This is a genomic window from Rhizobium sp. 01N48 (genome assembly GCF_056399145.1).
The window spans coordinates 224,001-280,782 of record NZ_JBFTQT010000007.1; the positions used below are offsets into that span (position 1 = coordinate 224,001).

At 61.8% G+C, this 56,782-nt stretch carries 54 protein-coding genes, 1 tRNA gene and 1 pseudogene (2 of these 56 only partly in view); 33 read left to right on the plus strand and 23 right to left on the minus strand.

All coding sequences use genetic code 11. From position 1 onward, the window contains the following. Positions 1-92, plus strand: the final stretch of a protein-coding gene (locus AC1DOG_RS15765; protein WP_477929262.1) for a DUF1489 family protein. 346 nt of this gene lie to the left of the window's left edge; the window shows 92 of its 438 coding nt (coding positions 347-438); its start codon lies beyond the left edge, outside the window; it ends in the stop codon at positions 90-92. A 40-nt stretch (positions 93-132) separates the two neighbouring features. Here AC1DOG_RS15765 and AC1DOG_RS15770 read toward each other — a convergent pair whose 3' ends face one another. The 7 genes from AC1DOG_RS15770 to AC1DOG_RS15800 form a co-directional block, all read right to left on the minus strand. After that, positions 133-411, minus strand: coding sequence for a hypothetical protein (locus tag AC1DOG_RS15770; protein ID WP_018899925.1), 279 nt, complete (start codon positions 409-411; stop codon positions 133-135). Positions 412-527: 116 nt separating this feature from the next. Beyond that, positions 528-1,970: a serine hydrolase gene (locus AC1DOG_RS15775; protein WP_477929264.1), complete on the minus strand. Its 1,443-nt coding sequence runs from the start codon at positions 1,968-1,970 to the stop codon at positions 528-530. A gap of 139 nt (positions 1,971-2,109) precedes the next feature. Further along, entirely contained in the window at positions 2,110-2,862 is a 753-nt protein-coding gene (locus AC1DOG_RS15780; protein ID WP_477929266.1) for a hypothetical protein, read from the minus strand. Positions 2,863-3,111: 249 nt separating this feature from the next. Then, positions 3,112-3,717, minus strand: coding sequence for a transglutaminase-like cysteine peptidase (locus AC1DOG_RS15785; protein WP_477929268.1), 606 nt, complete (start codon positions 3,715-3,717; stop codon positions 3,112-3,114). Positions 3,718-4,091: 374 nt separating this feature from the next. Next, entirely contained in the window at positions 4,092-5,060 is a 969-nt protein-coding gene (gene pip / locus AC1DOG_RS15790; protein WP_477929270.1) for a prolyl aminopeptidase, read from the minus strand. Between the two features lie 62 nt (positions 5,061-5,122). After that, positions 5,123-5,734: a PilZ domain-containing protein gene (locus AC1DOG_RS15795; protein ID WP_477929272.1), complete on the minus strand. Its 612-nt coding sequence runs from the start codon at positions 5,732-5,734 to the stop codon at positions 5,123-5,125. A gap of 88 nt (positions 5,735-5,822) precedes the next feature. Then, a complete protein-coding gene (locus AC1DOG_RS15800) occupies positions 5,823-6,464 on the minus strand; it encodes a PAS domain-containing protein (protein WP_477929274.1) in 642 nt (213 codons plus the stop codon). A 303-nt stretch (positions 6,465-6,767) separates the two neighbouring features. Here AC1DOG_RS15800 and AC1DOG_RS15805 point away from each other — a divergent pair, with 303 nt between their 5' ends. Both AC1DOG_RS15805 and AC1DOG_RS15810 read left to right on the plus strand, forming a co-directional pair. Continuing rightward, positions 6,768-7,535, plus strand: a complete 768-nt coding sequence (locus tag AC1DOG_RS15805; protein ID WP_477929276.1) for a rhomboid family intramembrane serine protease — start codon at positions 6,768-6,770, stop codon at positions 7,533-7,535. A 102-nt stretch (positions 7,536-7,637) separates the two neighbouring features. Beyond that, positions 7,638-8,072, plus strand: a complete 435-nt coding sequence (locus AC1DOG_RS15810) for a CBS domain-containing protein (RefSeq protein ID WP_047510387.1) — start codon at positions 7,638-7,640, stop codon at positions 8,070-8,072. Positions 8,073-8,092: 20 nt separating this feature from the next. Here AC1DOG_RS15810 and AC1DOG_RS15815 read toward each other — a convergent pair whose 3' ends face one another. The 3 genes from AC1DOG_RS15815 to folE all read right to left on the minus strand — a co-directional run bounded on the left by AC1DOG_RS15815 (position 8,093) and on the right by folE (position 10,262). Next, positions 8,093-9,055 carry a patatin-like phospholipase family protein gene (locus AC1DOG_RS15815; protein ID WP_477929278.1) on the minus strand — a complete coding sequence of 321 codons (963 nt, stop codon included), beginning with the start codon at positions 9,053-9,055 and terminating at the stop codon, positions 8,093-8,095. Positions 9,056-9,164: 109 nt separating this feature from the next. After that, positions 9,165-9,623, minus strand: a complete 459-nt coding sequence (gene hisI / locus AC1DOG_RS15820; protein ID WP_018899914.1) for a phosphoribosyl-AMP cyclohydrolase — start codon at positions 9,621-9,623, stop codon at positions 9,165-9,167. A gap of 24 nt (positions 9,624-9,647) precedes the next feature. Further along, positions 9,648-10,262, minus strand: coding sequence for a GTP cyclohydrolase I FolE (gene folE, locus AC1DOG_RS15825; protein ID WP_112945624.1), 615 nt, complete (start codon positions 10,260-10,262; stop codon positions 9,648-9,650). Between the two features lie 304 nt (positions 10,263-10,566). Between folE and AC1DOG_RS15830 the strand changes: the two genes are divergently transcribed. The 4 genes from AC1DOG_RS15830 (at position 10,567) to thrS (ending at position 14,078) form a co-directional block, all read left to right on the plus strand. Continuing rightward, a complete protein-coding gene (locus AC1DOG_RS15830; RefSeq protein ID WP_112945623.1) occupies positions 10,567-11,013 on the plus strand; it encodes an iron-sulfur cluster assembly scaffold protein in 447 nt (148 codons plus the stop codon). Positions 11,014-11,023: 10 nt separating this feature from the next. Then, a complete protein-coding gene (gene yidD, locus AC1DOG_RS15835) occupies positions 11,024-11,425 on the plus strand; it encodes a membrane protein insertion efficiency factor YidD (RefSeq protein ID WP_477929281.1) in 402 nt (133 codons plus the stop codon). Further along, complete coding sequence (locus tag AC1DOG_RS15840) at positions 11,422-11,949, plus strand: DUF1697 domain-containing protein (protein ID WP_477929283.1); 528 nt, start codon at positions 11,422-11,424, stop codon at positions 11,947-11,949. The genes yidD and AC1DOG_RS15840 overlap by 4 nt, the downstream gene beginning before the upstream one ends. A 122-nt stretch (positions 11,950-12,071) precedes the next feature. Further along, positions 12,072-14,078 (plus strand): threonine--tRNA ligase, encoded by a 2,007-nt coding sequence (gene thrS, locus AC1DOG_RS15845; RefSeq protein WP_477929285.1) that lies wholly within the window; start codon positions 12,072-12,074, stop codon positions 14,076-14,078. Positions 14,079-14,162: 84 nt separating this feature from the next. Here the strand turns inward: thrS and AC1DOG_RS15850 are convergent, their stop codons facing one another. Next, a complete protein-coding gene (locus AC1DOG_RS15850; RefSeq protein ID WP_477929287.1) occupies positions 14,163-15,257 on the minus strand; it encodes a hypothetical protein in 1,095 nt (364 codons plus the stop codon). A gap of 113 nt (positions 15,258-15,370) precedes the next feature. Here AC1DOG_RS15850 and AC1DOG_RS15855 point away from each other — a divergent pair, with 113 nt between their 5' ends. From AC1DOG_RS15855 to AC1DOG_RS15865, 3 genes are all read left to right on the plus strand, one after another. After that, entirely contained in the window at positions 15,371-15,955 is a 585-nt protein-coding gene (locus AC1DOG_RS15855; RefSeq protein WP_289726398.1) for a nitroreductase family protein, read from the plus strand. After that, complete coding sequence (locus AC1DOG_RS15860) at positions 15,955-16,557, plus strand: flavin reductase family protein (protein WP_047510415.1); 603 nt, start codon at positions 15,955-15,957, stop codon at positions 16,555-16,557. The genes AC1DOG_RS15855 and AC1DOG_RS15860 overlap by 1 nt, the downstream gene beginning before the upstream one ends. Before the next feature lie 123 nt (positions 16,558-16,680). Beyond that, positions 16,681-17,820: a DUF2336 domain-containing protein gene (locus AC1DOG_RS15865; RefSeq protein WP_477929290.1), complete on the plus strand. Its 1,140-nt coding sequence runs from the start codon at positions 16,681-16,683 to the stop codon at positions 17,818-17,820. A 1-nt stretch (position 17,821) separates the two neighbouring features. Here the strand turns inward: AC1DOG_RS15865 and AC1DOG_RS15870 are convergent, their stop codons facing one another. Further along, on the minus strand, positions 17,822-18,235 hold the full coding sequence (locus AC1DOG_RS15870) for a hypothetical protein (RefSeq protein WP_477929292.1): 414 nt from the start codon (positions 18,233-18,235) through the stop codon (positions 17,822-17,824). Between the two features lie 140 nt (positions 18,236-18,375). Continuing rightward, positions 18,376-19,545 (minus strand): AI-2E family transporter, encoded by a 1,170-nt coding sequence (locus AC1DOG_RS15875; RefSeq protein ID WP_112945729.1) that lies wholly within the window; start codon positions 19,543-19,545, stop codon positions 18,376-18,378. 410 nt (positions 19,546-19,955) lie between these two features. Here AC1DOG_RS15875 and AC1DOG_RS15880 point away from each other — a divergent pair, with 410 nt between their 5' ends. Further along, positions 19,956-20,579: a GntR family transcriptional regulator gene (locus AC1DOG_RS15880; protein WP_477929294.1), complete on the plus strand. Its 624-nt coding sequence runs from the start codon at positions 19,956-19,958 to the stop codon at positions 20,577-20,579. Further along, positions 20,576-21,028, plus strand: a pseudogene (locus AC1DOG_RS15885) (OsmC family protein); the annotation flags it as partial. The gene AC1DOG_RS15880 and the pseudogene AC1DOG_RS15885, both read left to right, overlap by 4 nt. Before the next feature lie 23 nt (positions 21,029-21,051). Here AC1DOG_RS15885 and parE read toward each other — a convergent pair. After that, positions 21,052-23,145, minus strand: a complete 2,094-nt coding sequence (gene parE, locus AC1DOG_RS15890; protein WP_289726404.1) for a DNA topoisomerase IV subunit B — start codon at positions 23,143-23,145, stop codon at positions 21,052-21,054. Positions 23,146-23,363: 218 nt separating this feature from the next. Between parE and AC1DOG_RS15895 the strand changes: the two genes are divergently transcribed. The 4 genes from AC1DOG_RS15895 to AC1DOG_RS15910 all read left to right on the plus strand — a co-directional run bounded on the left by AC1DOG_RS15895 (position 23,364) and on the right by AC1DOG_RS15910 (position 27,648). After that, a complete protein-coding gene (locus tag AC1DOG_RS15895; RefSeq protein WP_477929296.1) occupies positions 23,364-24,248 on the plus strand; it encodes an alpha/beta hydrolase in 885 nt (294 codons plus the stop codon). Between the two features lie 160 nt (positions 24,249-24,408). Beyond that, on the plus strand, positions 24,409-25,179 hold the full coding sequence (gene tpiA, locus AC1DOG_RS15900) for a triose-phosphate isomerase (protein WP_112979765.1): 771 nt from the start codon (positions 24,409-24,411) through the stop codon (positions 25,177-25,179). Positions 25,180-25,285: 106 nt separating this feature from the next. Beyond that, positions 25,286-25,837: a preprotein translocase subunit SecG gene (gene secG / locus AC1DOG_RS15905; RefSeq protein WP_477929298.1), complete on the plus strand. Its 552-nt coding sequence runs from the start codon at positions 25,286-25,288 to the stop codon at positions 25,835-25,837. 182 nt (positions 25,838-26,019) lie between these two features. Beyond that, a complete protein-coding gene (locus AC1DOG_RS15910) occupies positions 26,020-27,648 on the plus strand; it encodes a CTP synthase (protein WP_289726408.1) in 1,629 nt (542 codons plus the stop codon). Between the two features lie 333 nt (positions 27,649-27,981). On the opposite strand, the gene AC1DOG_RS15915 is transcribed toward AC1DOG_RS15910, so the two are convergent. Beyond that, positions 27,982-29,694 (minus strand): methyl-accepting chemotaxis protein, encoded by a 1,713-nt coding sequence (locus AC1DOG_RS15915; protein WP_477929301.1) that lies wholly within the window; start codon positions 29,692-29,694, stop codon positions 27,982-27,984. Positions 29,695-29,797: 103 nt separating this feature from the next. Continuing rightward, positions 29,798-30,886, minus strand: coding sequence for a citrate synthase/methylcitrate synthase (locus tag AC1DOG_RS15920; RefSeq protein WP_477929303.1), 1,089 nt, complete (start codon positions 30,884-30,886; stop codon positions 29,798-29,800). 85 nt (positions 30,887-30,971) lie between these two features. Between AC1DOG_RS15920 and AC1DOG_RS15925 the strand changes: the two genes are divergently transcribed. The 5 genes from AC1DOG_RS15925 to AC1DOG_RS15945 all read left to right on the plus strand — a co-directional run bounded on the left by AC1DOG_RS15925 (position 30,972) and on the right by AC1DOG_RS15945 (position 37,520). Further along, positions 30,972-32,111 carry a citrate/2-methylcitrate synthase gene (locus AC1DOG_RS15925; RefSeq protein ID WP_477929305.1) on the plus strand — a complete coding sequence of 380 codons (1,140 nt, stop codon included), beginning with the start codon at positions 30,972-30,974 and terminating at the stop codon, positions 32,109-32,111. Between the two features lie 120 nt (positions 32,112-32,231). Further along, positions 32,232-32,777: a FecR domain-containing protein gene (locus AC1DOG_RS15930; RefSeq protein WP_477929307.1), complete on the plus strand. Its 546-nt coding sequence runs from the start codon at positions 32,232-32,234 to the stop codon at positions 32,775-32,777. 6 nt (positions 32,778-32,783) lie between these two features. Further along, entirely contained in the window at positions 32,784-34,643 is a 1,860-nt protein-coding gene (locus tag AC1DOG_RS15935; protein ID WP_477929308.1) for a CHASE2 domain-containing protein, read from the plus strand. 96 nt (positions 34,644-34,739) lie between these two features. Next, complete coding sequence (locus AC1DOG_RS15940; protein ID WP_477929310.1) at positions 34,740-36,644, plus strand: DEAD/DEAH box helicase; 1,905 nt, start codon at positions 34,740-34,742, stop codon at positions 36,642-36,644. Between the two features lie 162 nt (positions 36,645-36,806). Continuing rightward, entirely contained in the window at positions 36,807-37,520 is a 714-nt protein-coding gene (locus AC1DOG_RS15945; protein WP_477929312.1) for a class I SAM-dependent methyltransferase, read from the plus strand. A gap of 28 nt (positions 37,521-37,548) precedes the next feature. Here AC1DOG_RS15945 and AC1DOG_RS15950 read toward each other — a convergent pair whose 3' ends face one another. From AC1DOG_RS15950 to AC1DOG_RS15975, 6 genes are all read right to left on the minus strand, one after another. Beyond that, positions 37,549-37,962, minus strand: a complete 414-nt coding sequence (locus AC1DOG_RS15950) for an ACT domain-containing protein (protein WP_477929314.1) — start codon at positions 37,960-37,962, stop codon at positions 37,549-37,551. A 105-nt stretch (positions 37,963-38,067) separates the two neighbouring features. After that, entirely contained in the window at positions 38,068-39,291 is a 1,224-nt protein-coding gene (locus tag AC1DOG_RS15955) for a molybdopterin molybdotransferase MoeA (RefSeq protein WP_477929316.1), read from the minus strand. Further along, on the minus strand, positions 39,288-39,788 hold the full coding sequence (moaC, locus tag AC1DOG_RS15960; RefSeq protein WP_477929318.1) for a cyclic pyranopterin monophosphate synthase MoaC: 501 nt from the start codon (positions 39,786-39,788) through the stop codon (positions 39,288-39,290). The genes AC1DOG_RS15955 and moaC overlap by 4 nt, the downstream gene beginning before the upstream one ends. A 1-nt stretch (position 39,789) precedes the next feature. Beyond that, a complete protein-coding gene (gene trpC / locus AC1DOG_RS15965) occupies positions 39,790-40,602 on the minus strand; it encodes an indole-3-glycerol phosphate synthase TrpC (RefSeq protein WP_477929320.1) in 813 nt (270 codons plus the stop codon). Positions 40,603-40,611: 9 nt separating this feature from the next. Beyond that, on the minus strand, positions 40,612-41,628 hold the full coding sequence (gene trpD, locus AC1DOG_RS15970; RefSeq protein WP_477929322.1) for an anthranilate phosphoribosyltransferase: 1,017 nt from the start codon (positions 41,626-41,628) through the stop codon (positions 40,612-40,614). Positions 41,629-41,643: 15 nt separating this feature from the next. After that, entirely contained in the window at positions 41,644-43,536 is a 1,893-nt protein-coding gene (locus AC1DOG_RS15975; protein ID WP_477929324.1) for a peptidylprolyl isomerase, read from the minus strand. 218 nt (positions 43,537-43,754) lie between these two features. Here AC1DOG_RS15975 and AC1DOG_RS15980 point away from each other — a divergent pair, with 218 nt between their 5' ends. The 7 genes from AC1DOG_RS15980 (at position 43,755) to AC1DOG_RS16010 (ending at position 48,993) form a co-directional block, all read left to right on the plus strand. After that, a complete protein-coding gene (locus AC1DOG_RS15980) occupies positions 43,755-44,036 on the plus strand; it encodes a hypothetical protein (RefSeq protein WP_477929326.1) in 282 nt (93 codons plus the stop codon). A 693-nt stretch (positions 44,037-44,729) separates the two neighbouring features. Continuing rightward, entirely contained in the window at positions 44,730-44,936 is a 207-nt protein-coding gene (locus AC1DOG_RS15985) for a hypothetical protein (RefSeq protein WP_018899881.1), read from the plus strand. Between the two features lie 185 nt (positions 44,937-45,121). Beyond that, positions 45,122-45,211 (plus strand) — tRNA-Ser (locus AC1DOG_RS15990). A gap of 159 nt (positions 45,212-45,370) precedes the next feature. Next, positions 45,371-45,925 (plus strand): dual specificity protein phosphatase family protein, encoded by a 555-nt coding sequence (locus AC1DOG_RS15995; RefSeq protein WP_477929328.1) that lies wholly within the window; start codon positions 45,371-45,373, stop codon positions 45,923-45,925. Between the two features lie 133 nt (positions 45,926-46,058). Next, positions 46,059-47,738 (plus strand): phosphoethanolamine transferase, encoded by a 1,680-nt coding sequence (locus tag AC1DOG_RS16000; protein ID WP_477929329.1) that lies wholly within the window; start codon positions 46,059-46,061, stop codon positions 47,736-47,738. Positions 47,739-47,959: 221 nt separating this feature from the next. Further along, positions 47,960-48,604, plus strand: coding sequence for a fused DSP-PTPase phosphatase/NAD kinase-like protein (locus tag AC1DOG_RS16005; protein WP_477929364.1), 645 nt, complete (start codon positions 47,960-47,962; stop codon positions 48,602-48,604). 20 nt (positions 48,605-48,624) lie between these two features. Next, positions 48,625-48,993, plus strand: a complete 369-nt coding sequence (locus tag AC1DOG_RS16010; RefSeq protein ID WP_113011790.1) for a response regulator — start codon at positions 48,625-48,627, stop codon at positions 48,991-48,993. Positions 48,994-49,002: 9 nt separating this feature from the next. On the opposite strand, the gene AC1DOG_RS16015 is transcribed toward AC1DOG_RS16010, so the two are convergent. Further along, positions 49,003-50,652 carry a phosphoethanolamine transferase gene (locus AC1DOG_RS16015; protein ID WP_477929331.1) on the minus strand — a complete coding sequence of 550 codons (1,650 nt, stop codon included), beginning with the start codon at positions 50,650-50,652 and terminating at the stop codon, positions 49,003-49,005. A gap of 307 nt (positions 50,653-50,959) precedes the next feature. Between AC1DOG_RS16015 and AC1DOG_RS16020 the strand changes: the two genes are divergently transcribed. The 5 genes from AC1DOG_RS16020 to AC1DOG_RS16040 form a co-directional block, all read left to right on the plus strand. Beyond that, a complete protein-coding gene (locus tag AC1DOG_RS16020) occupies positions 50,960-52,261 on the plus strand; it encodes an ATP-grasp domain-containing protein (RefSeq protein WP_477929333.1) in 1,302 nt (433 codons plus the stop codon). Positions 52,262-52,296: 35 nt separating this feature from the next. Further along, positions 52,297-53,826 carry a hypothetical protein gene (locus AC1DOG_RS16025; protein WP_477929335.1) on the plus strand — a complete coding sequence of 510 codons (1,530 nt, stop codon included), beginning with the start codon at positions 52,297-52,299 and terminating at the stop codon, positions 53,824-53,826. Then, the gene (locus AC1DOG_RS16030) at positions 53,826-55,301 is read left to right on the plus strand and encodes a pyridoxal phosphate-dependent decarboxylase family protein (RefSeq protein ID WP_477929337.1); all 1,476 of its coding nucleotides are present in this window, start codon (positions 53,826-53,828) and stop codon (positions 55,299-55,301) included. The genes AC1DOG_RS16025 and AC1DOG_RS16030 overlap by 1 nt, the downstream gene beginning before the upstream one ends. Before the next feature lie 145 nt (positions 55,302-55,446). Beyond that, positions 55,447-56,109 (plus strand): outer membrane protein, encoded by a 663-nt coding sequence (locus AC1DOG_RS16035; RefSeq protein WP_477929339.1) that lies wholly within the window; start codon positions 55,447-55,449, stop codon positions 56,107-56,109. 228 nt (positions 56,110-56,337) lie between these two features. After that, positions 56,338-56,782 carry the beginning of a septal ring lytic transglycosylase RlpA family protein gene (locus AC1DOG_RS16040; RefSeq protein ID WP_477929341.1) on the plus strand. Its footprint extends 656 nt past the window's final position, so 445 of the gene's 1,101 nt are visible here — the first part of the coding sequence; it begins with the start codon at positions 56,338-56,340; its stop codon lies beyond the right edge, outside the window.

Sequence of the window (56,782 nt, forward strand, 5' to 3'; positions counted from 1 at the left end):
ATCGCCCACGCGATCTCGATACGCTCGGCGAGGGCGTTGCTGAGATGCCCGCGGACCTGCGCCGCGAGCTCTCCGAACTCGGCCTTCTCTGACGAAACGCATCCCGTCAGAGAAAAACCCGTTCGTTTCGGCTCAGCGGAGCCGCATCGTCACCGGCGCCCGGCCTTCCGGGTTGGTGACGTGAAGATGGATACTGGCTTCGGGCTGCGAGTAACGCCAGGCGCGTGCGCCATGCGACAAGAGCAGATTGATCAGGTCCTTGGTCTTGGCCGTTTTCGCCTTCGGCCGTGGCATGCCAATCTCGGCAAGACGCATCGCCGCTTCGTGAAGCGGATGCAGAACCGAGCGCGGGTTCTTGCCAGTCAACCGACCTTCGGCCGGAAATTCCGGAACATTCTCGTTGATCGCCATAATTATCCCCGTACGCAATACAAATCAGGTCTAGGAAGGCCGGCCCTGTCGCGAACACCGATCAAGGCCGAATTCCGGGCCACCGCCTGAACTTGAGTAGGCGGCGGTCGTCTTCATCACTGGGCGGAGGCCCAGCACTTCACGCCGGCACGCTTCAGCGAGTTGCAGGCGTTGACGGCTTGCTTCTGGTCGTCGAAGCCACCGAAACGTGCACGATAGCTGCCGGCATAGGCGACGGCGAAAGGCTTGGCGGAACGCAGTGCCTTGCCGCCCTTGCTCTTGGCGCCGTCGAGCAGATCCATTGCTGCTTCGCGGCTGGCCGAGACGCCGATCTGCACGACCCAGCCTTCAGGCTGCGCCTGCTTGGTCGATGCGGTCGTGACGTTGTCGACCGAGGTGTCGCCCTGTTCCGGCGGAACGTAGGCGGTGGTCGGCGTGGGAACCGGAGCGGCAGCGGCCTGCTTGATCGGCTGCGTCTTCACCTTCGTCGGCTGCGGCATTTCCTGCAGAAGCGGATTGTCGGACTTGGACGACGGCGTGCCGGCATAGGCCACCTGCGCCGAGGCAACCTCGGTGCGGCTGACCGGCAGCGGATGAGTCGGCGGCAGTTCCGCGACTTCCTGCTTGGCAACAGTCACCGGAATGACGGTTTCGGACGAAATCTTCGGTGCCTGGGCAACCAGTGCGGATCCGCCGCGGGTCGAAGCCTTGGGCAGGTAGGACGCAATCAGGTTGCGCATCTGGGTGTCGCGGGCAGGCGTGGAAGCACCACCGAGAACGACGCCGACGATCGACTTGCCATCGACCTGAACCGAGCTCACCAGATTGAAGCCGGCAGCGCGAGTATAACCGGTCTTGATGCCGTCAACGCCGCGCACCGAACCGACGAGGCGGTTATGGCTGCGGATGATGCGGTTGCCGAACTTGAAGCTCTGCGTGGAGAAATAGCCGTAATACTGCGGGAAATGCTGGCGCAGTGCGATGCCGAGACGAGCCTGGTCGCGCGCCGTGGTCATCTGCGCGGTGTTCGGCAGGCCGTTGGCATTGCGGTAGGTGGTACGCGTCATGCCGAGCGCATGCGCCTTCGCAGTCATGATCTGCGCGAAGCGGTCTTCAGAACCGCCGAGCAGTTCGCCAAGCGCGGTCGAGGCGTCGTTGGCAGAAAGGGTGACGAGGCCGAGAATTGCCTGCTCGACCGAAATCGTGGCGCCCGGGCGAACGCCGAGCTTGGTTGGCGCTTGGCCGGATGCATGAGCGGAGAAGGGAACGGCGCTATCGAGACGAATGCGGCCCTGCTCAAGCGCTTCGAACGTCAGATAGAGCGTCATCATCTTGGTCAGCGAAGCCGGATACTGCAAGCGATCGGCGTTTTCGCTGTAGAGGACATTGCCGGTATTGGCATCGACGACAATGCCGGCATACTTCGAATTGGCAGCTTCCGCGACGGAATTGACCGTATCCAGGCCGAGCAAACCGACTGCCATGGACAGCGCAACGATCGCCTTGATCAGGAAATTGCTGGAGCGGGACGGGGAAGCGGAAGAAGCTGACCTTGACACTATTTCACTCTTTGCTTGGCTTGCAGTTTAGAAGAATCGGGACCGCGCTTCGCCCGCACGATCAACCTCGTTGAAGGTAGCTCTTCGGGGTTACCAATCCGTTTATGATTAATCGTTTGTTTCACCGTTTCGGACCATTCTACCTGGATGTCGCGGAACGGTTCACGAGGCGCGTTTCCACAAATTGAGCAATAGCGGCATCAATATGTTCCCACTCCGCCAAATGACGGCTGGAGAAGCGGTAGAGCACACTTAAATCGCGCCCGACCTTGATATCACGCTGGCAGTCGCCGCTGGTGGTGAGTTCCGGGCTCGCCGGCAGCAGGCAGCGCACGACGTAGTCGGCACCACCCTTGCGTGGCGCCGTCAGCAGCACTTCGTCGCCATATCCGGTATCGGCCCGAAGCTTGTGAAGCGTCATGCCGTTGGCGAATGGCTGCGGGGTTGAGTCGATCAGGTGCGAGTAGATCGGCTCGTAACGGCCCGACATGTCACGCGACATGGTCGCCTGCGTGACCTGCAGGAAAATTAGGTCAGAGGACTTGGCGATATCGTCGAAGCGATCGCGGTTTTCACTCGAATAGCCCTGCATCTGCGGCCAAGCGAGATAGAGGTCGGCGCGCTCGGTGGTGCCGCTGTGCCGCTGGCTGGGAAAGCGAATCGTGTTCTCCTGGAGCTGAAGCGTGTCCTGGCCGATCGTTAGCGTCACCGGCGCCGTGCTGTCGGTATTTCCGGCAAGCGAGACGCGCGCGCCAAACAATCGTCCGCCAACGCTGATGGCAACGGTGAGCACCGCCAGGAGAGCGATGACAATGGTTGTGCGGATGAGAAAGCCAGTCGACAGGAGAGGAGATTCCTCGACCTCTGTGGAGCTCTGAATGGCCTGGCGCATGACGGCTTTCGAATATCTGACCGTCGCAGGAAAAACGTGAGCCGCCGGTGTCGCTGATCTATGGGCCGATGATCGGGCTTGCGTGGTTAATTAACCGTTAATCGAGGTGCCAAGCGCATGCCGATGGCCCATAAAAAGCGAGCCGCTCCTGGGACAGCAGGAGCGGCTCTTGAGACGCCGGTCTGGACGTGCATGCGGGGACGGGACCAGGCGCCTTGCTTGCCCACCGGATTGCTCCGGCGGATGGAATTACTTGACGCTGCCGACAGCCACGGCGCGGCCGTCCTGAAGCTTGACCCAGCGGGTCGGATCGCTGGAAGACTGGCGCTTCAGGTAGGTGTACTCGGTATCGGCCCAGAGCATGACCTTGTTGCGCATGTTGTCGAGAATGAAGTCACCGCGATCGGTGCGAACGGTCAGCACGGCATGGCCATCGCCATTCGGCTGCAGCACGACGGTCATCAGGAGGTTCGACGGCGAGAGGCCGGCTTCGATCAGCATCTTGCGCTTCAGAAGCGCATAGTCTTCGCAGTCGCCTGCGGTCTTCGGATAGGCCCAGCGTTCTTCGACGCCGTAGATCTCCATATCGGTCATCGGCGTGATCTCCGAGTTTACCTGATAGTTGATCTTCAGGATCGTCTTCCAGCTGTCTTCGGTCAGCACCATCGTGCCCTGGTCGCCGGCTGCGTTCTTGCAGTCTTCAGGAATTTCCTTGCAGAACTGGTAGGCGCCGATCGGCGGGCTGGTGTTGCCGAGAACGGTCATGCTCTGGTAGCCGGCCTGTCCGACGCCTGCCATCGACATGAGCATCGCAGCAGCGGCGAGGCCGCCCTTGATGAAGTTTGTTATCGTCATTTGTATGTCCCCGTTTTGTGAGGAGACATTGCCAGACGTGTTTTTACTCGACGCAAAATTCAGAAGCAAAATTAAAGGCTTAGTTGATTCAAAAGCGCGCCGAATTCGAATAAAATCAATATCGAATTTTACTGAAGTTCGAGGGGAATATTTACCAAGATTGCTTCAAATTTTATCTTTCTCAAAAAGCCTCGCCGCCATCGGATGGCTCGTTTCGAGGCAAAAGATTAACGCGGGCGGTCGCGCCGCCATTTCGGTAATATTGCGTTCATCATGCGGCTTGGAGGGAAACGGCGCTTTGTAGGCCGCCGGAACGCCGGATTCGCCCGCAAATGGCGCGTTTTGAGCCGCTTTTTAAGGTGATGCGTCGAAAATTATTTTTGAGAAATTTCGCGAAATCTGTCGGTCGCGGCGAGAATTGCGCGCGCCATGCCATCATGATCGGGCGAATGGGCGGCGTTTTCGACGATGATGAGCTCACTTCCCGGCCAAGCGCGCGCCAATTCCCATGCCGTGGTCAATGGCGCCTCTAGGTCGAGCCGTCCCTGAACGAGAACGCCGGGGATCGAGGCCAGCTTTCCGGCGTCCCGCAACAGCGCACCTTCCTCGAGCCATGCCGCATGGCTGAAGTAGTGGGTTATGATCCGCGCACGGGTGAGCAGATACTCCGGATTGCGCCAGCGTCGGGGATAGCCGTCGGGATTGGCAAGCAGGATGGACACCGCCTCCCAATCGTGCCAGTCCCGCGCCGCCTTGAGACGCACGTCGAGGTCGGGCCCATTGAGCAATTCTCGATAACCCTCAAGAACGCCCTTGGCTCTCATGTCACCGGGAAGGGATGCCTTGAGCTGGTGCCATTCCTCGGGAAACAGCGCGGCCATTCCCTGTGTTAGCCATCTGATTTCCGATCGCCGCGTTGTCGTCACGCCGGCAAGCACCATCGCCGCGACGTGGGCCGGATGGGTCTGCGCATAGGCGAGTGCAAGCGTGGATCCCCAGGATGTCCCGAACAGCACCCAATCCGTCACCTCGAGGTGACAACGGAGTTTCTCGATATCGTCGATCAAGTGCCAGATCGTGTTGGTCGAGAGATCCGTCGCCATCTCGGCGGCATTGGGAAGGCTGCGGCCGCAATTTCTCTGGTCGAACAGGATGATCCGATAGGCCGACGGATCGAAATAGCGTGCCGCAGAGGGCGATGAGCCGGAGCCCGGCCCGCCATGCAGATAAAGCGCCGGCCGTCCATCAGGATTGCCGTAGCTTTCCCAATGGATCAGGTGGCCGTCTCCGACATCGAGGAGACCGTGGTCATAAGCTTCAATCTCGGGATAGAGAATCGACATTGGGCGCGCCTCCTAAAGAGGCGCTTCAATCCATCAGCTTTGTGAAGCCGGGATGACGGTGATCAGAGAAATTCGCGCAGCGTGTCGCGCGATTGAAGCGACAGGAACTCGATCGCGACGCCTTCGACGAAGTGACGCACCACGCGGCCGCGCATGTTGCCGAGGCGCAGCGCTGTGCCGATCGCCGGGCGAACCTCGACGTCGACAGCGGCGCCCGAGAGCGACAAGTCCATGATCCGGCACATATACTGCGTGCCGTTCTCGAGTGTGATTTCCGTCTGCGTCTCGCGCGGCATCAGACGGTCGTGACGGCGATCTTCCGGCAGGCCGAGTTCGTGCTTGTTGGCAAGCCACGTCAGCTGCGCGGCAAGCTTCTCGCGCTTGCGCTCGGTGGCGTGGATGGACATGTTGAAGCCGCGGCTGTCGATCGTCTGGACATAGCCTTCGACGCGGCCTAGGTGATCGATATAGGCGACGACGCGTTCGTTGACGCGCGGGCGGCCTTGGCAGGTCACATACATGTCGCCGGGCGACATATCGATGACCAGGCACTCGAATTCCTCGTAATTTGCCAGCATCAGGCGGCCCTGCATATTGATGGGCACGCGCTGGAATGCACCTTGTTCAAGGCGAGGCGCAGTTTTTTGCGTCTGAGCTTGCTGGAAAGCGTGCATCAAAGGGCTTCTTTTAAAAATAGCTTGGCGCCAAGCTTTACTCGCAATCCATTAACAGAAGGTTGTTCAGTCGGGGGTGATTTACCGCTCAGCGGTAGTGCCGAAATGGTGCATCCTGTTTCACGGGTTCATCCATCAGGCTGGACATCAGACGGCGTACCGTATCGGCGATCGACCGGCTGCCGCTGGTCGTCGCACGGGGCTCGTTCGCGCCGCTTTGCGTGCTTTCCGCCGGGTCGAGCTGCTCATGCAGCAAACGGCTGCGGTCGAGCGCCAGGAACTGCAGCGGAACGACCTCCAGCCAGCTCGCGGTCGTGGCCGGTGCGATCGCGCCGAGCAGCTTGTCGCATTCCCCCTCGGCATTGCGCAGCGGCAGAAGAATGATCTCGAAGGCGGCGCGATGACCGGCGGTGCTGTATCCGGTGGCGTTCAACAGCGCCGGGATGCCGTGCTCCATGACGCCGACGGCAGTCTTTTCGATATCCTCGTGACCGTGCGCCCAGAGCTCCGACAAACAGCTGCCGCCGAGGTCGTGGCCGAAGAGATCGCAGATGCGCGTGCCGGCGAGACGGAAGGTGACGCGGCCGGCGCCTGACGTCTCGAGCATGAAGAGGCTGGAGAGAAGCTGCCTGATATCGCGTGGCTCCACCTGCGTCCGCAGGGGAGCGATCTCGCTGCCGCGTAGCTTGTTCCAGTAGTCGAAGATCTGGATGGTGGTGTTGAGGCGCATGGGACTGCCGATCTGTTTCATTTCGGTTCAAACGGCGGCCATCATGGCCACCTTGCCCTATGCCATGCGGATTTCATGCCAGATCCAGGCAGTTAAGGTTAAGGAAGGGTTTCGATTGTCTGTGACGGCTCGCCGTGCCAGTATCTTTTCATTGCTTCCGGTATTGGAAGTTCAGCATGAATTGCTCGGGCGCGAGGTCATTCTCGGGGGACGCTCAGCAAGCCGTTCGGTAGATTGCCGGACGGCTTTTTTTTTGACCTGTCGTCCTGTAAGCCAGTGCACGCGAAGTGAACGAGGAATGCAATGGACGATACGAACGAGCCGCACCAGCCGACCGAGCCCGCCGCCAAGCCGCCGCGTACGCCCATTTTCAATCTTCCAGGCGCCATTGTCGCAACGATCGGTCTCCTGGCGGCGATCTATGCCGTGCAAGCGATTTTCCTGACCGAAAGCGGCGTCGACATGCTGTTCTTCGATTTCGGCTTCATTCCGCTGCGCTACATCACGCCCTTGGCCGAGCAGGGGCCGCAATTGTTCTGGACGCCGCTCACCTATTCACTGCTGCATGGCAATATCGAGCACATCCTCTTCAATGGGCTCTGGCTTATGGCCTTTGGCGCCCCCGTAGCCCGCCGTATCGGCTGGGTTCGCTACACGGTCTTTTGGGTGCTCGCCGCCGTCGCCTCGGCCGCGCTTCACGCCGTGCTGAATTGGGGGCAAGCGACCGTGCTAATCGGCGCATCCGGCGTCGTTTCGGCCTTGATGGGTGCTGCCTGCCGCTTTGCGTTCCCGTCGGAGCGCCGCGTCGCGCTTCCCGCTCATCTCAATCCGCGCCTCTCGATCGCGGAAACCTTCCGCAGCCGAACCGTCGTCATGTTCATGCTCTTCTGGTTCGTTGGCAACATCCTGATCGCCGTCGGCATTCCACTGATCGGTGACACCGGCGCGCCGATCGCCTGGGACGCCCATATCGGCGGCTTTCTCTTCGGCTTCGTGCTGTTTTCGCTGTTCGACCGGCCGCCGCCCGAACTTCCCTCTATTTCAGAGGATGCGGATATATTGCAATCCTGAGCGTTGAAGTGCACCATTCGAACTGATCCGCGTTGGGAGGAGAGACCGCCGCGGATGCCTGTGATCAGCTGAAGTGTCTCACTTTCGACATAGGAGGTTCAAATGTCCAATACAGTCAAAGCCATACTGGATGCCAAGGGCAGGGACGTCGTCACCGCCGGCCCGAACACGACCGTTTCCGAAGCAGCCGCGATTCTGAGCAAGAAGAAGATCGGCGCCATCGTCATCGTCGGCATGGAAAACAAGATCGCCGGGATCTTTACCGAGCGCGATGTGGTTCACGCCATCGCCAAGTCCGGCCCCGCCTGTCTTGATAGCTCCGTGGCATCGGTCATGACGGCGAAGGTCTATCGCTGCAACGAGGCAACGACCGTCAACGAGCTGATGGAACTGATGACCAGCCGGCGCTTCCGCCATGTGCCGGTCGAAACCGCTGGAAAGCTCGCCGGCATCATCTCGATCGGTGACGTGGTCAAGACCCGTATCGCCGAGGTCGAACGCGAGGCCGAGGACATCAAGGCCTATATCGCAGGCTGAACGAAGGCGCGCCGGCTCGCTCAGCTGGAGCCGGCGAACAACTCCTGCATGCGCCTCAACTCGGGAAGCCGCGCCGTGGCTTCCTGATAGCCGCGCTCGATCGCTTCGCCGGCGCGATGAAACTCCGAGAGACCGATATCGCTCAATCTTGGCTGCAGCGAGATATCTGGCGGATCGCCCGCAAGACGCGCACGCGCGATGCGGTCTTGGATGATATTGAACGCCTGCACCATCACCCCGGTCATACCAAGCTTGGCATAAGGCGCATGCTCCTGCTTCTGCACCTCGGACGGCGTCAGGCTGGCGCTGTGGCGGACCACGGCGGAGCGGCCATAAATGTCGTAGTTGAGGTTGACGGCGACCACCAGCGGCTGCTCGTAGGCGCGGCAGACCGAGACGGGGACAGGATTGACCAGCGCGCCATCGACCAGCGTCCGGTGATTGCTGCGCACAGGCTCGAAAATGCCGGGCAGGGCATAGGACGCCCTGAGTGCCGTGATCAGCGAGCCGTTGGCGATCCAGACCTCGTGGCCGCTGTTGACCTCGGCCGATACCGCGACGAACGGGCGGTCGAGATCCTCGACATTCAGCCCTTCCAGATGTTCCTGCATGCGCTTGGTGAGCCGCATGCCGCCAAACAGGCCGCTGCCGCCGATGGTCAGATCAAGCAGGCTGGCGATCCGGCGCATGGTCAGCGACCGGGCGAAACCCTCGAGTTCATCGAGCTTGCCCGCCAGATAGCAACCGCCGACCAGCGCGCCGATCGATGTGCCGGCGATCATGCCGATCTCGATGCCCGCTTCGTCAAGCGCCCTGAGCACGCCGATATGCGCCCAGCCGCGCGCAGCGCCGCCCCCAAGGGCAAGCGCCAGCTTCGGCTTCTTCGGTGTGGGGGCGGGAATCTTGATGTCGGAGGGCGAGGCGATGCCAGCGTCGGAACCGACGGCTTCGGAGCCTTGACGGATCAAACTCCAGCTCACCATGGCAAACCTCCCCCAGGCACGACGCACAGGCAAATATTAGTGCGCCGCCACCCTTCCGAATTGGTATATGGCCGCCCCTCCTGACCCAAAAAGAGACGGCATGCCGTTGTTACGGCTCTTTTCCGTAGACTTCGTGAGGATCGAACTGGCGCTCGTCGTCGGCGATCTCGAGCATCGGCTTGCCGTCTTCTAGGCTCACCGTCCGATAGAAGCAGGAACGGCGGCCAGTGTGGCAGGTCGCGTCGTGACCGGCAACTTCGACCTTTAGCCAAATTGCATCCTGGTCGCAGTCGGTGCGGATTTCCTTCACCGTCTGGATGTTGCCCGAGGTTTCGCCCTTCAGCCAGAGCTTGCCGCGCGAGCGGCTGAAATAGTGGGCCTGGCCGGTCTGGATGGTCAACGCCAACGCCTTGGCGTTCATATGCGCCACCATGAGCAGCTCGCCGTCATGGGCATCCGTCACGATAGCCGTGATCAGGCCGCGGTCATCGAACCGCGGCGTGAAATCACCGGCATCCTCGAGCTCGGACTTGTCTTCGGACGGCGCATTGAAGGCAAATGGCATCATCGCGGCTTTCTGAAATGAAGCCGGTCAGCGGCTCCGCACCATGGAAATAAACCGGGCTTGATCAGCCGGCTCAGTTTTAAATGTGCCGGTGAAGGTTGTCGTCAATGTGGTGGAGCCCTGTTTCTGAACGCCGCGCATGGCCATGCACATATGTTCGGCCTCGATCATCACGGCGACGCCGCGGGGAGCGAGCGTTTCGTCGATCGAACGGGCGATCTGGGCGGTCATGGTTTCCTGCGTTTGCAGGCGGCGGCCGTAGATTTCAACCACGCGCGCGATCTTCGATAGGCCGAGAACCTTGCCGTCGGGCATGTAGGCCACATGCGCCTTGCCGATGATCGGAACCATGTGGTGCTCGCAGTGCGAGAAGAACGGAATGTCCTTCACCAGCACCATGTCGTCATAGCCCGCGACCTCTTCGAAGGTCCGGCCAAGCACCTCTTCGGCGTCCATCTCATAGCCGGCGAAAAGCTCGCGATAGGCTTTCGCGACACGCGCCGGCGTATCCAGCAACCCTTCGCGCGAAGGGTCGTCGCCGGCCCAACGGAGCAGCGTGCGCACCGCGTCTTCGGCTTCCTTCTGGCTTGGGCGATTGGCGTCTGGCGTGGTCTGCGGAAAGTTCTTTACGATGGCGTCCATCTGCAACTGTCTCCTGATCCGCAATGCGGACCGTATTTCGGACTAGCCACTGGCAATCCCACTCGGGAATAGTGCACCTTTGGCAGGCTCCGGGGCTTTCAGGGCGAAATTCTGCGGCCCATCCGGCACGGTTTCCCATTCAAACTTACCCGAGGCCATTGCATTTTTATGGCCTTCGAACGACATACATATAGGAAAACGGCATCGCTATGTAAGTCTTCCAGCGCGACACGGTGTGTTTTTTGTTTGTGCTACAATAAACAATCAGCCGCCTATCCGCATGAAATATGGAGCGGAATACCCGATGGACGACATCTACAACAGTAAAATTCTCGAATTTGCCGGTAATATTCCGCTGATCGGCGCTATCGACGATCCCGACGCCAGCGCCCAGGCGCACTCAAAGCTCTGCGGCTCGAAGGTCAGGATCTGGCTGAAGATGGACGGCGACACGGTCTCTGCCTTCGCCCACGACGTCAAGGCTTGCGCGCTCGGCCAGGCCTCGTCCTCGATCATGGCCCGCCATGTGGTCGGTGCGACGGCGCAGGAGCTGCGCCAGGCGCGCGCCGACATGCTTGCCATGCTGAAGGAAGACGGCGAGGGGCCATCGGGGCGCTTTGAAGACATGCGATATCTGCGGCCGGTCCGCGAGTACAAAGCCCGCCACGCCTCCACCATGCTGACCTTCGACGCCGTGGTCGATGCGATCGGCCAGGTCGAGGCCAAGCGCGCCGAGACTGTGGAAGCCTGAGCGGATCGCCATGTGCCAGTTCTGCTCGCTGAACCACGATGACGACGAGGACGAAGGCGGCGCTGCCGCTTCGCCGCGGAAGAGACAGGTTCATCACTCGCGCAATTACACCGGCCCTTTCCGCAAGACACCGGACCGCCTGTTCGGCATGGGCCTGATCCGGCTCTACCAACTGACCCTATCCGGCTTCATCGGCAATTCCTGCCGCCACATCCCGACATGCTCCGAATACGGCTACGAGGCCATCGCCCGCCATGGCCTGTGGAGCGGTGGATGGATGACGCTGTTTCGCGTCGGCCGCTGCGGCCCCGGCGGCACCAGTGGTCTCGACCGTGTGCCGGAAACGCTCGGTCACCGTTTCCATTGGTGGACGCCGTGGCGATATCTCGCGTTTGGCCGCAAGCCGACGTGACTGTCTACGTCGCACTCCTCCATAGCATCGTTCTGGCCCCAGGCCGCAGAGTGATCATGTCCGACCTGCGCGACATGGCCACGTCGCTCGGCTATCGCAATCCACGCACCCTTGTTTCGACAGGCAACATCGTCTTCGAGGCGCCATCGTCGCCGATTGGAGACATGGAGGCGCGGCTGGAGCAGGCGTTCCTCACGCGCTTCGGCAAGCCGGTCGATATCCTCGTCAGAACGGCCGAGGATTGGCGCAAGATCGCCGCCGCCAATCCGTTCCCTGATGGTGATGGCAGCCAGGTGATCCTGCGCGTCATGCGAAAGCCGCTCGACCGTACCGTCATCGAGAGGCTGCAGTCCTACGCCCAGCCGAACCAGCGCCTTGCCGTCATCGGCGGCGACCTCTGGATCGATTTCGCCGGCAAGCCCAGTGAATGGAAACTGCTATCCGCCCTTACGACCAAGCGTATCGGTGTCGGCACGCTGCGCAACTGGAACACCGTTCGCGGCCTCGCCGAAATGCTCGGTTAAACCGTCTTTTTCTTTACTGCGACGGCAAATCCCGGTATCAGGCGGCGGCGTATTCGTGATCCGAAACGCATCATTGCAACCACCCGCATTCGTTGGCGGGACTGGACAAGGAGAAGTCTAAAATGTCCCAATCCGTTTCCCTGACATTCCCCGATGGTTCCGTGCGCAGCTACGATTCTGGCGCAACCGGCAAGGATGTCGCTGAATCCATTTCCAAGTCGCTTGCCAAGAAGGCCGTCGCCATCGCGATCGACGGCACCGTGCGCGACCTTTCCGATCCCGTCGTTGACGGCACGATCGAGATCATCACCCGCACCGATCCCCGCGCGCTCGAGCTCATCCGACACGACGCCGCCCACGTCATGGCTGAAGCCGTGCAGGAGCTCTGGCCCGGCACGCAGGTCACGATCGGCCCGGTGATCGAGAACGGCTTCTATTACGACTTCGCCAAGAACGAGCCCTTCACGCCTGACGATCTGCCGAAGATCGAAAAGAAGATGAAGGAGATCATCTCGCGCAATGCTGCTTTCACCAAGCAGATCTGGTCGCGCGAGAAGGCCAAGGAAGTCTTCGCCGCCAAGGGCGAGAGCTACAAGGTCGAGCTCGTCGATGCGATTCCTGAAGGACAGGATCTGAAGATCTACAATCAGGGCGAATGGTTCGACCTCTGCCGCGGCCCGCACATGGCCTCCACCGGCCAGATCGGCACGGCCTTCAAGCTGATGAAGGTTGCCGGCGCCTATTGGCGTGGCGACAGCAACAACGCAATGCTGTCGCGCATCTACGGCACGGCCTGGGCCGAGCAGGCGGATCTCGACAACTACCTGCACATGCTGGCGGAAGCCGAAAAGCGCGACCACCGCAAGCTTGGCCGTGAAATGGATCTGTTCCATTTCCAGGAAGAAGGCCCCGGCGTCGTCTTCTGGCACGGCAAGGGCTGGCGGATGTTCCAGGCGCTGACCTCCTACATGCGCCGCCGTCTTGCCGGCACCTATGAAGAGGTCAACGCGCCGCAGGTTCTCGATGCCTCGCTCTGGGAGACCTCCGGTCACTGGGGCTGGTACCAGGAGAACATGTTCGCGGTGAAGTCGGCCTATGCCTTCACGCACCCTGAGGACAAGGAAGCCGACAACCGCGTCTTCGCGCTGAAGCCGATGAACTGCCCGGGTCACGTGCAGATCTTCAAGCATGGCCTGAAGTCCTATCGCGAGCTGCCGATCCGTCTGGCGGAGTTCGGCACGGTGCACCGCTACGAGGCCTCCGGCGCGCTGCACGGCCTGATGCGCGTTCGCGGCTTCACCCAGGACGACGCGCACGTCTTCTGCACGGAAGAGCAGATGGCGGCCGAATGCCTGCGCATCAACGATCTCATCCTGTCGGTCTATGAAGACTTCGGTTTCAAGGAAATCGTCGTCAAGCTCTCGACCCGCCCTGAAAAGCGCGTCGGCTCCGACGCTCTGTGGGATCGCGCCGAGGCCGTCATGACCGAAGTGCTGAAGACGATCGAGGAACAGTCGGAAGGCCGCATCAAGACCGGCATTCTGCCGGGCGAGGGCGCGTTCTACGGTCCGAAGTTCGAATATACGCTGAAGGACGCCATCGGCCGTGAATGGCAGTGCGGCACCACGCAGGTCGACTTCAACCTGCCGGAACGCTTCGGCGCCTTCTATATCGACAGCAACTCCGAAAAGACGCAGCCGGTGATGATCCATCGTGCCATCTGCGGCTCGATGGAGCGCTTCCTCGGTATCCTGATCGAGAACTTCGCCGGCCATCTGCCGCTGTGGATGTCGCCGCTGCAGATCGTCGTTGCGACGATCACTTCGGAAGCCGACGCATACGGTGAAGAAGTGGCCGAGGCGCTGCGCGAGGCAGGCCTCCATGTCGAGACCGACTTCCGCAACGAGAAGATCAACTACAAGGTCCGCGAACACTCGGTTACCAAGGTGCCGGTCATCATCGTCTGCGGCAAGAAGGAAGCCGAAGAGCGCACGGTCAACATCCGCCGTCTCGGCAGCCAGGAACAGAGCTCGATGTCGCTCGACGACGCGATCGCTGCCCTGACGCACGAAGCGACGCCGCCGGATGTGCTGCGCAAGGCTGCCGCCAGGAAGGCGAAGGCCGCCTGAGGCCTTCGTGATCCTGGACTGAAAAACGAAAACGCCCGGTCAGCAATGACCGGGCGTTTTGCGTTGATAGCGATGTAGGATGCGTCAGTCGGAATCGACGCCACCTGCGGCGGCTCCGCTCTGCAGCTGCTCGAACGAGGGTAGCGGCTGCGCGGCGTGTGATTGCTCCGTGGGGTTCTGCTGCTCCGGCGGCAGCTGCTGCAATGTCGTCGCGGCCGGCCCCTGGTCCGGCTGCACGTCCTTCATCAGGACTTCGACGTCGGTGTTCTTGCCGGCCTCGACCTTGAATTCGCGCTGGTAGATCTTGTCCTTGTTGCGCGCGACGGCGGAATACTCGCCTTCTGCAAGCACCATGGTCGGAAACGCGCTGACACTTTCGCCGACGCTGTCGCCTGCGGCCGTCAGGATCGACCAGGCGGTATCGGCGATCGCTTCGCCGCCCTTGTCGGAGACCAGCTTGAAGGTGATCTGCGCCGCCTTGTGCTGGATTGTCGCCTCGGTGAGCTTTCCCGCTTCCACCTGGATGTCGGCGCGCACCGATGCGTTGGTCTCGCCATAATCGGAAACGACGTGATAGGTGCCGGCGTTGAGCCGCACGACGGTGTTTGGCGGCACATCGGCCATCACCAGACCACGCTCGCCGTCGTCGCGCACATCGGCGGAATAGATCGAAAAGCTCAGCTGATCCGGCCGGATCTTCACATCCGATCCCGAGACAGCATTGAGTAGAAGGCCACCGGCTTCCAGAACCATTGTCTGCTTTTCAAGCGCGCCGTCCTCAGGAACCGAGAGCTTGCGTGTCACGCCGGCGCGGCCGAAGGAAACGTTGACGAAATAGTCGCCCGGTGCCAGCTGGAAGTCGGCCGAGCCACCCTGGGAGCTGGCGATCAGCGGCAGCTTGCCGTCGCTCCCCGCGACGGGGCTGAACACATACCAGGAGAGCCCGTCCTTGACGGCGTCGCCCGATGCCGTGAGCTTCGCCTCGAGCGCGACGGAATGCAGCTTCGCGCCCTGAGGCGTCGTGCCGGGCGCGATGAAGGCGTTCAGCTTGGGCATCTTCGTCGTGGTGTCGAGCTGCTTGAACTCCTTGAAGGCTTCCTGCGCGCCGGCGCCGGCGGGGATCAAGGCAAGGAGGGCTACGGCAACACTCCAGCGTGCGTATGGCAAAATGCCGAGCATGTGTTTTGCGAACCAATTGACAACTGAAATGACAGAGGCCACTTCAAGACCAACCGGATGGCAAATTCAAGACCCATCCCCGATACCGCGATGAAAATGAGAGTTTCTTGCCTATGAGATCTGATATCAAGCTGATCGACTACCTCGGCGTCCGCCGTTCCATCCCCGCCTTCCAAATGTCCGAACCCGGTCCCGAAAAGCCCGAGATCGAGGAAATCCTGCGCCTTGCCTCGCGCGTGCCGGATCACGGCAAGCTCGCGCCCTGGCGTTTCATCGTCTATCGCGGCGAGGAGCGTGCCCGTATCGGCGAGGAGCTTCTGAAGCTTGCTCTGGAAAAGAAGCCCGATCTCTCCGAAGAGATGATCAAGGTCGAGCGCAGCCGCTTCACGCGCGCGCCCGTCGTCGTCGCGGTCGTCAGCAAGGCCGGCCCGCACGTCAAGGTCCCGGAATGGGAGCAGCTGATGTCGGCCGGCGCCGTCTGCCTCAACATCATCTTTGCCGCCAACGCCCATGGCTGGGTCGCCAACTGGCTGACCGAGTGGTTCGCCTATGATGAGCGCGCCTATCCGCTGCTGGGCGTCGAGGAAGGCGAGAAGGTCGCCGGCTTCATCCACATGGGCTCGACGACGTTCCCGCCCGTCGAGCGCCCGCGCCCCGAGCTTTCCGAGACGGTCACCTGGGTCGGCGGGGAAGGCTGATGTTCTATACGACGGATCAGAACCGGCACGGCCTTGCGCACGATCCTTTCAAGGCGATCGTGTCGCCAAGGCCGATCGGCTGGATCGGCAGCAAGGGCAGGGATGGCACGCTCAACCTCGCGCCATACTCCTTCTTCAACGCCGTGTCGGATCGTCCGAAGCTCGTGATGTTCTCGTCGAGCGGCCGCAAGGACAGCTACAGGAACGCCAGCGAGACCGGCGAGTTCACCTGCAACTTCGTGAGCCGCAACCTGATCGACAAGATGAACATGTCCTCGGCGGCCGTCGCCTACGACGTCGACGAGTTCGCTTTGTCGGGGCTGACACCCAAAAAGGGTGAACTCGTCGATGCGCCCTATGTGGCCGAAGCCTTCGCGGTTCTGGAGTGCAAGGTCACCGAGATCATCGAGCCGAAATCGCTGAGCGGCGAGCCGTCGGAGAACGTCATGATCTTCGGCCAGGTCGTCGGTATCCATATCGACGAGGCGATCCTGCGCGACGGCCGTATCGACATGGGTCTGGCGAGACCCGTCGCGCGCCTCGGCTACATGGATTACAGCGAGAGCAGCGACGTGTTCGAGCTCTTCCGACCCAAGGCCTGAAGCGTCTATCGGTCCTGCTGAACGGTTAAAGTATATGGTGAACCAATCATAAACTTTTTGCCGCTACCGTCATCCTCAACACTTGGGGTGCGAGAGAATCGCACTTGAGGATCGGGGTTCGCGGTGATCGTAGAGGCATTTCTTCGTTGGGTTGAGACTGCCAAGGCTGGTGACCGGGCGAGGGCGGCGAGCGCGCTCGGCCGGGCCTACCTGCAGTCTGAGATGTCTCTGGAGGAGCGCAAGGCCGCCGAGATGGCGATGACCTTCTTGCTTGACGATCCGTCGCCGAAGGTTCGTCTTGCCATGGCAGAAGCCATCGCCTGGTCTCCGGACGCGCCTCGCGCCATCGTCCTGTCTCTGGCTGGTGACCAGGCCGAGATCGCCTGCCACGCCATTACCTTCTCGCCGCTTCTGTCGGACGCCGACCTCGTCGATCTTGCCGCGCGCGGCAGCGGCGTCACCCGCATGCTGATCGCCGCCCGCTCCAGCATTTCGCGCTCGGTCGCAGCCGCGCTTGCCGAGATTGGCGGCGCGGAAGACGTGCTGTGCCTGCTTGAAAACGAAGGCGCCGCCATTGCACCGCAGGCGCTGAAGCGCATTGCCGAACGGCTGGGCGACGACTGCGAAGTCCGCAACCTCCTGCTCGATCGCCCGGATCTGCCCGCCGATGCCCGCCAGCTCTTGACGCAGCATGTCAGCGACGCCCTCATCAATCTGCCTCTGGCGCAAGCCGCGATCGGCACTAGTCGGCTGCAGCGCGTTGCCCGCGAGGCGACGGAAACAGCGATCGTCGCCATCGCCGGCGAGATTGCGCCGCGCGAGGTTGCCGATCTGGTCGAGCATCTGCGCGTAAGCGGACGCCTGACGCCATCCTTCCTCATGCACACGCTCTGCTCCGGCAAGATCGAGTTCTTCGCCGGCGCCATCGTCAATCTGACCGGCTGCGACGAGCGGCGGGTGCGCTCTATCCTGGCGACCGGCCGCATGCATGCCGTGCGCGCGCTTTATGAATCCGCCGGTCTCGCCCGCGACATCAGCGTGATCTTCGTCGAAGCCACCTTGTTGTGGCGCGAGGCGTCGAAATCGACGTCTGGCACGATGCTGGCCAATGTCTGCGGCCGGCTGCTGCAGAGTTTCCGCAGCCGCAACACCACGCATGGCGCGGTGCAGGAACTGCTGGAGATGGTCGAGAAGCTACATGTCGCCGAGCAGCGACAATCGGCACGCGGCTATGCCTACATGACGGCGCTCGCCGCCGCCTGATTTAATTGCTCAAGCGCCTGACGACCCAGGAATAGCTTCCTGAGACGAAGTGCACGGGCGTTGCGAGTGCGGATTTCATCGAATGGCCAGAGGGAAGGTGCGTGCGTACCTCTGCCGCCATTCTGGACGCCAAACCAGAAACGCCGGTCTGCGGCTTTTCCTCAGTGACGGCGGGCACTGGCGCTGGCGCGGCGGCTACCACCTTTGGTTCCGGCGGCAGCGGTGGATGCGGCGGCTCGCAGACGGCGATGACCGTCGGGTAGCTGATGCTGGAATAATGCTTCAATTGCCGTTCGGAATCGGCATCGCACATCGCCACCGTCTCAAAGTGCTTTCCCACCGTCGCCACGTAATTGCACTGCGTGACCGAGTCGTTGCAGCCGAGGATGGTCATGGCGATGAGGACAGCTTGCATGGGGGCGCTTTCGATATTGAACCGCTCTCCTTAGACGCAGCAATTTCAACCAAATGAAGGCCGCTTTCCGGCATCCATGCGGAGCAAGATTACAATCAGGAAAGGTGACGCCGTCGATCAGCCTTCGGCGACTGGCTTGATCAGCCTTCGGCGACCCTGGGCGGTGGCGGAGCCTGCTCGTCAATCAGCACCTGCGGACCGAGGTCGGGCTTTTCGGCCGTGCGAACCTCATGCATCCATTCGCGCCAGATCGCCACCAGAAGCGCCATCAGCACCGGGCCGATGAAGAGCCCCAGGAAGCCCATGGTCTTCACGCCGCCGATCAGACCGAAGAAGGTCGGCAGGAACGGCAGCTTGATCGGGCCGCCCACCAGTTTGGGGCGAAGCGTCTTGTCGACGATGAAGAGTTCGACGGTACCCCAGACGAACAGGCTGACGCCGGCAACGGGCGAGCCGCTGGCAAGCAGGTACAGCGACACCAGCGTGAACGACAGCGGCGCGCCGCCGGGGATCAGCGCCATGATGCCGGTGATGACGCCTAGCGTCACGGGCGAGGGCACGCCGGCCACCCAATAGGCGACGCCAAGCACGATGCCTTCGCCGATGGCGATAAGCGTCATGCCCATCACGGTCGAGCTGATCGTGGCAGGCACCACGCGTGAGATCCGCTCCCAGCGATTGGGCAGGATGCGCTCGCCGAGCATGTCGATCTGGCGGGAAAAATCAGCGCCGTCGCGATAGACGAAGAATAGCGCGATCAGCATGAAAAGCAGTGTCAGCAGCAGATGAAACGCACCGCCACCGGCGGCGAGCACGGCACGGTAGATATTGCCGATATGCGCGCCGCTGACCGCCTGGATCAGTTCGCCCATGCTGCCGGGGCTGCCGATATATTTGACCCAGAGCTCATCGAGATAGGGGCCGACAAACGGAAAGGCCGAAATCCATTGCGGCGTCGGTTCGCCAAAGCGGTTCACATGGATAAGCCAGCCGACCCATTCGCGCACTTCGCCCGTGGTATAGGTGACGGCAAGCACGATGGGCGTAATGAGGAAGGTGACGATGAGTATGATCGCGATGGTCGCGGCGACCGTCGTGTTGCCGCCGACCCTCTGCAGCAGCCGGCGATAAAGCGGCCAGCTTGCAAAGCCGATGACAAGCGCGGCCAGCACCGGCACGACGAAGCCGTAGAAGAAATAGACGCCGGCGGCGACGACAAGGATCAGAAGCCAGCGCGCCGCGGAGATCGAAGGGATGAGCGGCGTACGTGCGGGAGAGGATGGACCGATCCATCGCGACTCGCGCTGCATATTGTTGTTCGGAAGGCTCACGTCGTCCTTTTCCCCCTTATTTCACCTAAGGATATGGGCCATGCATCCTTTGCACGCAAGCGCCATCACCGATTTAAGCCCGATGACGCCCCCGCCGCCGGTCCATCGGCCTGATCCGCAGGCTTCATAACCTTACATCACGCAATCATTAAGACAGAAACCCTTCGACATCCTTGTCATGGATCACGCTCGGTCTGCGCGATCGGCGATTTTCGTCGAGATCGCGCCTGTTTCGACCGATATTGGAACGAACTGCCGTGATCTGACGGAAATGTGATCCCGCAATTTTGGCTGCCGCACGCCTGCGAAGCGTCGGTCGATCCCCATCGACTGAACCAATCTCACTCCGAGACCTTGCGGCGATCATATGTCTCAGCTAGTTTGGATCCATGGATACAAATACAATCATCACATCGCTTCGACGCGATATCGAAGCCGGACATCTCGGCGCTGGCACGGTGCTTAAACAGGAACAACTGGCGGAACGTTTTGGCGTCAGCCGCCAGCCCATCAGGCAGGCTCTCGACAGGCTGCTGGCATCCGGTCTTCTGGTGCGCCGCCCGGATCGCAGTCTAGCCGTGTCCGGTCTGAACGAGGAGCAGGCGCGTGAGCTTGCCGAGATCCGCCTGTCTCTGGAGACGACCGCGCTGCTGGCGTCGATCGAGGCGCTGACCGAAAGTGATCTGCGCAAGGCGCGGCGGCTGAACGAGGACCTGCTCGATGAAGAAGACCCGCAACAGCTCGAGGAACTAGACCTTGCGTTTCACCGCACCCTCTACGGCCGCTGCGGCAACGCGAGGCTGCTCGACATGATCGACACATACCGCCGTGAATCGCGTCGGGCGTATGCGCGGCAACCGAAAGGCTCCGAGGCCCGCCCGACGCTTTATCGCGAGCATCAGGCGATCATCGAGGCATGCGCCGCGCGAGACGCCGATCTGGCGCGCCAGGCGCTTTTGCAACATCTGAAATTGACGACCGCAAGTCTTACCCGCGAAGGAGAAGAAGGATGACGACGTTTTCGGCGCAGGTGGCGTGGAAGCTGGGCGAGGGTAGCTTTACCGACGGGCGCTACAGCCGTGGTCATAGCTGGACATTCGACGGCGGCATCACGGTGCCGGCTTCCGCATCGCCGCATAATGTGCCTTTGCCCTATGCCGTCGAAGAAAATATCGATCCTGAGGAGGCCTATGTCGCGGCGCTCTCCAGCTGCCACATGCTGTTCTATCTCTGGATCGCGTCGAAGAAGCGCATCGGCATCGACAGCTATGTCGATGATGCGGTGGGCGTGATGGAGAAGGTCGATGGCCGGATGATGGTCAGCCGCGTCGAGCTGCGCCCGAAGGTCGGCTACACCGGTGAAGTTCCAAGCCGTGAGCTCGAGGAACAGATGCACCACCAGGCACACGAACTCTGCTTCCTCGCCAATTCGGTGAAGACGGTGATCGAGATCAGGCTCGACGAGCCTGATCATAAACCTCGGCGTCAGATGTCGAGGTTTTCCGCGAAGGCGGCGCGGTCCTGGATGAAGCGGAAGCGGGCTTCCGGCTTCGTGCCCATGAGATCGTCGACCGCCGTGCGCGTGCCCTCGAAATCCACCTCGTCGATCAGCACGCGCAGCATGGTGCGCTTGCTCGGATCCATGGTGGTTTCCTTGAGCTGCGCCGGCAGCATTTCGCCGAGACCTTTGAAGCGGCTGATCTCGACCTTCGTCTTGCCCTTGAATTCCGTCTCCATCAGTTCGGCGCGGTGACGGTCGTCACGCGCATAGGCCGATTTCGCGCCCTGCGTGATCTTGTAGAGCGGAGGCACGGCGAGGAAGAGGTGACCGCCGCGCACGAGCTCGGGCATTTCCTGATAGAAGAAGGTGATGAGCAGCGATGCGATATGCGCGCCGTCGACGTCGGCATCGGTCATGACGATGATGCGTTCGTAGCGAAGATCTTCTTCGCGGTACTTAGAGCGCGTGCCGCAGCCGAGCGCCTGGACGAGGTCAGAGAGCTGCTGGTTGGCGCCAAGCTTCTCGCGGCCGGCGCTGGCAACGTTGAGGATCTTGCCGCGCAAGGGCAGGATTGCCTGGTTGGCGCGGTTGCGCGCCTGCTTGGCGGAGCCACCTGCCGAATCTCCTTCGACGATGAAAAGCTCGGCGCCCTGGGCGGTGTTCTGAGAGCAATCGGCAAGCTTGCCGGGCAGGCGCAGCTTGCGCACGGCGGTCTTGCGGTTGACTTCCTTTTCCTTGCGGCGGCGCAGGCGCTCTTCCGCACGCTCGATCACCCAGTCGAGCAGCTTGGCCGTCTCGTTCGGGTTATCGGCGAGATAGTGGTCGAAGGGATCGCGGAGCGCGTTCTCGACGATGCGCTGGGCTTCGACGGTCGCAAGCTTGTCCTTCGTCTGACCGACGAATTCAGGCTCGCGGATGAAGACCGAGAGCATGCCGACGGCCGAGATCATCACGTCGTCGGTGGTGATCTGCGCGGCGCGCTTGTTCTGCGTCAGCTCGCCATAGGCCTTCAGCCCCTTGGTCAGCGCGATGCGCAGGCCGGCCTCATGCGTGCCGCCTTCGGGTGTCGGAATAGTGTTGCAATAGGAGTGAACCTGCGGATCGCCGCCATACCAGGTGATCGCCCATTCGAGCGAGCCGTGGCCGCTGGTCTTCTCCGTCTTGCCGGCGAAGATCTCGCGGGTAACGGTGAACTCCTTGCCCATCGTCGCCTGCAGATAGTCCTTCAGACCGCCGGGGAAGTGGAAGACCGCCTTATCGGGAATCTCGCCGCCTTCCTGCACGACACCAGGGTCGCAGCTCCAGCGGATCTCGACGCCGCCGAACAGATAGGCCTTGGAGCGCGCCATGCGGAACACGCGGCCGGCATCGAACTTGGCGTGATCGCCGAAGATCTGCGGATCCGGATGGAAGCGGACACGCGTGCCGCGGCGGTTGTGAACGTCGCCCAGTTCCTCAAGCCCACCCTGCGGGATGCCGCGCGAAAAGCGCTGGCGGTAGAGCTTGCGATTGCGCGCGACCTCGACTTCGAGAACGTCCGAGAGCGCATTGACGACGGAAACGCCGACACCGTGCAGGCCGCCTGATGTCTCGTAGGCCTTGCCGTCGAACTTGCCGCCGGCATGCAGCTTGGTCATGATGACTTCGAGCGTCGACTTGCCGGGAACCTGCGGGTGGTTCTCGACCGGAATACCACGGCCGTTGTCGCTGACGGTGAGGAAACCCATCGCATCGAGATGTACTTCGATGAAGTTTGCGTGGCCTGCCACTGCTTCGTCCATCGAATTGTCGATGACTTCGGCGAAGAGATGATGCAGCGCCTTTTCGTCGGTGCCGCCGATATACATGCCGGGACGCATGCGTACCGGTTCAAGACCCTCGAGAACGCGGATCGACGACGCGCCGTAGTCTTCCGACGTGGAACTCGCCGGTGGCGCCTGCCGCGGCGCGGCACTGGCGGCAGCGCTCGGAGCAGCCGAAGCGGCGACGGGCGCGGGGGCTGCCGCGGCCGGCTTTGGCGCATCCTCCTGCTTCTTGGTCAGGGGCATTCCGGAAAAGAGGTCGTTGCTATCGTCCATGGAGCCGTCAGATCTTCATCTTGTCGTGGGGTGGCCGCTTGCGCTTGAGCCTGACCCAAAATCACCGCAATTCATGTCACGTTTGCGAATCAGGCAGAGTCTGCCAGAAAGCACCTCGATACGCGACGCCACCTCATCGGGCGGACTTTCATTAAGAAATGATTTGCGTCCTGGGTCGCCGAATGGCAAGCGGCCAGACGCCTCAGGGAACCTTGCGCATGCGAATGTCCACAAGTCATTGCATAACTATCACAGCAATTGCGGCCTTTTTCATGGTCGCGTCGGCTGATCTTAGCGCTGCGGACACCTTGCCTCCCTTCAAGGACGACCTGTTTTCCGCGCAGACGACGCTTCAGACCGGCAATGGCGGCGCTTTCGATGTCGTCGATTACGACGAGATGCGCGATATCAACGGTCGCGACCAGATCCCGGAAAAACGCACGCAGCAGAAATACGTCTCGCTCGGTATCCGTAAGCTTCAGAATAACGAAACGCTGTCGCTCGATGGCATCAAGCTGGATGTCGCAAGGGTAGGGCCGAGCGCCGGCGCCGCCTTTACCGTGATCTTCATCCACGGTCGTGATGGCGACCGCCGCCTCGGCGTCAACGATTACACCTTCGGCGGCAACTTCAACCGGCTGAAGAACCTCGTTGCCGGCAATGGCGGCGTCTATTACGCGCCGTCGGTCAAGACCTTCGACAGCGACGGCGTGACCGCTGTCGCCGGCCTCATCCGCTACGCCAGCGCCCAAGCGCCGGGCCGCCCGATCATCCTCACCTGCGCCTCCATGGGCAGCCAGATCTGCTGGGGCGCGACGCGTGACGCCGAGACGGTCAAGCGGCTCAAGGGTATGGTGATCATGAGTGGTGTCGCCGATCCCGATTTTACGAAGAGCGCCTTCTACAAGGCCAAGCTGCCGCTCTGGTTCGCCCATGGCAGCCGCGACCTGACTTACGCCGCCGCCGACCAGCAGGCGTTGTTCGAAACGCTGATTAAGTCGCGCTACCCGACGCATTTCACGCTGTACCAGACGGGCAACCACGGCACGCCGATCCGCATGATCGATTGGCGCCAGACGCTGAACTGGATCCTGGCCTCCTAGAATTGAGGGGGCTAGCCATAGTTTAGGCAACACGGCTGACAAATTTTAAGCATTTGCGCCGCAAAACGCCGCAATTTCCCTTACGTAAGCGTCCCAAACCTTTTCATTGCCGCATGCTTTTGCTAAGGCCCGTGCTGACGGAGAAATGGGGAAGGCCGGCATGACACCTGACGTGCGACCGCTTGTGGCGGGAAACTGGAAAATGAACGGCACGCGTGCCTCGCTGGATCAGATCAAGGCGATCGCCTCGGGTGTCCAGGGTCCTCTTTCCAACAAGGTGGAAGCGCTGATTTGCCCGCCGGCGACGTTGCTTTACGTAGCGACCGCGCTCTGCACCGACAGCCCGCTCGCCATCGGCGCGCAGGATTGCCACCAGAACCCCGAAGGCGCCCATACCGGCGATATCTCGGCTGAGATGATCGCCGATTGCTTCGGCACCTATGTCATCGTCGGCCATTCCGAGCGTCGCACAGATCATGCTGAGACGGATCATCTGGTGCGCGCCAAGGCCGAAGCCGCCGCTGCCGCCGACCTGACGGCGATCGTCTGCATCGGCGAGACCGCTGCCGAGCGCCAGGCCGGCCAGGCGCTCGATATCATCAAGCGTCAGCTGTCGGCCTCCGTGCCGGAGAATGCCACGCCTGAAACCACCGTGATTGCCTATGAACCCGTCTGGGCGATCGGCACCGGTGTGACGCCGACCGTTGAAGACGTCGAGAAGGCGCATGCCTTCATGCGTGCCGAGCTTGTCGCCCGCTTCGGCGACAACGGCCGCAAGTTCCGCATCCTCTATGGTGGCTCGGTCAAGCCGGGCAACGCCAGGGAATTGATGGGCGTCGCCAATGTCGACGGCGCGCTGATCGGCGGCGCGAGCTTGAAAGCAACCGATTTCCTCGCCATCTACGGCGCATACGAGGCGTTGCTCTCTTGAGATGCGTGTATATTCCGGGCTGAAGGGCTTGGAATAGCGGATCACCTCATGTAAAGAGCGCCAGAATTTTACTTTATGCCCGCTTCGCGCCGGCAGGACTGGACCCATGCAGACCGTATTGATTGTCATTCATCTCATGATCGTGCTGGCGCTTGTCGGCGTTGTGCTTATCCAGCGCTCCGAAGGCGGTGGCCTCGGTATCGGCGGCGGTTCGGGCTTCATGTCGGCGCGCGGCACGGCCAATGCGCTGACCCGCACGACCGCGATCCTCGCAGCACTCTTCTTCATCACCTCGCTCGGCCTCGGCGTCTTGAACCGCTACGAAAGCCGTCCGACTGATATCCTGAACCGTATTCCGGCAACGAGCGGGCAGGGCAACGGCATCCTCGATTCGCTCGGCGGCCAGCAGCAGAACGGCGCCGCCGCTCCGGCTGCACCCGCGGCTCCTGCCGGCAACGGCGTTCCGACCGGCGGTGACGCACCTGCTGCTCCGGCCGCTCAGGCTCCTGCCTCGACCGCTCCGGCTGCCCCTGCAGCCACCGCACCGGCTCCTGCCGCGACCACGCCGGCTCCGGCAGCGACTGAAACTGCTCCGGCAGCACCGCAGGCCACCACGCCTGCCGCTCCGGCACCGGCGACTGCTCCCAGCGGGCAGTAAGCCGAACGACGCATAAACCGCCGGCAGGCCCCAGGGTCTGCCGGTTTTCTTTTGTCTTGAAGTCACCGACAGCGATCACGCGGCAAGCGCGGGAAGAATGCTGTTGAATTAGAGCCCTAAAATTCAGGACATGAATTTTAGGGCTGGTGGAATCGTTTTTGAAAAGGTAAGCGGTAGCTCCCATGGCGCGATACGTATTCATCACTGGCGGCGTGGTTTCCTCTCTCGGTAAAGGAATTGCGGCCGCCGCTCTCGGAGCGTTGCTGCAGGCCCGTGGTTACCGGGTGCGGCTGCGCAAACTCGACCCCTATTTGAACGTGGATCCGGGCACCATGAGCCCGACCCAGCACGGCGAAGTCTTCGTCACCGACGATGGCGCGGAAACCGATCTCGATCTTGGCCACTACGAGCGCTTCACCGGCCGCTCGGCAACCAAGACCGACAACATCACCACCGGCCGCATCTACAAGAACATCATCGACAAGGAACGCCGCGGCGACTATCTCGGCGCGACCGTGCAGGTCATCCCGCACGTCACCAACGAGATCAAGGATTTCGTGATCGAGGGCAATGACGAGTACGACTTCGTCATCTGCGAAATCGGCGGCACCGTCGGCGATATCGAAGCGATGCCCTTCATGGAAGCCATCCGCCAGCTCGGCAACGACCTGCCGCGCGGCACGGCCGTCTACGTCCACTTGACGCTGATGCCCTATATCCCGGCAGCCGGCGAGCTGAAGACCAAGCCAACCCAGCACTCCGTCAAGGAACTGCAGGCGCTCGGCATTCATCCCGATATTCTGCTGGTTCGCGCCGATCGCGAAATCCCGGAAGCCGAGCGCCGCAAGCTCTCGCTGTTCTGCAACGTACGTGAATCCGCCGTCATCCAGGCGCTCGACGTCGCCAACATCTACGACGTGCCGATCGCCTACCACAAGGAAGGCCTCGACAACGAAGTCCTGGCCGCCTTCGGCATCGAGCCTGCGCCCAAGCCGCGCCTCGATTCCTGGGAAGAGGTCTGCAATCGGATCCGCACGCCTGAGGGCGAGGTCACGATCGCGATCGTCGGCAAGTACACCGGCCTCAAGGACGCCTACAAGTCGCTGATCGAAGCGCTGCACCATGGTGGCATCGCCAACCGCGTGAAGGTCAATCTCGAGTGGATCGAATCGGAAGTCTTCGAAAAGGAAGACCCGGCGCCCTATCTCGAAAAGGTCCACGGCATCCTCGTGCCCGGCGGCTTCGGCGAGCGTGGCTCGGAAGGCAAGATTCTTGCCGCCCAGTTCGCCCGCGAGCGCAATGTTCCCTATTTCGGCATCTGCTTCGGCATGCAGATGGCAGTCGTCGAGGCGGCCCGCCATTTGGCCGGCATCGAGAAGGCCTCGTCGACGGAGTTCGGCAAGACCGACGAGCCGGTGGTCGGCCTGATGACCGAGTGGGTCAAGGGCAACGAGTTGCAGAAGCGCACCTCTGCCGGCGACCTCGGCGGCACCATGCGCCTCGGCGCCTACAAGGCGGCGCTCAAGAAGGACACCAAGATCGCCGAGATCTATGGCTCGACCGACATCTCCGAGCGCCACCGCCACCGCTACGAAGTCAACATCGACTACAAGGACCGCCTGGAAAACTGCGGCCTCGTCTTCTCCGGCATGTCGCCGGATGGCGTGCTGCCAGAGACCGTCGAATACCCGGACCATCCCTGGTTCATCGGCGTCCAGTACCACCCGGAGCTGAAGTCCCGCCCGCTCGAACCGCACCCGCTGTTCAAGAGCTTCATCGAAGCGGCGACCGAGCAGAGCCGGTTGGTTTAAGACATAATCGCAAGACGATTAAGAAGGCCGCTTTCAACAGCGGCCTTTTTGTTTTTGGGGATCTGGATGTAAGCGAGCTGGCTGACGCTGATGTGGGCAGCGCCGGGTGCCAAAAACTCCCCTCATTCTCGCCCTTGTGGCGGGAATCCAGCCGCCGCGCGTCCGCGTGGCGAAGAGACTCTTTCCAGCCCAGGAGCTTGGGCTGGCTGGATTTCTGTGACGAGCACAGAAATGAAGGTGAAGGAGCTGCCGGCGCCATGGCTAGGCAAAACAAAAGCCGCCGACATCCAACGATGCGGCGGCTTTTCATTCCCAAATTTCCGGCGCGACGCCTCAGGCCGCGCGCTGTCCCCGCACGGGGACACCTGCTTCAGCCCCCTGATCGCGGATCATGCCGCGCCGGTTGAGCTTGAAGTGGTTGACCAGCTCGGCCAGCAGTGCCGCGCCCGACGCGAGCTCCGAGCTGATACCGGTCGTGCGCTCCACCATGCCGGCGTTCTGCTGGGTCATCCGGTCGATCTGCGAGACCGCGTTGTTGATCTCTGAAAGGCCGGTCGATTGCTCGGCGGCAGCGGTCGCCAGTGCGGTCATGTTGGTATCGATCGATTCGACGAAGGTCTCGATCTCGTTGAGCGCCGTTCCGGTCGCGTCGACGAGGCGAACGCCTTCGTTGACTTCCTTGCCGGAGTTTTCGATTAGGCCCTTGATTTCCTTGGCGGCCTTGGCCGAACGCTGCGCCAGTTCGCGCACTTCCTGCGCAACGACGGCAAAGCCCTTGCCGGCTTCGCCAGCACGCGCTGCCTCGACACCTGCGTTCAGCGCCAGAAGGTTGGTCTGGAAAGCGATCTCGTCGATGACGCCGATGATCTGGCCGATCTCCTTCGACGCCGAGGCGATCCGCTGCATGGCGGTGATCGTCTCGCGCACCACGGAAGCGGAGGTCGAGGCCGAGGCGCGCGCGCTCTGCACCAGCTTGCGCGTCGCCTGCGTGTTCTCGGTCGAGGACTTGACCGTCGCCGTCACCGTTTCAAGCGCCGCCGACGTTTCCTCGAGCGAGACCGCCTGTTCCTTCGTGCGCGCGGAGAGCTGCTCGGCGGCGTCGCGCATTTCCTGGCTGTTGCCGTTCAGCGCGTTGGTCTGCTGCAGCACCTTCACCAGCGTTGCCTGGAACGCGCCGATCGAGGTGTTGAAATCGCGGCGCAAGGTCTCGAATTCGCCGACGAAAGGCTCGTCGATGGTCTGGCGGATATTGCATTCGGAAAGACGGGCAAGGCCGGCGCCGAGATCGTTGACGACCTTCATCCGCTCGGTGACATCGGTCGCGAACTTCACGACCTTGAAGACGCGGCCCGACGCATCGAGGATCGGATTGTACGACGCCTGGATATAGATCTCGCGCCCGCCCTTGGCGATCCGCTTGAACTGGTCGGCCGCGAACTCGCCGGCCGCCAGTCTTGCCCAGAAGGCCTTGTATTCGGCGGAGCGGCTGTAATCCGCTTCACAGAACATCGAGTGATGCTTGCCGACGATCTCGGACAAGGAATAGCCGAGCGTCGCCAGAAAATTCTCGTTGGCGGTGATGATGTTGCCTTCAGGCGTGAACTCGATCACCGCCTGCGCCCGTGAGAGCGCTTCGAGCTTGCCCTTGTCCTCGGCTGCCTGTTTCTTGGCGGCGGTGATGTCGGTCGCGAATTTCATCACCTTGTATGGCTTGTTGCCACGATAGATCGGATTGTACGTCGCCTCGATCCAGATTTCGCGGCCGCCCTTGGCGATGCGCCGATATTGGCGCTGATCGAACTTGCCTTCACCAAGCCGCGCCCAGAAATCCGCATAGTCCTTAGAGTTGGCCTCGGTAGGGTCGACGAACATCCGGTGATGCTTGTCGACGATCTCGCTGAGCTGATAGCCGACCGCCTTGCAGAAATTCTCGTTGGCCGTCAGAATCTTTCCGGTGAGGTCGAATTCGATGATTGCCTGCGACTTGTTCAACGCGTCCAGCACGGCGCTGCTGGAAGAGCCGATGCTTGATAGAAATCCGACCATGGACAAACCCCGATATGCCAAGCGTGCCAAAATGCACGCCGGGCAAATCTATGGGATTTGAGTAAATATTCGCTAAATCTCTATTAGTGTTGAGTTTTTCGGATTATGCGACCTTTGGTAGAGGGCCAGTATAGATCGAGCGGGGGCGGATCAATCGGCCGTTGAGTGCCTGCTCCCGGGCATGGGCGATCCAGCCGATCGTGCGACCGATTGCGAAGACGCCGGTAAAGGCCTGCCGCTCGAAACCAAGCGATTCGAGGAGCAACGCCGTGTAGAATTCGACATTGACGTCGAGCGGCCGATCCGGCTTCCGCTCCTTGAGGATGGCAAGAGCGGCGCGCTCGACGGACGATGCCAGCGCCATTCTTTCACGATCGACCTGGCCGGAGCGAACCAGAGGCGAGAGCGCATTCTTCAGCGCGTCGGCCCTTGGATCGCGAACACGATAGATCCGGTGCCCGAACCCCATCAGCCGCTCTCCGCGATCAAGCGCTGATGTCAGCCATGCATGGGCGTTGGCTTCGGCTCCGATTGCATCCAGCATATCAAGCACAGGGCCGGGCGCGCCGCCGTGAAGCGGTCCTTTCAGGGCGCCGATGGCAGCCAGCACGGATGACGTCAGCCCCGCCTGGGTGGAGGCGACGACGCGCGAGGCGAAGGTCGAGGCGTTCAATCCATGATCGGAGATCGTCACCAGATAGGCGTCCAGCGCCGCCGCCTGCTCCGCGCTCGGCATCCTGTCGGTCAACATCCGCAATATGTCCGCTGATTGCGACAGCGACGCATCCGGCACCACCGGCCGCTGACCGGCCTGCAGCCTGAGAATGGCGGGTAGGAACACAGCTGGCGCTGCCATCAAATGCAGAGCCGTATCGAAATCCTGCCCATCGCCAAGGCGCGCGATCATCGCGCGCATGGCGTCGACGGGTGGCAGCGACAGAAGTCCTTCGTCCAGATGCGTGACGTGCGAATAGAGCTCGACCCTCGCGGCGGCGAGCAGTGACCGCAATATCGTCGCATCGACCGAACGCTCCATCAGTCCATCGAGCAGCAATGCTGCGACACCCTCATATGTCTCGCCGGGAACGAGGTCGTCCAGCGAGACGCCGCGTATCACCAGGCGCCCGCGTTCACCATCCACATCGGACAGTTGGGTTTCCGCTGCAATCACATCTTCCAAGCCGTTCTTCATTGCGTTTCTCCTTTACGCTTGGAAAGATCGGACCTAGATAGATTGACGTCAATCTTGATGAAATAGATCAATGTAAGGGGCTTGCATGACGTGGCTGACGGCCGAGGAAGCGTTGGAACGGCTCGGGACGAAGCCGCAGACGCTCTATGCCAATGTCAGTCGCGGTCGTATCCGCGCGAAGCCTGATGCAGCCGATAGCCGCCGGAGCCTCTATCATTCCGAGGACGTCGCGCGTCTCGCCAAGCGCCATGCGGGCAGGCGAAAGGCGGAGGCCATCGCCGCCGAGACGATCGACTGGGGCGAGCCGGTGCTGCCGACCGCGATTTCGATGATCGCGGATGGCCAGCTTTACTATCGCGGTCGCGAGGCGGTGGCCTTGTCCGAGCGGGCGACGTTCGAGCAGGTGGCGGCCCTGTTATGGGACAGCCCGGCAGCCATATGCCCTTCGATCGAACTCTTGGCAGACGAGCCCTCAAGGATATCAGGCGCTTTCGTCTTGCTGGCGAGGAAAGCGGCGGCGGATCTGCCGGCTTTGGGCCGCGCGCCCGCCGCGTTGAAGACGGAAGCAGGGCAGGTGCTTGCCACGGTGGCAGCCGCACTTGCTCCAAGTCAAACCGACTTGCCGCTGCACGAGCGCCTTGCACAGAGCTGGGATCGGCCGGAGGCCGCGGAGCCGATCAGGCGGGCACTCGTGCTCGCCGCCGAACACGAACTCAACGTTTCCGCATTCGCGGCGCGCGTCACCGCCTCGTCGGGCGCTTCACTGGCCGCGGCCACGCTATCCGGCCTCTCGACGCTGACCGGGCCTCGTCACGGTGGTGCCTGGCAAGGCGCGGTACGGCTGATGGATTTGTCGCGGGAAATCGGCGCGCGCGAGGCGATCAGGACGATGTTGGCGACGGAAGGCGTTGTGCGGGCCTTTGGTCATAAGCTCTATCCTGACGGCGATCCGCGTGCGGCGGCGATCATGCGTTCGTTCGAGATGCCGAAGCTCTACGCCGACATTGCCGCTCTCGGCGCCGAACTGTTGGGCGAGCCTGCGAATATCGATTTCGCGCTCGCGGCGATGGCCGGGCACTTCGACCTGCCTGACGACGCGCCGCTTGTCATCTTCGCGCTTTCCCGAACAGCCGGCTGGCTCGCGCACGCCATCGAACAGGTGACCAGTGGAACTATGATCCGCCCGCGTGCCCGCTATATCGGACCACCGCCGGAGGCGCTTTGATGGAACGCGGGATGGTCTGATCGCCTGTGTAACTGCCGCCAAGCGCATTGCGGTGCCGGGCGAGGCGGGGTTAGAGTGCGCTATTCGGTCGTGGGGCGGAAATTGCTGTAGGGGGATATCATGGAGACAGTATCGTACGGTCGTCCTTGTCTGGCCACCGCCATCGCCGCGACGACTTTGCTTTGGGCGGGACTCTGGGCTGGCTTGGCATCGGCGCAATCCGCCGGCTGCACGCTTGAACGCGTCGCCGGCACGTCGCGCCAGATCATGCGCTGCGCCGATGGCGTGACCGTCACCGCCGAAGGTGGTGCGCGATTCCAGCTTCTCGACAGCAACGGCGACGGTCGCCCCGATTCGGTGTCGCTGCGCAACAACGCCGTGCTCGTCGATGTCGACAGCGCAAGACGCAGCGGCGGCTTCCAGGTCGTGACGCCGCAGGCGATCGCCGCGGTGCGCGGCACGCGTTGGGCCGTTGACGTCAAGAACGGTACGACATCGGTCTTCGTCGTACGTGGGCGTGTGGCTGTGGGCAGGCCATCGGTTGGGCCGAGGGTCGTGTTGACGCCGGGCGAGGGCGTGGACGTGTCGCGCACCAGTGGCGCGCTCACCGTCAGGCGCTGGCCGCAGGCACGCGCTGATGCGCTTCTTGCGCGGCTGGGCCAGTAGTCGCCCATGCAGGCCAGACGGCTTCTGATCACCATATCGCTGATCGCGGCCGCCCTTTGGGGCGGCGCGCTCGGCTATCTCCACATGCAAGGCAATGCCGGCTTTCTCGATCGCATGGAAGCATCGCTGGCGGACCTCAGAAGCCATCTCATTGGGCCAAGCAGCGCGCCTTCGGTTGTCACCATCGTCGCGATCGATGACCAGACGGCGACCGCCAACGGATATCCGCTGAGCAGGGCAACGCTCGCGCGGCTGGTGGAAACCATCGGCGCGCTGAAGCCGAAGGTCATCGCGCTTGATCTGTTGCTCGTCGATCCCGGACCGGAGGAGGGCGATCAGGCGCTTGCCGATGCGCTGAAGGGCGTGCCGACTGTCATCGCCGCGGCCGGCGTCTTTCCGTCAAGTCTTCAATCGGTGACATCGAGCGCCGAGGATCCGCTCGCGACCATTCCGGTGGCAGACCGGATGATGCTGCCGATTGCCCGTTTCGCCGATTCCGCCGCGATCGGTGTTGTCAACGTGTCGACCGATCAGGGCGGAACGCCGCGCTATATTCCGCTGATCTCTCGCGGCGCGCAGCGCGTCGATGCCTCGTTTCCGCTGCGGGTGGCATCGGTGGCGCTCGGCGTCAATCCGGCGTTCACGCCGGCTGCTCTTGCTTTGGGCGAACTGCGCCTGCCGACTGACATCGGCCAGCGCCTGCCGCTGACCTTCTACGGACCACGCGGAACGATCCCCACCTTCAGCGCCGCCGACGCGCTTGCCGGCAAGATCGACGCCAAGATGGTCGAGGGCAGGGTGGTCGTGATCGGCTCGACGGTAACCGGTGGCGGCGACGTCTTTCCGACGCCGTTCGATCCCGTGCTTCCCGGCGTCGAGGTGATGTCCACGGCCATCACCCGGCTGATTGCTGGCGACAATATCGTGCGTGATGGCAACGTGCGCTCGTTCGATGCGCTGCTCGGCGTCACCTTGCCGGTGCTGATCATCAGCCTGCTTGGCTGGCGCCGCAGCGCCGTGGCCTATAGCGCCATCGCGGCTGCGGTGTTGGCGTGGCTCACGTTCAACATTGTCGCCTTCTCGCATGGCTATTGGTTCAGCGCCGCCTTGCCGATCGCCGCGACCTTGCCGCCGGTGCTGCTATTCGGCGCGATGGAGCTGTGGCTCGATCGCCGCCGCGCCACGCATTTCGCAGCGCAGAGCGACCTGCTGCAGCGAATCGAGGCGCCGGGCCTCGGCGAATGGCTGGCGCGCGATCCAACCTTCCTGTCGCGCCCGGTGCGTCAGGAAGCCGCGGCGGTGTTCGTCGACCTGTCGGGCTTCACCGGATTGAGCGAGGCGATCGGTGCTGCGCGCGTGCAGGAGGTTCTGAGCGGCTTCTTCGAGCTGGTCGATGACGAGGCGCGCGCCCATGGCGGCGCGATCACCAGCTTCATGGGCGATGGCGCGATGATCCTCTTCGGCCTCCCGCGACCGGCCGACGACGACGCCTTGCGGGCGGCCGCCTGCGCAGTCGGGCTCGGCAATCGCCTGAGGGCCTGGCTTTCAGCCGATCCGGGGCTTTCGGGCCGCAAGATCGGCTTCAAGGTCGGCGCCCATTGCGGCACGGTCGTTGCCTCGCGGCTCGGCACCGGCACACGCCAGCAAATCACCGCGACCGGCGATACCGTCAACGTCGCAAGCCGCCTCATGGAAGTCGCGGCAAGCCACGGTTTCGAGCTGGCGCTCAGTGCCGCCTTGATGAGCGCGGCGGGGGCGGGGGCAGCACCCAACCATCAAGGGCATATTGAAGGGCCGGTCTCAGCCAGGATCAGGGGCCGCGCCGAAAGCATCGATGTCTTCCTGTGGCGCGGACATCCGCTTTGACATTTGTCGTGTGACGCAGTAGGAACAGCCCAACTTTTCAACCGGCAAGTTCCGGACGGCGCACCGTGCGCCCGATTATTCCGAAAGACAGACAAAATGACAGAGATAAGCGGCGTCGTTCCGGCGATCGGCAAGGCGTTGGCGAAGCGCGGTTATTCCGAGCTCACCCCCGTTCAGCAATCCATGCTCGATCCGGCGCTTGCCGCATCCGACGCGCTGGTGTCGGCGCAGACCGGCTCCGGCAAGACGGTTGCCTTCGGCCTCGCCATGGCGCCGACCCTGCTTGGCGACGACGATCGCTTCGAGCCGGCCGCCACCCCGCTGGCGCTCGTCATCGCGCCGACCCGCGAGCTTGCGCTGCAGGTCAAGCGCGAGCTGGAATGGCTCTATGAGTTGACCGGCGCCGTCATCGTCAGCTGCGTCGGCGGCATGGACATCCGCAGCGAGCGCCGCGCGCTCGAGCGTGGCGCCCACATCGTCGTCGGCACGCCGGGTCGTCTCTGCGACCACATCCGGCGCCGCGCGCTCGACATCTCCGATCTGAAGGCCGTCGTTCTCGACGAAGCCGACGAGATGCTCGACCTCGGCTTCCGCGAAGACCTCGAATTCATTCTCGACGCGTCCCCGGAAGATCGCCGCACGCTGATGTTCTCGGCAACCGTGCCGGCAGCGATTGCCAAGCTCGCCAAGAGCTACCAGAAGAATGCCGTGCGCATCGCCACCACGACGCAGGAGAAGCAGCACGTCGATATCGAATATCGTGCGCTGGCCGTCGCTCCGAGCGACCGCGAAAACGCGATCATCAACGTTCTGCGCTACTACGAGGCGACCAACGCCATCGTCTTCTGCTCGACCCGCGCCGCCGTCAACCATCTCACCGCCCGTTTCCATAACCGCAATTTCGACGTCGTCGCGCTCTCGGGCGAACTGACGCAGAACGAGCGCAGCCACGCGCTGCAGGCGATGCGCGATGGCCGCGCCCGCGTCTGCATCGCGACCGACGTCGCCGCCCGCGGCATCGACCTTCCGGGCCTCGATCTCGTCATTCATGCCGACTTGCCGACCAATCCGGAAACCCTGCTGCATCGCTCGGGCCGTACTGGCCGCGCCGGTCGCAAGGGCGTCAGCGCCATGATCGTGCCGCTCAACGCCCGCCGCAAGGCCGAACGTCTGCTCGACAATGCCGGCATTGCCGCCACCTGGGCGCTGCCGCCGTCGGCCGAGGAAGTCATCGCCCGCGACGAGGAACGTCTACTCGCCGATCCGATCTTCGAAGAGGCTCCCCGCGAGGAAGAGCAGGACATCGTCAAGCGCCTGCTCGAAGCGCATGGCGCCGAGAAGCTCGCCAACGCCTTCGTCAATCTCTACCGCGCCAAGCAGTCGGCGCCGGAGGATCTGATGGAGATCAGCCTGCAGGCCGGTCCGCGCAAGCCGCGCGACAACGCCGATGGCCCGCGCGACACCAGCCCGCGTGGCCCGCGCGACGATTTCGGCCCCAGCGTCTGGTTCTCGCTGTCGGTCGGCCGCAAGCAGAATGCCGAGCCGCGCTGGCTGATCCCTATGATCTGCCGCAACGGCAACCTCACCAAGCGCGACATCGGCGCCATCAAGATGCAGCCCGAAGAGACCTTCGTCGAGATCGCCGCCGGCAGCGCCGATGCGTTTCTTGCCGCCACCGGTCCGAACAAGACGATGGAACGCGGCATCCGCGTCAGCCGTCTGCCGGGCACGCCGGAATTCGGCCGCCAGGATTACGGCAAGCCGGATTTCAACAAGTCCGGCCCGAAGCCCTACGCCGCCAAGAAGAGCTATGACGACCGCCCGCGCGACGGCGGCTTCAAGAAGGGACCGCGCAGCGATGCCGCCCCATCCGGCGAGCGCGACAGCAAGCCGTGGAGCAAGCCCGGCAAGCCGAAGTTCGAAGGTAAGCCGAAATATGAAGGCAAGCCCAAGTTCGACGGTAACGGCCCGAAGCCGAAGTTCTCCAAGAAGAAGGGCTGAGGCCCACAAGCGTGACGGCGAGGATCGCATGCGCCGCCAGTTGTTCGAAGCGTCCTGGTTTTCAGGGCAATGTTCGAGCTGGCAGCCATGTCTCGCCGTTTCTTATATCAAGCAATCGCGAAACATGAATCTCGCGGTTGCTGATCCGGACCGGGTGACGCCATGCATGATAAGACCGAGCGCATGACATCCGTTTCCACTGACGATGGTGCCCAGCCACAGAAGCGCACATCCTCCTTCGACGCCAGCGCCTTCATCGCCAGGAATCTCCGGCTTCTGCCCGTGCCGGGTCTCGAAGGTATCCAGCTCTACACCGCGCATTCCGGCAGCCGCCTGTCGCGGCTCGGCGGCACTGATCCCGACGCGTCGGCGCCGTACTGGGCCTATGGCTGGGGCGGTGGTGCGGTGCTGGCGCGTCATATCGCTGAAAACCCGCATCTCGTGCGCGGCCGCCGCGTTCTCGATCTTGGAACCGGCTCCGGCCTCGTCGCGATCATCGCCGCCAAGGCAGGCGCAACATCCGTGGTCGCCGCCGACATCGACGAAAACGCCATCGCCGCCGCCCGCCTTAATGCGAGCGTCAACGGCGTCGAGCTTGATCTCCTGCATGCCGACCTCCTCGACGGTCAGCCGCCTGCGGTCGATATCGTTCTCGCCGGTGATCTTTTCTACGACGAAGCTTTGGCAAAACACGCGCTGGCGTTTCTCGAAACCTGCCGCGCCGCCGGCATCGACGTCCTGATCGGCGATCCCTATCGCGTGCCGCTGCCAACGGAGAAGCTGCACTGCATCGCCGAGTATTTCGTGCCGGATTTCGGTCTTGGCAGCGACGGAGGCGAGGTCCGCGCTGGTGTCTTCAGCTTGGCCAGTTTCTGACCGCTAGCCAGTTCCAGGCGATCCAACGTCAGCCTGCCGCCGCCTGCAGGGCCAGCAGCACCCGCATGGCCTCTTCCGCGTCCGCCGTTGGCACGAAGACGTGGTCGTGATGATAGGCGGCGACCATGTTGCAGGAGATGTTGTGATTGGCGAGCGCGGTTGCAACGGCGGCCGTCAGCCCGACACCTTCAAGCGATGAAAACACGTTGAGCGTGATCCGCCGCATGGGGAGGGTGGTGTCGAATCCCAGCCGCTGAGCGTCGCCGAGTTCCAGTATCGCGGACACACCTTCGGCCTCGCGAAACCAGCCGAGCGACGAAGGCGCAGCCTGCATGGCCAGTTGCTCGTCCTTTGTCGTGCAAAACACATAGTCTGCGGCGTCAAGGCTCGGCGTCATGCCACTCAGCATGGCCTTCGTATCGCGAACCGGCTGGGTGGTCATGATCATGTTCCCGGCTGTGGGTGAGTGCGTAGTGTGGAACACGCACGCTATCCGCACAAGTCACCGCAATAACAGCAATCAGTCGGCAGGCGCCCGATCAAGCGTTCAGCCCAGCAGTTCCGGACGGATCAGCATGACCTCGCACGCTTCTCCGGCCGCAAGCTCGGGCATGTGCGGCGGCCGTATGATCAGGCAGTCGGCTTGCGCGAAGATCTTCATCATCGACGAATCCTGCTTGCCGAAGGGCTCGACCCGCAAAACGCCCGTTGGCGAACGCACCGCTCTTGCCCTGACGTAATCCTGCCGCTGGTCGTTCGCCTTCATGCTGACGGCGGCTTCCGCCGTGGCGGCTCGCTTGACTGGAGGTAGGGACGCGAGCTTGCGGATCAGCGGCTCGAGAAACAGCAGACCGCAAACGAGGCTGGAAACCGGATTGCCCGGAAGACCAAGTACATGCGTATCGCCGAAACTGCCGACCATCAGCGGCTTTCCGGGCCGCATGGCTATTCGCCAGAAATCGAGCTCCATGCCGGCGGCGAGCAGCGTTGCCTGCACGAGATCGTGGTCGCCGACGGATGCGCCGCCAAGTGTCACGATCACGTCCACCTTGGCTTGCCGTGCTCTCTCGACCGCAGCCGTAATCGCCGCCTTGTCGTCGGGAACGATACCGAGATCGAGCACCTCGGCACCAGCCTTGCGCGCCAGTGCCGCAATCCCGAATGTACTGGAAGCGATGATCTGCGAGGGACCGGGCTGCTCGCCCGGTGTCACCAGTTCGTCACCGGTGGCAAGCAGCGCCACCAGAGGCTTGCGCCGAACGTCGAGCGTCGCGTGGTTCATGCCGGCTGCAACGGTCAGTCGCGAGAAATCGATCACGGTCCCTGCCATCAGCACCGGCTCACCCTCGAGAAAGTCCTRCCCGCGTGGACGCACATGCTGGCCCGGCCGCACCGGGAAGGTGGTGCGGATGCCGCCTTCGGTCTTCTCGGCGTCTTCCTGCAGCAACACGCTGTCGGCGCCCTCGGGAACTGGTGCGCCGGTGAAGATCCGCACGGTCTCGCCGGCGCCGATCGTGCCGTCAAATGCGTGTCCTGCGGACGACGTCCCGATTATCAGTAGTTCACTGCCGGGCTCAAGGGCGTCCTCGCCGCGCAGCGCATAGCCATCCATCGCCGATGAATTGAAGGGCGGCTGTGTCAAGCGTGCGGTGACATCGGTGGCGAGAACGCGTCCCTCGGCCTCAGCCAGGGAGACAGTTTCGAGCCCCATGATGGGCTTTGCCCGCGACAGCAGGCGTTCCTGCGCTTCGGCAACGGGCAGCATGCTCATTTCAGGTGCTCCGGATGCCTGAAATCGCCCGACTTCCCGCCCGATTTCTCAAGCAGGCGGATGCCGCCGATCTCCATCGCCTTGTCGGCGGACTTGGCCATGTCGTAGATCGTCAGGCACGCGACCGAAACGGCCGTCAGCGCCTCCATCTCGACGCCGGTCTTGCCGGTGAGCTTGGCGGTCGCGGTGACGCGCAGGCCGGGCAGGGCGCTATCCTCGGCAATCTCGACCGAAACCTTCGTCAGCATAAGCGGATGGCAGAGCGGGATGAGATTGCTCGTCTGCTTGGCGGCCATGATGCCGGCCAGCCGCGCCGTGCCGATCACATCGCCCTTCTTGGCGTTGCCCTCGAGGATCAGCTGAAGCGTCCCCGGTGCCATCTTCACATGGCCCTCAGCGGTCGCGATGCGGGTCGTGTCGGCCTTGTCGCTGACATCGACCATATGCGCTTCGCCGGCCGCGTCGATATGGGTCAGGCCGGCCTCATCGCCACTCATCTTATTCGGCCGCCAGCGATGCCTGGCCGAACAGCAGCGCCTGCGTGGCCGCCGTTACATCGTCCTTGCGCATCAGGCTCTCGCCGACGAGGAAGGTATTGATGCCGAAAGCCTGCAGCCGCTTGCAATCCTCATGCGTGAAGATGCCGCTTTCGCCGACCAGCAGCCGGTCGTCCGGCACCATGGCCGAGAGCTCTTCGCTGACGGTGAGGCTGACTTCGAATGTTCTGAGATTGCGGTTGTTGATCCCGACCAGCGGCGACGAGAGCTTCAGCGCCCGTTCCATCTCTTCAGCGTCGTGGACTTCGACGAGCACATCCATGCCGAGCCCGAAAGCCTCGTCCTGCAGCCGCGCCGCATCGCTGTCGGAGAGCGAAGCCATGATCAAGAGAATGCAATCGGCACCCCAGGCACGGGCTTCCTGCACCTGATAGGTCTCGAACATGAAATCCTTGCGCAGAGCCGGCAGCTTGCAGGCCGCCCGCGCTGCCATCAGGAACTCGGGCGCGCCCTGAAAGCTCGGTGTGTCCGTGAGCACGGACAGACAGGCGGCGCCGCCAAGTTCGTAAGCCTTTGCCAGCGCCGGCGGATCGAAATCAGGACGGATCAGTCCCTTGGACGGGCTTGCCTTCTTGATCTCGGCGATCAGGCCGAACTGGCCTGCATCGCGCTTGGAAACCAGCGCCTTGTGGAAACCGCGCGGCGCGGTCTGGTCCTGCTGCATGGCCTTCAGATCGGCAAGCGATACCTTGGCCTTCGCAGCCGCGATTTCTTCGCGCTTATAGAGTTCGATCTTCTGCAGAATGTCGGTCATGGCGGTATCCTAGTCGAGGTCGTTGGACACGGCGACAAGTTTGTCGAGCGCACCCGCGGTGGCGCCGCTGTCGAGCGACTGGGCGGCAAGCCGCATGCCGTCATGCAGCGTCTCCGCCTTGCCGGCGATCACGAGCGATGCGGCGGCGTTGGCAAGCGCAATGTCGCGATAGGCGTTCTTCGCGCCGCTGAGTACATCCCGCAGCGCAGCCGCATTGACGATGCCGTCGCCGCCCTTGATCGCCTGAAGTTCGACCGTATCGACGCCGAAATCGCTAGGCGAAAGCTCGAAGCTTTTGATCTTGCCGTTCTCGAGTGCTGCGACGCTGGTCTTGCCGGTGGTGGTGATTTCATCGAGGCCGTTTCCATGCACGACCCATACGCTCTCGGAACCGAGATCGCGCATCACTTCGGCGATCGGCATGACGAGCTGCGGCGAGTAGACGCCGAGCAGCTGGCGGCGAACGCCGGCCGGATTGGAGAGCGGGCCGAGCACGTTGAAGATAGTGCGCGTGCCGAGTTCGACGCGCGACGGGCCGACATGGCGCATTGCCGAGTGGTGCTGCTGCGCGAACATGAAGCCGACGCCGGCCTCGCGAATGCAGCGCGAGATGACCTCAGGCGTCACGTCGAGCTTGACGCCCAGCGCGGCCAGGCTGTCGGCAGCACCCGACTTGGAGCTCAGAGCCCGGTTGCCGTGCTTGGCGACCGGTACACCGGCGCCGGCGACGATCAGGGCCGCCAGCGTCGAGATGTTGTACGTGCCGCTGGCATCACCGCCGGTGCCGACGATGTCGATGGCGTCAGCAGGTGCCTCCACCGTCAGCATCTTCGAGCGCATGGTCGTGACGGCGCCGACGATCTCGTCGACGGTCTCGCCGCGAACGCGCAGCGCCATCAGAAAGCCGCCGATCTGAGAGGGCGTTGCCTGGCCGGACATCAGGATGTCGAAGGCCTCGCGGGCCTCCTCACGTGTCAGAGGTTCGCGGCTTGCGGCCTTCGCCAGGAGGGGCTTCAGATCGGTCATGCGTTCATCTTCCCCTTAGCGCGAGGCTGCCTGTTCGGCGAGCTGCTGGTTGATCGACACGCCATACTGCGTCTGCAGCAGGGAGACCATCTGGTCCAGGATGTCGTCGCCGGCGGCGTTGGCGATCGCGTTGATCTGTTGGTCCTGGTTGGCAAGCACGTCGCCGGTCGGCTCGGTGTTGACTTCCGTTACCTTCATCAGGATCTGCGTCGTTGGATCGGCGCCGATAGCGGTCGCGATCGTGTCGATCGGGCCGGAGAAGGAGGCGTTGACACCACCGGTACCGAGAACCACGTCGTCCATGCCGCGGGTGATGCCGCTCTTGCTCTCGACCTGAATGCCGAGCGGTGCGGCGATATCGGCAAGCGAGGTGCCCTTCTGGGCCTGCTGCTTCAGCTCGTCCGCTTTCTTGGCGAGTTCGCTCTTCTGCTGCTCGGCGGTCCAATCAGCGACGGCCTTGTCGTGAACTTCAGCAAGCGGACGGTCGCGCTCGGGCGTGATGTCGCCGAGAGCAAACCACAGATAGCCATCCGTGCCGATCGAGAGCGACGGGATGTCAGCACCAGCTTCGGCACGGAACACCGCGCCCAGCACCTGCTGCTTCTCCGGGATGTCCTTGACCTCATTGCCGGCCTTGTCGAGGCCCGTTGCATCGACGGCGTCGATGGTCACGGCCTTGAGCTTCAGCTGCGTGGCGATCTGGTCGAGCGTCGAGCCGGAGCTGCGCAGGTCTTCGATCTGATCGTGAACGGTGATCATCTGCTGCGATGCATTGGCGACGGCGAGCTGCTTGCGCAGGTCTTCCTTGACCTCGTCAAAGCTCTTCGCGCTCTCAGGCTTGATGTTGGTGATGCGCAGGATAACCGGGCCGAAGCTGCCCTCGACGACGGGCGAGGTGCCGCCGTTGCGGGAAACGGCGAAGGCCGCGTCGGCAACGGACTGATCGGGAACCTTGTCCTTGGTGAATTCGCCGAGCATGACGTCATTGGCGGTTTTGCCCTGGTCGGTCACCAGCTGGTCGAAGGTCGTGCCGGTCTTGAGCGCATTGGCGGCCGCGTTGGCGAGGTCCTTGTTCTGGAAGGTCAGCTGCTCGACCGTGCGGCTTTCCGGCGTACGATACGCGTCCTTGCGCTTTTCGAAGTCTTCGCGGATCTGATCGTCGGTCACCGTTCCGGCATCGGCGATGTCGGCAGGCTGCAGTTTCAGATAGGTAAACTTGCGATATTCGGGCGCACGATAGCGCGCCTTGGCGCCTTCGAACCACTTGGCGAGAACATCGTCAGCTGGCGCCTTGATCGGCTCGATATTGGCGTTCGTCAGCAGCAGATAATCGATCCCACGGCTTTCCTGGCGGTAGAGCTTCAGCGAATCGACCAGCGTCTTCGGCGGCGTGAAGCCATTCGAGATCGCATCGACGATCTGGCTGCGGACCGCGACCTTGCTGCGCTCCTTGATATAGTCGTCCTCGCGAATGCCGGCGTTGCGCAGGCGCGAGGTAAACAGCGAACGGTCGAACTGGCCGTTGACGGCCTTGAACGCCGGATCCTCACCGATCAGCTGGGCGAGACGATCCTCGGAGAGACCGAGCCCCATGTCGGCGGCGAGCTGGTCGAGCGAAGCGCCGGCCACCAGCTGCGAAATCACCTGCTGCTCGACGCCGAAGGCGCGGGCCTGATCGGGCGTCAGGCGCATGCCGAACTGCTGGCTGAGGTTGGAAACCTGGCGCTGATAGGCGAGGCGGAACTCGTTCACGTCGACCTGCTGGTCGCCGACCGTCACCACGGTCGTGCTGGTGCTGCCGGTCAGCAGGGAGTGTGACACACCCCAAATGCCGAAAGAGGCGACCAGGAGCAGCATCAGGAGCTTGGCCGCCCAGGTCCGGGCAGCTCTACGCAGAAGATCGAACATCGAAACGCAAACCTCGCATTATATTCGCCCGTTCGCGGGCAAAGCATTGGACGTTCCTTAGAGCAAACGCATCAGGAATTGAAGGGTTATCGCGCGAAAACATCTGCGCTATACCAGCCGTGTTTCGCGACGCCGATCGAAGACAAAAGATGCTCTCTTGCGGAACCTTTGACGGCGCTATTTCGTTGAGCAGCATCCCGAAGAAACAGGAGCAAACAATGGCCGACATGAAAACCGCCTCCGCACAGTCCACAGCAGCGCGCGTCAAGGCGGAGATTGCAACGGATGATCTGTCCGCGCAGGTCGCCGCATTGCGGGAAGATCTGGCGCGCCTGTCCGAAAGTGTTGTTGCGCTGGGGCAGGGTGCAAAGACCGCCGTTGCAGATGAGGCCTCAGTTTTGACCGAACGCGTCCGCGACAAGGTACGTTCAGAGCCGATCCTCGCGATCGCGGTGACCGCCGGCGTGGCATACCTGTTTGGCCTGATGAGCCGCCGATAGAATTTCTCGATCGAGATGGAAAGGGCCGGGCTGTGAAGCTCGGCCCTTTTTGCATTCGCTTTTCGGCACGCTGAGCTCGGCAAACAGGCCGCTCGCGAAAACTGTGCTTTGGTTGGCCGATCATCTTACCCATACGTCCGTCATGAGGTGGGAAATCACGTAAATGTGAAATACAACTAGCGGGGGATTTTTATCCAATTACTCGACACATTGTGGAGTGATTGGGAGTGGTACACGGCTTGATGCGCGCAGGTCGCCCGTATGATGATCCATTTTGGTTGGAGCGTTGTTTTGGTATCGCTTTATGGTTTAGATAAAATCAACCTTTAGAGGAATTTAGGAAAATACATAAAGTCAAAATATGTTTGAATATAAATGCGGAAATCTGGTGTCTAGGTGATCTAGATTGTGTCAAATAATACTAAGCATAACTTTGATGAAGGGATTGCTGTTATTGATTTGTTTTGGCGATCTCGAAGTATGTTTCATCATTTTCAATGATATATCGCCAACTATAGAACATATTTGTCACCTCTTTGAGGGCGCTTTCGGTAGGGTTGTATGGCTGATCGCTTTAGGCGAGTGTCGTTGAAAAACCTCATCCGTCGGCAAAGTTTGGGTTTTGATCAGCAATCCCTTGCTCAACCTGCAATCTATGTCATGGTGCAGCCTTGGACATGAGGGGTAACAGAGATGATCAATCTTCAGTCAGCTCGCAGTGACACCAACCACGACCAGCGTTTGCTCGATTGCCGCGCCGACGTGGAACCAGCGCTCCACCAGATTATCCGTGAAGCGCAGAAGAACGGCTGGGCGGCGGCCGAGGTGGCCATGGCGATTGCCGATGCCGCCGATGATTACATTCTTCTGCTGGCAAACCGCAAAACCACCGCGCACTGATGGCCTTTTTCCTTCGCTCATCCGACGTCTTAGCTCGTGTTCCCGTGTCATTATGCGAGAACACGGCGCGAAGACGCGGCCGGGCTGGTTGACGGTGCCGACGAAGCAGCTTAAAGCCTTCGAAACCTGATTTGGTGACACCCAAGCTGCGCGCTTTTGCCGCCGGGCCATCAGATTGGTGCGCTGGATGGGTGGCCGAGTGGTTTAAGGCAACGGTCTTGAAAACCGTCGTGCGGGGAACCGTACCGTGGGTTCGAATCCCACCCCATCCGCCATTTTCGGCAAATTATCGAACTAAATCGCCTGAGCGCGTTCAGCGCCAACGTTCGCTGCGCACGCCTCTTCAGGTGGCCGTCAGCCTCAGCGATCAAACTCCCTGCGTACTTCGATCATTGAGGTTTGCAGTGAAGAGCTTTTTTGCCAATCGTGGAAAGATGTTGCAGTCCGTTGCCGCTGGTGTTCTGCTCGCCGGCGCGCTGTTCGGCGGCTATATCGGCTATCTGCAGCTAAGCGGAAACTTCCATCGCGTGGTGAGGGACCAGCTGTACCGCTCCGCACAGCTGTCCCCGGCGCAGCTGGAGAAGCGTGTTCGCGACCACGGTATCAAGACGATCATCAATCTACGCGGCGAGAACGTGAACGCGCAGTGGTACAATGCGGAGATCGAGACGGCGCAACAGCTTGGCGTCGAACACATCGACTTTGCCATGTCGTCTGGAACGGTGCTTACGCCGGAGCGCGCCGATGAGCTCGTTGCGATCATGAAGGCCGCGCCCAAGCCGATCCTTATCCATTGCCAGAGCGGCGCCGACCGCACAGGCTTGGTGTCGGTGATCTACAGCCAGCAGATCGCCGGTGTCAGGGAGGACGTCGCCGAGCGCCAGCTTTCCCTTCGCTACGGCCATGTCGCCATCCCGCACATTTCATCCGTCTATGCGATGGACGTCAGCTGGGACCGTCTGGAAACGCATTATGGCATCAAAGGCTGAGGCGCGAATAGCTGTGGGCTGAGATCCGCTTTCAGGCTTGTGTCAGCAAAGGCAGGCATCCCGTCAACGATAGGCGGGATTTGGCCATCGTTTTCCGATGGCGTCCCGCGGCATGTATTGCGGAGACACCGAATTGAACGACAGTAAATCCCGAGGCGCGTCGCGCTTCTTTCGACCTGAAATCGGAAGCGTGACGCTGTGCCTGCTAACGACCGCCTATCTGCTGATCGTCACAAACCGCACCTTCTGGACGAAGGCATTTGGATATTTTGCAGCGGATCGTTTCGGTTTCACGATCTTCGTGATCGGCATCGCGGCGGCGAGCATGGGTGTTGTCACCTTCTTTTCCGCGAAATACATCACCAAGCCCTTCCTGATCTTCTTCGTCATCGCGGCATCGGCTGCTTCCTGGTTCACGGATTCCTTCGGCGTGATCGTCGACAAGGAAATGATCCGCAATGCCGCGGTATCAACAGGCGCCGAAGCCGGGCATCTTGTGACGCCTCGCTTTGCCCTCCACATACTGCTGACAGGCATCATTCCATCGCTGCTGATCCTCTGGGTGCGTATTCGTCACCGGCCAATTCTGAAGAAGCTCGCGCATAACACGGCGGTCATCCTGGCATGCGCTGCGGTCTTCGCAGCGATTGGGATTGGCGACTATCGCACTTTCGCAGGCGTCGGGCGCGCCCACAAAGACCTGCTCGACACGCTCAATCCCTTCGTTCCGATCACCAGTGCTCTTCGCTTCGCGATCTCCTCCGGCCAGGATGCAAACATCGTCGCCCAGCCGCTGGGCACGGACGCCCATCGCATCAACACCGCCGGCACGACGAAGCCGCGCGTGCTGATTGTCGTCGCAGGCGAAACGGCGCGGGCGCAGGACTTCTCGCTCGGCGGTTATGAGCGCGACACCAATCCGGAGTTGGCCAAGCAGAACGTCGTCTATTTCCCGAACACCAGCAGCTGCGGAACCGCGACAGCCATCTCGATCCCGTGCCTGTTCTCGGTCTACCCGAGAACGGCCTATACGCATCGAAAGGCACTCGAGACGGAGAACGTTCTCGATGTGCTCGGCCATGCCAACGTGTCGGTCTCCTGGCTCGACAATGATACCGGCAGCTACCATGTCACCGACCGGGTACCGTATCAGTTCCTTCCCGACACCGCCGATCCCCGTTTCTGCAAGGACGGCGAATGCCTGGATGCGATCTTGCTCGACAAGATGGATGCGTGGCTGGACCAGGTGAAAGGCGATAGCGTGCTTGTGCTGCACCAGCTCGGCAGCCACGGCCCGGCATATTACGCTCGCTACCCGGAAGAATACCGTCGCTTCCAGCCGGATTGCCGCGCCAACGACTTTGGAAGCTGCTCGCCGGAAGAAATCCGCAACGCCTACGACAACACCATCCTTTATACGGATCACATCGTGTCGGCGGTTATCGACAAGATGAAGCAGCGCGCGGACAAGATGGCGGCGTCCGTCGTCTACTTTTCCGACCACGGTGAATCCCTTGGCGAGAATGGTCTTTATCTACACGGCACGCCTTATGTCGTTGCTCCCATCCAGCAAACCCATGTGCCCTTCGTCGTCTGGCTGTCCGATGATCTGCAGGCCTCTGCCGGCTATGACACGGCGTGCCTTGCCGCAAACGCCAACAAGCCGACCTCGCACGACAATGTCTTCCATAGCGTGCTCGGTCTGATGGATGTTTCGACCAAGGTCTACGATCCTGCGCTGGATGTCTTCTCCGGCTGCCGCAAGGCCGCTGCACACGTCGCCAGCGCGAACGTGTCTGCAGGCGTGAACTGATAGCAGATAATAAAATAGGGGAGGCCGGGGCGCCCGCTCCGGCCTCCTTTATTGCGGAAATAATGTAGCCGGCTATCATCTGATGATCGTCAAGCGTTGCGGGACGCAGCGTGAGTAGATTCCACTGTCGCAATATTGTCGTTCTCGCTTCAGGCTAGTGTCAGCAGCACCCAGCATAGAGTGTATCTCTCGATTGTTTCTTGGAGATACTCTTGCGCGCACTGAAACGACTTCGCATTCCACGTGCGGCTAAGGTTGCTGGCGGCCTTGTTCTTTTCGCCGGTCTGACGCTCGGTGGATACGCCGGCTATCTCCAATTGACCGGGAATTTTCACACCGTCATAGCCGGGCAACTTTATCGCTCCGCCCAGCCTTCGCCGTCACAGCTCGAGCGCTATATTCGTGACAACGGCATCAAGACCATCATCAACCTGCGCGGCAATTCCGGCTACGCGAAGTGGTGGTCGGAGGAGGTCGCGGTATCCGAGCGGCTGGGTGTCGAACATGTCGATTTCCCGATGTCGGCTTCAAAAATCCTGACCGCCGAAAAGGCTGACCGACTTGTCGCCATCATGCGCGACGCGCCGAAGCCTATCCTGATCCATTGTCTCTCCGGCGCCGACCGGACGGGCCTGGCTTCTGTGCTCTACAGCCAGCAGATCGCCAATGTCACGGAAGACGTCGCCGAGCGTCAGCTGTCTTTCGCCTTCGGTCATGTCGGCATCCCGCATCTGTCATCCGCCTATGCGATGGATCGAAGCTGGAGCAATTTCGAAAAGCGCCACGGTCTCGACAAGGCTGAGCAGGCTCTACCGGTCCGCGACGCTCAGCTTGAAACCGATCCGGTCAACGGCGGCGCTGGTTAGGGGTCGAAGGGCAAGAAGTTATGAATGTCCTGCTGGTGGAAGACAACGCGGTGCTTGGCGATGCCGTCTGTGACCACGTCAGCGCCCACGGACATTCGGTCGAATGGTGCCTGACGCTTGCGGATGCGACGCGCGCTGCCGATAGCGGCGAGTATGGCCTCGTCCTGCTCGATCTGCGCCTTCCCGATGGAAATGGCCTGTCGCTGCTTCGCCGGTTGCGCGGCCGCAGCAACAATGTCCCGATCATCATTCTGACCGCGCACGATCAGGTATCCGACCAGATAGAGGGCTTCAACTGCGGTGCCACGGATTATCTGGTCAAGCCGTTCGGCCTGCCCGATCTCGACCGCCGGATGCAGGCAGTGACCCGCGCGCAACGCGCCAACTAGAGCCTTTCTTCAAGCCCCTTTGCGAGGCATGCAGCCGGCGAACACGTCGAGCTTCGCATCATAGGCGCTCGTCGTGACGTTCATCATTCCCAGAACGCTGTGAAAGAGGTTGTCGTGAGATGTCGGCTGCGCGCGCTGCCGCGCCACGCATGCCATGTCCACCCCCATCGATTTCCGGAAGTCCGGGTCGAGCCACACGAGAAACGGCACATGCGTCTGTTCGTCAGGCGCGAAGATGTAGGGCGTCCCGTGCAGATAGAGACCGTTTTCGCCAAGCGATTCGCCGTGGTCGGACATGTAGATCATCCCGGCCGCGATCTTGTCGCTGCGGGCCTTCAGCCTGTTGATAATATCGGACAGGAAATGATCAGTGTAGAGAATGGTGTTGTCGTAGGCGTTGAGGATATCGGCATCCTTGCAATTGCCAAGCTCCGCCGTCTGGCATTCGGGCGTGAACTTTCGAAACGCTTCCGGATATCGGAGATAGTAGGCTGGCCCATGGCTGCCGATCTGGTGAAGAACCAGAACACTGTCCTTCTTCACATTGGCCAGCCATTCGTCGAACTTGTCGAGAAATATCCCATCCTGGCATTCGCCGTCGCTGCAGTAGCGCGCGTCGGTGGACTTTGCGAGGTCGATATAGGTGATCCGATCGGCAACGCCCTTGCTGCCCGTGTTGTTGTCGAACCATGCCGTGTCGATCCCGGCATGGGCGAGCACATCCATCAGCCCCTCGTTGGCGAGGCCCTTGGCGTGATCGAAGTTGTCCCGCGTGAACTGGGAAAACATGCAGGGGATCGACGTTGCGGTCGCCGTGCCGCAACTCGTGGCATTCGGGAAATAGACGATGTCCTGCTTCTCAAGTTCCGGATTGGTGTCGCGATGATATCCGCCGAGCGAAAAATTCATTGCTCGCGCCGTTTCTCCTGCGACGATGATCGTCACGCGAGGCTTAGTCGTCGTGCCGGCCGGCGTCGCGACCTTCGCATCCAGTCCAAGCGGTGCGACCACCAGCCTGGCCTCTTCTCCCGTCTGGACGAAGTACTTCGCGGTGCTGACGATCGGGACGATGGGGTTGAGGCTCTTCAACATATCGCGATGCTGCCGAATGGCCGCCGTATAGGTTTTCGAATAGGTGAGGGCCGCAACGGCAAAGACCGCTAAACAGGCTATGACGGTCAGGCTGTTCCACAGCAGCTTTTGCAGGATCGGGCGATGAACCACGCGCACCCACAGGATCAGCGCGATAGGGATAATGCCGTATAACAGAGCGTGCAGCAGTAGACCGGGCGTAAGCAGATGTTGCGCCTCCGCCGGCGTCGTCTGCATCGCGTTACGGATCATGTCGCTGTCGAGGATGACGCCGAAGGAATCGGTGAACCACGCCGCCATCGCCGCCGCGATGATCAGGAAGATCAGCACCGGCTTGATTACATATTTTGCCGAAAACAGCGTGATGGCGCCGATGAACAGCATGGCGATCGCGATATAGAGCGCGACAACGGCACCCGGCTCGAAGCCGAGATAGGCATGCACCTTCTTCCAGAAAGTGAAATTGGTGAACAAGACGAGATAAAGGCCGACGATGGCGGACAGGGTGACGCTGCCGATGCGTGGACGCGCCGGCAGGGATTTACGCACGTCGTTTTTCTCTGTCATGCCGATACTTCTCGAGGTCGCTTGCACATCGCGACGGCCTGGCCAACCTCGTCCCGCCGCCAGCCCGTAAGTGCTGCACAACCCTGACATCAGCCTGAATTTCCAAGACAATCGTGATGGCGTCGGCGCGTATGCGGCGACAAGCGACCGGCGGTCACGGCGTCTGGCGCCGAGATGTGGTCCACTCAAAACAGCAAGGCCCACGCAAGCCACCGGGCACACAAGTGAGCTCGAATATTTGCAAACCGGTGATAGCGCGGCGAGTCACGCCGCAGTCGATCAGGCCGGTTCAATGGAGTTGATGCCCGTGAAAACTGCCGCCGCCCAGATGCACGAATTTGAAGACCTGCACGCGATAGCTGGCAAGGCGGCGATCGTTCGCACGGTCTATGAGGGCAAGGACATTTCCCCTTACTGGGATGCGCTGATGGCGCGGGTATCCGCCGACGTCTCCGATGCGGGCGCCTTCATGGACCTCGCGATCATTCTGCAGACCCTCGGCAAGAGCCACGAAGCCGCCATCACCCAGAAGGGCGCGCTGGAGATGAGCCGCAACTACCATATTCGCAACGGCAGCGGGTCGGGCCTTCGCGTCCTCGTGATCGCCACCCGCGGCGATTTCATGGCCAACACGCCGATCGAATTCCTGCTTGAGAGCTCAGATGCGAATATCTTTCTCCACTACGTCGATGAGCTGACGCCGCACCTGGATGATGTGCCCGAGCATGACGTGGCCTTCGTCGCCGTCGGCGAGTCGCCCGAAAATCTAGCCGTGCTGGAAAACCTTGAGCATCTGCTGACAAGCTGGACCGGCCCGATCGTAAACAATGCGCCGCGCCGGGTGATCGATCTGTCGCGCGAGGGCGTGGCCGAAGCCTTCCGCAACGAACCCGCCATTCTTGCTCCGTTGACAACGCGGATTGCCCGGCAGACGCTTGTTGATCTCTCAGCGGAATTGCTCTCGATCAACTTGATCGACGGACTGACATCCTTCCCGATCATCCTTCGCCCGATCGGCACCCACGCCGGTCACGGAATGGAAAAGATCGGCTCTGCCGATGCGATTGCCGCCTATCTCACCAGCCGCCCGGAAGCCGAGTTCTACATTGCTCCGTTCGTCGACTACAGCGACGAGGACGGCAAGTTTCGCAAGCAGCGCATCGCGGTCATCGATGGCAAGCCCTATGCGAGCCACCTTGCGATCTCCGATCACTGGATGGTGCACTATCTCAGCGCCGGCATGGCGGAGCATGCCGAGCGGCGGCTTGAGGAAGCGTCGTGGATGGCGAATTTCGAGGCTGATTTCGCCGTGCGGCACGCGGATGCCTTTGCAGCGCTGCACCGCCGCCTCGGCCTCGACTACTTCGCGATCGATTGCGCCGAGTTGTCGGACGGTCGCCTGCTGCTGTTTGAGGCTGACGTGGCGATGATCGTCCATTCGATGGATTCCGAGACCGTCTTTCCTTACAAGAAGCAGTCGATGGCCACCCTGTTTGCCGCATTCGAAGATGCGCTAGCCAGCCGCACGCGGGACGGTAAGACTCTGCGAGGCCAGCAGGCACATGGCTCCAATCAGGCAGGTGTCGTGTCGCTTGTAGAAGCACTGTGATCGCAGCTTCGAGGGCCTCCAGATCCGGAGACGACATGTTCGCTATCAGGACGATGGCCGAACTCGTCCCTGATTACCGGCACAAGCTGGACGCGGCCAGTATCGACCTCACGCTGTCGCTTCTGTTCGCGGCCGGCGGCGATAGCCGTATCTGGCCGGATGCAGCAACCGGCCGCAATCGATACGGAACCCGCTCCACTGCGGCCAAGGACGAGATTTCCTTCGCGTCCACAACCGCGAGCAACGTCTCGCCGGAGGGCTTCGCCGCTGCCGGCCACCAGCTGAAGCGGCTGTTCGGCGTCGATGGCGCCACCGCTGTCGCCGTCGACGAATGGTTCGCAGAAATACGCAGCCGCATCGGCAGCAACATTGGATGCGACGAGAGCGGCATCGTGCTTGCCGCATCCGGAACCGACGTGGAACTTCTCGCGCTCGGCCTGATGCTCTCGCTGTCGCCACGCCCGATCACCAACATCCTGATCGCGCCCGAGGAAACCGGCAGCGGCGTACCGCGCGCTGCCTCAGGTCGCCATTTTTCGGATGCGACGGCACTGGGCCACACGGTGAGTGCAGGCGAGATGCTCGCCGGCATCGACCCCGATCGCATCGAAGTTCAGGCGGTGGCGATCCGCAACGCGATGGGCCAGGCGCGGAACCCCGACGATGTCGACGCCGACGTCATATCGCTTGCCGAGGACGCGCTGAGGCGCGACAGGGATGTTCTCGTCCATGTTCTGGATACGTCGAAGACAGGCCTGACCGGCGTCTCGCGACAGGCTGCCCGCTACATTTCGGCGCGCGCGCCCGGACGTGTTCGCATTCTTGTCGATGCCTGCCAGTTTCGCTGCAGCGCCGCCACGCTCGCCAGGGATATCGCCGACGGTTTTCTCGTCGCGGTCACCGGCTCAAAGTTCCTCGCCGGACCGCCCTTCGCGGGCGCGCTCGCGATACCGCCGGCGCTTGTCGAGGAACTTGCTGCGAAGCGGGCATTTGCATCGGGGCTTTCCGATTACACGGCCCTTCATGATTGGCCGGCGCGCCTGCGCGGCGACAATGACAAGCAATTCGGGTCGCACTTCAATCTCGGCCTGGGCCTGAGGTGGAGCGCCGCGCTCGAGCAGCTGGAGCCCTTGGCCGCAATCGATGCCACCGTTCAGCGCCGGATCAAGCAGGCCTTCGCCGACCTCGTACGCGCCCGCGCGGAAGGCCTTGAAAGTGTGTTGATCCATCCCGATGACGAAGGCAACCACATCGTCGATCGCGCCATCTTCCCCTTGACCATGACCGCCGACGACAACGGTTTCGCGTCGCTTGCGGAGGCGCAAAGCATCCATCGGGCATTGCGTGAAAGCGATGTTGGACCGGTCTGCCACGTCGGGCAGGCGGTTAATCTCGGTGCCCGCACGATCCTCAGGGTCGCGGCCTCGGCTATCGACATCAACGCCGTGTCCGATAGATTGGCCAGCGGCGACACCATGGAAAAAGCGATGCGGCCGCTCGCCGACGATCTCGACATCGTGTTCGAGAAATGGGCCGCCGTCTCCAGCGCCAATCGGGGACTCTGATGTCACGCAGTACGAAGACGGACGTGCCGGCGGGCTCGGATCTGGAGAAGTCGACGAGCCTCGACCCCACGGACTGGCAGGCGTTTCGGGAAGCTGCCCACCGGATGCTCGACGACACCATCGATCATATCGCCAATGTCAGGCAAAAGCCGGTCTGGCAGCCGATGCCGTCGGACACGCGCGCCAGGTTCGCCCGCGCGTTGCCGGATAATCCCCGTGCGCTCGACGATGTGCTCGATGATATCCGCACGCATGTCTTTCCCCACGCCACCGGCAATCTGCATCCGCTGTTCATGGGCTGGGTCCATGGCGCTGGTACACCCGTCGGCATGGTGGCGGAGATGGTCGCCGCAGGCCTCAACATGAATTGCGGTGGCCGCGACCATGTCGGCATCGAGGTCGAAAAGCAGATCGCCCTATGGATGGCGCAAGTGCTCGGCTATCCCTCAGCTGCAAGCGGTCTCTTCGTCACCGGTTCGTCGATGGCCAATTTCCTGGCACTGACCATCGCCCGCACCGAGGCTTTGAGCCAAAGTGTGCGGCGGGACGGATTGCGCAAGGCCGACCGACAGTTGGTCGCCTACACATCCTCGCAAGCGCATGTCTGCATCGCGCAGGCCATGGAGCTTTCCGGCATCGGCTCCGCGAACCTGAGATCTATCGCTGTTGACGACGCCGGCCGCATGAGCGTCGAGGCGCTGGCCGTAGCGATCGCGCAAGACCGCGCGCAGGGCTTGCTCCCGTTTCTCGTGGTCGGCACGGCAGGCACGGTGAACACAGGTGCGATCGATCCTCTTCTGGATATATCGAAGCTCGCCGAAGCGGAAAACATCTGGTTCCACGTCGATGGAGCCATCGGCGCGCTGGCCATGCTGTCACCCGAGATGCGCCAGCTGTTTTCGGGCATCGAGCGGTCTGCCTCGATCGCGCTCGACTTCCACAAATGGGGCCACGTGCCCTATGACGCCGGCTTTCTTCTGGTGCGCGACAGTGATGCGCACAAGCGCGCATTCGCCCAACCGGCCGCGTATTTGCAGCGGTCGGGCAGGGGGCTTGCCGCTGGCGAGACATGGCCTTGCGATCTGGGCCCAGATCTGTCGAGAGGCTTCCGGGCGCTGAAGGCCTGGATGACGATCGAAACGCTGGGCACCGAGCGGATGGGAAATGCCATCGCGCGCACCTGCGAACTCGCCCGCTATCTCGCCGCAAACCTCAAGCGTGATCCTCGCTTCGAGATAAAGGCGCCGGTTGGGCTCAACATCGTCTGCTTCGGCATTCGCGGTGCCGACGATGGCTTCATTCGCGATCTCGTGCTTGATCTTCACGAGCAGGGACTGGCCGTCCCGTCCTGGACGACGTTGCAGGGCAAGCTTGTCGTGCGCTGCGCGATCGTCAATCACCGGACGACCAGCGAGGATATCGACGTCTTTCTCAATATCCTGACGGATTACCTCGACCGGTATCCGCGAGCCTGAGCTGGCGACGTCGGCAGCGTAGCCAACTAGGCACTGTTGTCTTGGAGACACGACGCGGCAAATGAATCAGACGAGCGGTGCTACTGAAATAGCCCTGTTACAAACGGCGGCGAATATCCCGGCCATCGCAACCCGGGGACCATTCATGCGCCGCGCATTTCGCCTCTCCACATACGCACTCGTTACCGCAGCCTGTCTCTACGCTCCGGCAAAGGCCGAGGATCTGCAGTTCTCCGCCTATGGTGGCTACCAGACGGCACCGCATAGCGGTGTGGATGTCTCCGACGGCACGCATTTCAATGCCGGTTGGGAAGGCAAGTCCTTCGGCTCGCCGCCCTATTATGGTGCTCGCGTCACCTGGTGGCTCGAGAACTTCAATCATCCGAATCTCGGCTTCTCCCTCGATTATACCCACGCGAAGGTCTATGCCGATGAGAAGACGCTGGCGACATCCGGCTGGTCGCATTTCGAATTCACCGATGGCCTGAACCTTCTGACGGCCAACGCGCTCTATCGCTTCCCGATAGAGGGGCAGCGCTGGACGCCGTATATCGGCGCCGGCGTCGGCATCAACGTCCCGCATGTCGAAGTGACGCGCCCCCAGGGCACGACCTTCGATTACGAGTTCGGCGGCGTGACGTTCCAGGCCCAGGCCGGTGTGGATTTCCGCATCACCGATCGCTGGTCGACCTTCGTCGAGTACAAGGGAAATTACTCCCGCGTGAACGTACCGATCGATAGCGGCGACAATCTCAAGACCGACATCATCACCAACGCCGTTAACGTTGGTGTCTCGTTTCACTTCTGACAGCCGATTGATAGCTGCTCAAGACCGCCATGGATGTGCCGGATCGCTTCACTAATTTAGCGATCCATTAACCACATTCATTAGAATTGTCTCTATCTCGGCGAAAGCTTTCGCAAATTCGCCGCGAAGGTCGCATGATTAAAGTCTCGTTAGGTTGATGGCGGTACGGCTTGTTTTGCCTGAATAGGCGGACTTTGAGCCATAACGGTCTTGAGCGGCGTGGGACATATGAGACGAGACTTCGGGGCGGCGGCACTTGCGACACCAATGCGGTCGGTAGGCTTGTCGCTTATCTGTGCGACAGTGACCGCTTGCGGAACGGCACCGACGACGACGGCCAAGCGCACGCACGGCAAGGAATATTTTGCCGAGTCGGAATATGGCGTCAAAGCGAGCCCGCGTGTCGCCACCGGCAACAATATCCCGAAGGGCGGCGGTCGCTACATCGTCGGTAATCCCTATGTCGTCAAAGGTAAGACCTATTTCCCGAAAGAGGATTTCTCCTACAACAAGGTCGGTATCGCCTCCTGGTACGGCTCGGCTTTCCATGGTCGTCTGACCGCCAATGGCGAAGTCTACGACCAGATGCATATTTCCGCCGCTCATCCGACATTTCCGCTGCCGAGCTACGCGCGCGTGACGAACGTCGAAAACGGCTCGTCCATCATCGTGC

Coding starts and splice junctions, on each gene's coding strand:
- AC1DOG_RS16035 (WP_477929339.1), top strand. CDS start 55,447: ATGCGCCGCGCATTTCGCCTCTCCACATACGCACTCGTTACCGCAGCC.
- AC1DOG_RS15875 (WP_112945729.1), bottom strand. CDS start 19,545: ATGCAGCGCGAGTCGCGATGGATCGGTCCATCCTCTCCCGCACGTACG.
- thrS (WP_477929285.1), top strand. CDS start 12,072: ATGTCCCAATCCGTTTCCCTGACATTCCCCGATGGTTCCGTGCGCAGC.
- AC1DOG_RS15815 (WP_477929278.1), bottom strand. CDS start 9,055: ATGGTGAGCTGGAGTTTGATCCGTCAAGGCTCCGAAGCCGTCGGTTCC.
- AC1DOG_RS15935 (WP_477929308.1), top strand. CDS start 32,784: ATGCAGGCCAGACGGCTTCTGATCACCATATCGCTGATCGCGGCCGCC.
- AC1DOG_RS15975 (WP_477929324.1), bottom strand. CDS start 43,536: ATGTTCGATCTTCTGCGTAGAGCTGCCCGGACCTGGGCGGCCAAGCTC.
- AC1DOG_RS15920 (WP_477929303.1), bottom strand. CDS start 30,886: ATGAAGAACGGCTTGGAAGATGTGATTGCAGCGGAAACCCAACTGTCC.
- AC1DOG_RS15950 (WP_477929314.1), bottom strand. CDS start 37,962: ATGACCACCCAGCCGGTTCGCGATACGAAGGCCATGCTGAGTGGCATG.
- AC1DOG_RS15985 (WP_018899881.1), top strand. CDS start 44,730: ATGATCAATCTTCAGTCAGCTCGCAGTGACACCAACCACGACCAGCGT.
- AC1DOG_RS15880 (WP_477929294.1), top strand. CDS start 19,956: ATGGATACAAATACAATCATCACATCGCTTCGACGCGATATCGAAGCC.
- AC1DOG_RS16015 (WP_477929331.1), bottom strand. CDS start 50,652: ATGACAGAGAAAAACGACGTGCGTAAATCCCTGCCGGCGCGTCCACGC.
- AC1DOG_RS15995 (WP_477929328.1), top strand. CDS start 45,371: ATGTTGCAGTCCGTTGCCGCTGGTGTTCTGCTCGCCGGCGCGCTGTTC.
- AC1DOG_RS15940 (WP_477929310.1), top strand. CDS start 34,740: ATGACAGAGATAAGCGGCGTCGTTCCGGCGATCGGCAAGGCGTTGGCG.
- AC1DOG_RS15780 (WP_477929266.1), bottom strand. CDS start 2,862: ATGCGCCAGGCCATTCAGAGCTCCACAGAGGTCGAGGAATCTCCTCTC.
- moaC (WP_477929318.1), bottom strand. CDS start 39,788: ATGAGTGGCGATGAGGCCGGCCTGACCCATATCGACGCGGCCGGCGAA.
- secG (WP_477929298.1), top strand. CDS start 25,286: ATGCAGACCGTATTGATTGTCATTCATCTCATGATCGTGCTGGCGCTT.
- AC1DOG_RS15770 (WP_018899925.1), bottom strand. CDS start 411: ATGGCGATCAACGAGAATGTTCCGGAATTTCCGGCCGAAGGTCGGTTG.
- AC1DOG_RS15860 (WP_047510415.1), top strand. CDS start 15,955: ATGTTCTATACGACGGATCAGAACCGGCACGGCCTTGCGCACGATCCT.
- tpiA (WP_112979765.1), top strand. CDS start 24,409: ATGACACCTGACGTGCGACCGCTTGTGGCGGGAAACTGGAAAATGAAC.
- AC1DOG_RS15830 (WP_112945623.1), top strand. CDS start 10,567: ATGGACGACATCTACAACAGTAAAATTCTCGAATTTGCCGGTAATATT.
- AC1DOG_RS15895 (WP_477929296.1), top strand. CDS start 23,364: ATGCGAATGTCCACAAGTCATTGCATAACTATCACAGCAATTGCGGCC.
- AC1DOG_RS15925 (WP_477929305.1), top strand. CDS start 30,972: ATGACGTGGCTGACGGCCGAGGAAGCGTTGGAACGGCTCGGGACGAAG.
- trpC (WP_477929320.1), bottom strand. CDS start 40,602: ATGACCGACATTCTGCAGAAGATCGAACTCTATAAGCGCGAAGAAATC.
- AC1DOG_RS15805 (WP_477929276.1), top strand. CDS start 6,768: ATGGACGATACGAACGAGCCGCACCAGCCGACCGAGCCCGCCGCCAAG.
- hisI (WP_018899914.1), bottom strand. CDS start 9,623: ATGATGCCATTTGCCTTCAATGCGCCGTCCGAAGACAAGTCCGAGCTC.
- AC1DOG_RS15795 (WP_477929272.1), bottom strand. CDS start 5,734: ATGCACGCTTTCCAGCAAGCTCAGACGCAAAAAACTGCGCCTCGCCTT.
- AC1DOG_RS15800 (WP_477929274.1), bottom strand. CDS start 6,464: ATGCGCCTCAACACCACCATCCAGATCTTCGACTACTGGAACAAGCTA.
- parE (WP_289726404.1), bottom strand. CDS start 23,145: ATGGACGATAGCAACGACCTCTTTTCCGGAATGCCCCTGACCAAGAAG.
- trpD (WP_477929322.1), bottom strand. CDS start 41,628: ATGACCGATCTGAAGCCCCTCCTGGCGAAGGCCGCAAGCCGCGAACCT.
- AC1DOG_RS16010 (WP_113011790.1), top strand. CDS start 48,625: ATGAATGTCCTGCTGGTGGAAGACAACGCGGTGCTTGGCGATGCCGTC.
- AC1DOG_RS16030 (WP_477929337.1), top strand. CDS start 53,826: ATGTCACGCAGTACGAAGACGGACGTGCCGGCGGGCTCGGATCTGGAG.
- AC1DOG_RS15870 (WP_477929292.1), bottom strand. CDS start 18,235: ATGCAAGCTGTCCTCATCGCCATGACCATCCTCGGCTGCAACGACTCG.
- AC1DOG_RS15785 (WP_477929268.1), bottom strand. CDS start 3,717: ATGACGATAACAAACTTCATCAAGGGCGGCCTCGCCGCTGCTGCGATG.
- AC1DOG_RS15980 (WP_477929326.1), top strand. CDS start 43,755: ATGGCCGACATGAAAACCGCCTCCGCACAGTCCACAGCAGCGCGCGTC.
- AC1DOG_RS15810 (WP_047510387.1), top strand. CDS start 7,638: ATGTCCAATACAGTCAAAGCCATACTGGATGCCAAGGGCAGGGACGTC.
- folE (WP_112945624.1), bottom strand. CDS start 10,262: ATGGACGCCATCGTAAAGAACTTTCCGCAGACCACGCCAGACGCCAAT.
- AC1DOG_RS15855 (WP_289726398.1), top strand. CDS start 15,371: ATGAGATCTGATATCAAGCTGATCGACTACCTCGGCGTCCGCCGTTCC.
- pip (WP_477929270.1), bottom strand. CDS start 5,060: ATGTCGATTCTCTATCCCGAGATTGAAGCTTATGACCACGGTCTCCTC.
- AC1DOG_RS15930 (WP_477929307.1), top strand. CDS start 32,232: ATGGAGACAGTATCGTACGGTCGTCCTTGTCTGGCCACCGCCATCGCC.
- yidD (WP_477929281.1), top strand. CDS start 11,024: ATGTGCCAGTTCTGCTCGCTGAACCACGATGACGACGAGGACGAAGGC.
- AC1DOG_RS15915 (WP_477929301.1), bottom strand. CDS start 29,694: ATGGTCGGATTTCTATCAAGCATCGGCTCTTCCAGCAGCGCCGTGCTG.
- AC1DOG_RS15945 (WP_477929312.1), top strand. CDS start 36,807: ATGCATGATAAGACCGAGCGCATGACATCCGTTTCCACTGACGATGGT.
- AC1DOG_RS15910 (WP_289726408.1), top strand. CDS start 26,020: ATGGCGCGATACGTATTCATCACTGGCGGCGTGGTTTCCTCTCTCGGT.
- AC1DOG_RS15850 (WP_477929287.1), bottom strand. CDS start 15,257: ATGCTCGGCATTTTGCCATACGCACGCTGGAGTGTTGCCGTAGCCCTC.
- AC1DOG_RS16025 (WP_477929335.1), top strand. CDS start 52,297: ATGTTCGCTATCAGGACGATGGCCGAACTCGTCCCTGATTACCGGCAC.